General features: G+C 59.9%; 39 protein-coding genes. 27 read left to right on the top strand and 12 right to left on the bottom strand.

The genetic code is table 11. The features are described 5' to 3' along the window. The 8 genes from AC07OO_RS13220 to AC07OO_RS13185 all read left to right on the top strand — a co-directional run. The coding region (locus AC07OO_RS13220; protein ID WP_495082564.1) for a beta strand repeat-containing protein at window positions 1–2,893 on the top strand (2,893 nt) is incomplete at its 5' end. Between the two features lie 86 nt (window positions 2,894–2,979). Continuing rightward, window positions 2,980–4,815 (top strand): O-linked N-acetylglucosamine transferase, SPINDLY family protein, encoded by a 1,836-nt coding sequence (locus AC07OO_RS13215; protein ID WP_495082563.1) that lies wholly within the window; start codon window positions 2,980–2,982, stop codon window positions 4,813–4,815. Further along, on the top strand, window positions 4,812–6,704 hold the full coding sequence (locus tag AC07OO_RS13210; RefSeq protein WP_495082562.1) for an SEL1-like repeat protein: 1,893 nt from the start codon (window positions 4,812–4,814) through the stop codon (window positions 6,702–6,704). Before AC07OO_RS13215 ends, AC07OO_RS13210 begins: the two co-directional genes overlap by 4 nt. A gap of 100 nt (window positions 6,705–6,804) precedes the next feature. Continuing rightward, window positions 6,805–8,955, top strand: a complete 2,151-nt coding sequence (locus AC07OO_RS13205) for a peptidase domain-containing ABC transporter (RefSeq protein ID WP_495082561.1) — start codon at window positions 6,805–6,807, stop codon at window positions 8,953–8,955. Further along, window positions 8,928–10,292 (top strand): HlyD family type I secretion periplasmic adaptor subunit, encoded by a 1,365-nt coding sequence (locus tag AC07OO_RS13200; RefSeq protein WP_495082560.1) that lies wholly within the window; start codon window positions 8,928–8,930, stop codon window positions 10,290–10,292. The genes AC07OO_RS13205 and AC07OO_RS13200 overlap by 28 nt, the downstream gene beginning before the upstream one ends. 1 nt (window position 10,293) lies before the next feature. Next, window positions 10,294–12,165 (top strand): efflux transporter outer membrane subunit, encoded by a 1,872-nt coding sequence (locus tag AC07OO_RS13195; protein ID WP_495082559.1) that lies wholly within the window; start codon window positions 10,294–10,296, stop codon window positions 12,163–12,165. Between the two features lie 29 nt (window positions 12,166–12,194). Then, window positions 12,195–13,952 carry a glycosyltransferase gene (locus AC07OO_RS13190; protein ID WP_495082558.1) on the top strand — a complete coding sequence of 586 codons (1,758 nt, stop codon included), beginning with the start codon at window positions 12,195–12,197 and terminating at the stop codon, window positions 13,950–13,952. Window positions 13,953–13,962: 10 nt separating this feature from the next. Then, window positions 13,963–15,351 carry a methyltransferase domain-containing protein gene (locus tag AC07OO_RS13185; protein ID WP_495082557.1) on the top strand — a complete coding sequence of 463 codons (1,389 nt, stop codon included), beginning with the start codon at window positions 13,963–13,965 and terminating at the stop codon, window positions 15,349–15,351. A gap of 147 nt (window positions 15,352–15,498) precedes the next feature. Here AC07OO_RS13185 and AC07OO_RS13180 read toward each other — a convergent pair whose 3' ends face one another. From AC07OO_RS13180 to fliE, 10 genes are all read right to left on the bottom strand, one after another. After that, window positions 15,499–16,422 carry an NAD-dependent epimerase/dehydratase family protein gene (locus tag AC07OO_RS13180; protein ID WP_495082556.1) on the bottom strand — a complete coding sequence of 308 codons (924 nt, stop codon included), beginning with the start codon at window positions 16,420–16,422 and terminating at the stop codon, window positions 15,499–15,501. A gap of 10 nt (window positions 16,423–16,432) precedes the next feature. Continuing rightward, on the bottom strand, window positions 16,433–17,215 hold the full coding sequence (locus AC07OO_RS13175; RefSeq protein ID WP_495082555.1) for a glycosyltransferase family protein: 783 nt from the start codon (window positions 17,213–17,215) through the stop codon (window positions 16,433–16,435). After that, a complete protein-coding gene (locus AC07OO_RS13170; RefSeq protein ID WP_495082554.1) occupies window positions 17,212–18,000 on the bottom strand; it encodes an inositol monophosphatase family protein in 789 nt (262 codons plus the stop codon). The genes AC07OO_RS13175 and AC07OO_RS13170 overlap by 4 nt, the downstream gene beginning before the upstream one ends. Then, the gene (locus AC07OO_RS13165; protein WP_495082553.1) at window positions 17,997–19,112 is read right to left on the bottom strand and encodes a mannitol dehydrogenase family protein; all 1,116 of its coding nucleotides are present in this window, start codon (window positions 19,110–19,112) and stop codon (window positions 17,997–17,999) included. Before AC07OO_RS13165 ends, AC07OO_RS13170 begins: the two co-directional genes overlap by 4 nt. A gap of 8 nt (window positions 19,113–19,120) precedes the next feature. After that, window positions 19,121–20,962, bottom strand: a complete 1,842-nt coding sequence (locus AC07OO_RS13160; protein WP_495082552.1) for a thiamine pyrophosphate-binding protein — start codon at window positions 20,960–20,962, stop codon at window positions 19,121–19,123. Between the two features lie 68 nt (window positions 20,963–21,030). Next, window positions 21,031–22,545, bottom strand: coding sequence for a UxaA family hydrolase (locus AC07OO_RS13155; protein WP_495082551.1), 1,515 nt, complete (start codon window positions 22,543–22,545; stop codon window positions 21,031–21,033). Between the two features lie 30 nt (window positions 22,546–22,575). Continuing rightward, window positions 22,576–23,901 (bottom strand): lipopolysaccharide biosynthesis protein RfbH, encoded by a 1,326-nt coding sequence (gene rfbH, locus AC07OO_RS13150; RefSeq protein WP_495082550.1) that lies wholly within the window; start codon window positions 23,899–23,901, stop codon window positions 22,576–22,578. An 8-nt stretch (window positions 23,902–23,909) separates the two neighbouring features. Continuing rightward, on the bottom strand, window positions 23,910–25,016 hold the full coding sequence (rfbG, locus tag AC07OO_RS13145; protein WP_495082549.1) for a CDP-glucose 4,6-dehydratase: 1,107 nt from the start codon (window positions 25,014–25,016) through the stop codon (window positions 23,910–23,912). Continuing rightward, window positions 25,013–25,786, bottom strand: coding sequence for a glucose-1-phosphate cytidylyltransferase (rfbF, locus tag AC07OO_RS13140; RefSeq protein WP_495082548.1), 774 nt, complete (start codon window positions 25,784–25,786; stop codon window positions 25,013–25,015). Before rfbF ends, rfbG begins: the two co-directional genes overlap by 4 nt. A gap of 123 nt (window positions 25,787–25,909) precedes the next feature. Further along, on the bottom strand, window positions 25,910–26,227 hold the full coding sequence (gene fliE, locus AC07OO_RS13135; protein WP_495082547.1) for a flagellar hook-basal body complex protein FliE: 318 nt from the start codon (window positions 26,225–26,227) through the stop codon (window positions 25,910–25,912). A 173-nt stretch (window positions 26,228–26,400) separates the two neighbouring features. On the opposite strand from fliE, the gene fliF reads away from it, so the two are divergent. Genes fliF through fliR form a run of 13 tightly spaced genes read left to right on the top strand, consistent with a single transcriptional unit; the run spans window position 26,401 to window position 37,330 of the window. Beyond that, window positions 26,401–28,089: a flagellar basal-body MS-ring/collar protein FliF gene (gene fliF / locus AC07OO_RS13130; protein WP_495082546.1), complete on the top strand. Its 1,689-nt coding sequence runs from the start codon at window positions 26,401–26,403 to the stop codon at window positions 28,087–28,089. Between the two features lie 21 nt (window positions 28,090–28,110). Continuing rightward, window positions 28,111–29,115: a flagellar motor switch protein FliG gene (gene fliG / locus AC07OO_RS13125; protein ID WP_495082545.1), complete on the top strand. Its 1,005-nt coding sequence runs from the start codon at window positions 28,111–28,113 to the stop codon at window positions 29,113–29,115. Next, window positions 29,115–29,807 carry a FliH/SctL family protein gene (locus tag AC07OO_RS13120; RefSeq protein ID WP_495082544.1) on the top strand — a complete coding sequence of 231 codons (693 nt, stop codon included), beginning with the start codon at window positions 29,115–29,117 and terminating at the stop codon, window positions 29,805–29,807. Before fliG ends, AC07OO_RS13120 begins: the two co-directional genes overlap by 1 nt. Continuing rightward, complete coding sequence (gene fliI / locus AC07OO_RS13115) at window positions 29,794–31,212, top strand: flagellar protein export ATPase FliI (RefSeq protein ID WP_495082543.1); 1,419 nt, start codon at window positions 29,794–29,796, stop codon at window positions 31,210–31,212. Before AC07OO_RS13120 ends, fliI begins: the two co-directional genes overlap by 14 nt. Window positions 31,213–31,237: 25 nt before the next feature. Next, complete coding sequence (gene fliJ / locus AC07OO_RS13110; protein WP_495082542.1) at window positions 31,238–31,711, top strand: flagellar export protein FliJ; 474 nt, start codon at window positions 31,238–31,240, stop codon at window positions 31,709–31,711. Further along, entirely contained in the window at window positions 31,701–33,059 is a 1,359-nt protein-coding gene (locus AC07OO_RS13105) for a flagellar hook-length control protein FliK (RefSeq protein WP_495082541.1), read from the top strand. The genes fliJ and AC07OO_RS13105 overlap by 11 nt, the downstream gene beginning before the upstream one ends. A gap of 57 nt (window positions 33,060–33,116) precedes the next feature. Continuing rightward, a complete protein-coding gene (locus AC07OO_RS13100; RefSeq protein WP_495082540.1) occupies window positions 33,117–33,713 on the top strand; it encodes a flagellar basal body-associated FliL family protein in 597 nt (198 codons plus the stop codon). A gap of 21 nt (window positions 33,714–33,734) precedes the next feature. Beyond that, a complete protein-coding gene (gene fliM, locus AC07OO_RS13095) occupies window positions 33,735–34,739 on the top strand; it encodes a flagellar motor switch protein FliM (protein WP_495082539.1) in 1,005 nt (334 codons plus the stop codon). After that, window positions 34,729–35,172: a flagellar motor switch protein FliN gene (gene fliN, locus AC07OO_RS13090; RefSeq protein ID WP_495082538.1), complete on the top strand. Its 444-nt coding sequence runs from the start codon at window positions 34,729–34,731 to the stop codon at window positions 35,170–35,172. The genes fliM and fliN overlap by 11 nt, the downstream gene beginning before the upstream one ends. A gap of 9 nt (window positions 35,173–35,181) precedes the next feature. Continuing rightward, window positions 35,182–35,505 carry a FliO/MopB family protein gene (locus AC07OO_RS13085; protein ID WP_495082537.1) on the top strand — a complete coding sequence of 108 codons (324 nt, stop codon included), beginning with the start codon at window positions 35,182–35,184 and terminating at the stop codon, window positions 35,503–35,505. Between the two features lie 26 nt (window positions 35,506–35,531). After that, entirely contained in the window at window positions 35,532–36,257 is a 726-nt protein-coding gene (fliP, locus tag AC07OO_RS13080) for a flagellar type III secretion system pore protein FliP (protein ID WP_495083344.1), read from the top strand. Window positions 36,258–36,276: 19 nt separating this feature from the next. Further along, window positions 36,277–36,546 (top strand): flagellar biosynthesis protein FliQ, encoded by a 270-nt coding sequence (gene fliQ / locus AC07OO_RS13075; RefSeq protein ID WP_495082536.1) that lies wholly within the window; start codon window positions 36,277–36,279, stop codon window positions 36,544–36,546. A 13-nt stretch (window positions 36,547–36,559) separates the two neighbouring features. Continuing rightward, window positions 36,560–37,330, top strand: coding sequence for a flagellar biosynthetic protein FliR (gene fliR / locus AC07OO_RS13070; RefSeq protein WP_495082535.1), 771 nt, complete (start codon window positions 36,560–36,562; stop codon window positions 37,328–37,330). A 6-nt stretch (window positions 37,331–37,336) separates the two neighbouring features. On the opposite strand, the gene AC07OO_RS13065 is transcribed toward fliR, so the two are convergent. Further along, entirely contained in the window at window positions 37,337–37,966 is a 630-nt protein-coding gene (locus tag AC07OO_RS13065) for a response regulator (protein ID WP_495082534.1), read from the bottom strand. After that, window positions 37,963–39,075, bottom strand: a complete 1,113-nt coding sequence (locus AC07OO_RS13060; protein WP_495082533.1) for an ATP-binding response regulator — start codon at window positions 39,073–39,075, stop codon at window positions 37,963–37,965. Before AC07OO_RS13060 ends, AC07OO_RS13065 begins: the two co-directional genes overlap by 4 nt. 199 nt (window positions 39,076–39,274) lie before the next feature. Here AC07OO_RS13060 and AC07OO_RS13055 point away from each other — a divergent pair, with 199 nt between their 5' ends. The 6 genes from AC07OO_RS13055 (at window position 39,275) to cheD (ending at window position 44,515) form a co-directional block, all read left to right on the top strand. After that, window positions 39,275–39,718, top strand: coding sequence for a hypothetical protein (locus tag AC07OO_RS13055; protein ID WP_495082532.1), 444 nt, complete (start codon window positions 39,275–39,277; stop codon window positions 39,716–39,718). Window positions 39,719–39,763: 45 nt separating this feature from the next. Then, window positions 39,764–40,126: a response regulator gene (locus AC07OO_RS13050; protein WP_209397797.1), complete on the top strand. Its 363-nt coding sequence runs from the start codon at window positions 39,764–39,766 to the stop codon at window positions 40,124–40,126. A 55-nt stretch (window positions 40,127–40,181) separates the two neighbouring features. Beyond that, entirely contained in the window at window positions 40,182–42,302 is a 2,121-nt protein-coding gene (locus AC07OO_RS13045; protein WP_495082531.1) for a chemotaxis protein CheW, read from the top strand. Between the two features lie 25 nt (window positions 42,303–42,327). Beyond that, the gene (locus AC07OO_RS13040; RefSeq protein WP_495082530.1) at window positions 42,328–42,813 is read left to right on the top strand and encodes a chemotaxis protein CheW; all 486 of its coding nucleotides are present in this window, start codon (window positions 42,328–42,330) and stop codon (window positions 42,811–42,813) included. A gap of 92 nt (window positions 42,814–42,905) precedes the next feature. Continuing rightward, complete coding sequence (locus tag AC07OO_RS13035; protein WP_495082529.1) at window positions 42,906–43,736, top strand: CheR family methyltransferase; 831 nt, start codon at window positions 42,906–42,908, stop codon at window positions 43,734–43,736. 68 nt (window positions 43,737–43,804) lie between these two features. Then, window positions 43,805–44,515: a chemoreceptor glutamine deamidase CheD gene (cheD, locus tag AC07OO_RS13030; RefSeq protein WP_495082528.1), complete on the top strand. Its 711-nt coding sequence runs from the start codon at window positions 43,805–43,807 to the stop codon at window positions 44,513–44,515.

The following is a 44,515-nucleotide window of genomic DNA, read 5'->3' as shown; positions in this document are numbered from 1 at the left end:
AGACCAAGTCGCGGCCTTGAAGACCAACCAGGTTGCGGCCCTGAGCACCGATGGCATCGCTGCGATGGAAACCCGCGATGTGGCGGCCCTGACGACCGCTGGCGTAGGCGCCCTCTCCACCAACCAGATCAGCAAGGGCCTGACCACAGACCAGATCGCTGCACTGACCACAGGCCAGATGACAGCCATGACCACCGCTGGTGTGGCCTCGCTGACCACAGACCAAGTCGTGGCATTGCGCACCGACCAGGCTGCAGTCCTCAAGACCGACCAGATCGGAGCCCTGAGCACCGATGGCATCGCTGCGATGGAAACCCGCGACGTAGCGGCCCTGACGACTGCCGGTGTGGCAGCGCTCTCCACCAACCAGATCAGCAAGGGCCTGACCACAGACCAGGTCGTTGCTCTGCGCACCGACCAGGTTGCGGCGCTGAAGACCAACCAGGTCGCCTCGCTGACCACCGACCAAGTGGCCGCCATGGAAACCCGTGATGTGGCTGCACTGACCTCGGCCAGCATCGGCGCCCTGACCACTGACCAAGTCAGCAAGGGCCTGACCACCAGTCAGGTCGCTGCCATGACCACGGCCGGCGTCACCGCGCTGACCACATCTGGCATCGCTGCGCTGACAACCGACCAAGTCGTTGCACTGCGCACCGACCAAGTCGCGGCCTTGAAGACCAACCAGGTTGCGGCCCTGAGCACCGATGGCATCGCTGCGATGGAAACCCGCGATGTGGCGGCCTTTACGACGGCAGGCATTGCGGCGCTGACGACCAACCAGATCAGCAAAGGCTTCACAACCGACCAGGTGGCTGCACTGACGACCTCGCAAGTGGCGTCCATGACCACCGCTGGTGTGGCCTCGCTGACCACAGACCAAGTCGTGGCATTGCGCACCGATCAGGTCGCTGCTATGCGCACCGACCAATTGGCTGCGCTGACCACGGATGGCATTGCAGCGATGGAAACCCGTGATGTAGCGGCTCTGACCACCACTGGCGTGGGTGCCTTGAGCACCAACCAAGTTGGTAAGGGCCTGACCACAGACCAGATCGTCGCACTGCGCACGGACCAGGTTGCAGCGCTCAAGACACACCAAGTTGCAGCGCTGACCACAGACCAAGTGGCCGCCATGGAAACCCGTGACGTCGCTGCCCTGACTACGGCCGGCATAGCTGCCTTGACTACTGACCAAGTCAGCAAGGGCTTGACCACTTCGCAGATCGCTGCGATGACCACGGCTGGCGTGACCGCAATCACAACCAGCGGTGTTGCTGCGCTGACTACCGACCAGGTTGTTGCACTGCGCACCGACCAGGTCGTGGCTCTGAAGACACAGCAGATCGCGGCGCTGACCACTGATGGCATGGCGGCTATGGAGACTGCCGACTTGGCCGCCCTGACCACGACCAACATCGCTGCCTTGACCACCAATCAAGTCAGCAAGGGTCTGACTACTGACCAAGTTGTGGCCTTGCGTACCGACCAAGTCGCGGCGCTCAAGACAGCCCAAGTGGCTGCTCTGACGACGGACCAAGTGGCGGCCATTGAGACCCGCGACGTGGCAGCATTGACGACAGCCAGCGTAGCTGCATTGACAACAGATCAGGTTAGCAAGGGTCTGACAACGTCCCAGATTGCAGCGCTGACAACCTCCAGTGTTGCTGCCGTGACCACCGCTGGTATCAACTCGCTGACCACCGATCAAGTTGTGGCCTTGCGCACAGATCAGGTCGTGGCCCTGAGGACCAGCCAGGTTGCTGCACTCACCACCACCAATACGGCCGCGCTGGAAACACGTGATGTGGCGGTGTTGACGACCAACCAGATCCAACAGGGTCTCACCACGAACCAGATCGTGGCCCTGACCACCGACCAGATCGCAGCGCTGGGTACCAAGCAGGTCGAGTCCTTGTCTTCGCAACAGGTTGCGGCGCTGACGACGGACCAGACGCCCCATCTGCAACTGGGCACCCCGATCGTGCTGGACCTCAACGGCAACGGCATCAGCACCCAGAACATTTCCAACGGTGTGCAGTTCGACATCTTTGGTGTGGATCAGAAAGTCAACACCGGATGGGTCACCGGCGGCGACGGCTTGCTGGTCATGGATCGCAACCATGACGGCTCCATCAATGGCGGTACCGAACTGTTCGGAGAAGGAACCAACCTCGCCAATGGACAAAAGGCCAGCAACGGTTACCAGGCGCTTGCCGAAATGGATGCCAATGCAGACGGTACGCTGGATGCAAACGACGCCAACTTCAATGATCTGATGGTGTGGGTCGACGACGGGGACGGTGTCAGCCAAGGTTCCGAGTTGCACAGCCTGAGTTCGCTGGGCATCACCAGCCTGGATCTGAAGGCAGTGTCTTCCACGCAGACGGACAACGGCAATGTGCTGGGATTGGTGTCGGGTTACACGACGGCCGACGGCGCCAAGCACGACATGGCGGACGTGTGGTTCCAGACCAGCAGCACAACAGCGCCTGTTGCTCCGGCGGCGGCACAACCGCTCAGTCTGCAACTGCCTACCCCGGCGCTTGCGGCGGACAGCACCGCGTCGCCAGCGGCAAGCAGCGCACCAGCCGATGCGATGCGCTCACAGGTGGGCAGCATGGTGGATGCGATGGCAGCCTTTGGTGGTGGTTCAGGAGCCGGTGCGACAGCTGCGGCCGGCGATAGCCCGCAGTCCACACCCAAGGTTGCGATGCATGCGATTGCGGCCAGCTCGGGTGTCACAGGCATGGTTGATGCGATGAAGCAGTTCGATGCGAACGGTCAGCCTCTGCTGTCCGGTAGCACTGCTGCCCCAGGACAGGTTGCGACTAGCCTGAATACCAACATCCAACGCAAACCTGACACCGATATACTCGCCTCAAGCAAGTAAATGCATGGTCAACCCTAGTCCTCTCCGTCGCTGAGACGGGAGGCTGGGGTTGTGCGAGTTTTTGGTCGGTCAAGGAACGAAAACGGATGGAAATTGCTGAGAGCTATGGCGCAACCGTCATGCTTGCCTGGGAGGGCAAGCTAGCCTTCGTCGAGTTGATCGACTACACCTCCAGGCTCGAAGCCGCAGGGCTGTTGCCACTCTCGGCGTTGATGTATCAGACGTGGCTGAACCGCAACCCGTCGCCCTATGCCCATGCCGTGCACTTCAACCTGGGTGCGACGCTAAATAATCTGGGTGACACGGCTGGCGCAGAAGCCGCCTACCGCCGCGCCATTGCAATCTCCCCCACCTTTCCCCAGCCGCGCCTCAACCTGGGGCTGCTGTTGGAACGCAACAACCAAGTCGATGTAGCGCTGACCGAGTGGAAGTGGATCGTTGCCAATTGCCCGCGCGATGAGGTCAACCGGCCTATGGTGCAGTTGGCCATGAACCATATTGGCCGGGTTCTGGAAGCCAAAAAGCAGTTTCCCGAGGCGGAGGAGTACCTCACCCAGAGCCTGCTGCTGGACCCGGACCAATCCGATGTATTGCACCACTGGGTCTTCTTGCGGCAAAAGCAATGTGCGTGGCCGGTGTATGCCGAAGTGCCAGGTGTCAACATGGAGACCATGCGTGAAGCCACCTCTGCGCTGGCCATGCTCAGCGTATCGGATGATCCGCGTGACCAACTGCATGCAGCGGAGTTGTTTGTAGAAACCAAGCTGGCCAAGAATCTTCCGCAGTTGACGAACCAAACCCGTTATGGGCATTCCAAGCTGCGGATTGCCTATTGCTCTTCGGATTTTTGTCTGCACCCGGTGTCTTTGTTGACCGTCCAGCTCTTCGAACTGCACAACCGCGACGCGTTTGAGGTGTATGGTTTTTGCTGGAGCCCCGAAGATGGCTCTTCCACGCGGCAGCGCGTCAAAGCCGGGATGGACCACTTCTTCACGATCCACCAGCTCAGCGATGAAGCGGCTGCAAAGCTGATCCGGTCGCACGAAATCGACATCCTGGTGGACCTGCAAGGCCAAACCTCCGGCGCGCGGGCCAACATCCTGGGGTACCGGCCCGCACCCATCCAGATCACCTACCTGGGGCTGCCGGCAACTACCGGTTTGCCCAGCATCGACTATGTCATCGCGGACGAGTTCTTGATCCCCCGGTCCGAGGTGCAGTTCTACTCGGAGAAGCCCTTGTACATGCCTAGCGTGTACCAGGTCAGCGACCGTAAGCGCGTGTCGGGGCCGCGTCCCACGCGGGCCAGCTGCGGCTTGCCCGAACAGGGTTTTGTCTTTTGCTCTTTCAACAACAGCTACAAGTACACGCCGGAAGTTTTTGCGGTGTGGTTGTCATTGCTGGAGCAGGTGCCCGGCAGTGTGCTGTGGTTGTTGGCGGACAACCCCGCGGCCGAAAAGAACCTCCGCCAGGTCGCTCAGGCCACAGGCTGTGCGCCGGAGCGGCTGGTGTTTGCAACCCGGGTCTCGCCTGAGAACTACTTGGCGCGCTACCTGGTCGCCGATCTCTTTCTGGACACGTTCCCCTTCAACGCCGGGACGACTGCCAATGACTGCCTGTGGATGGGGTGCCCCCTGGTGACTTACACGGGGCGCTCTTTCGGCGCGCGCATGGCGGGGGCGCTGTTGACGGCGGCCGGACTGCCAGAGTTGATTACCTATAACCTGGCCGACTACGCGGCCCTGGCCCTGGCTTTAGCCCAAGATTCCGCACGCTGCGCATCGCTGCGCGAGCGGCTTGCCAAGGTCAGAGAAAGTGGTGCCTTGTTTGATACGCCGCAGTTTGTGCGGGATCTGGAAGTGCGTCTGCAAGCGTTGGTGGCCGAGTTGCCGCTCGCACAGCAGGTGGCTGTGGCCGCATGAGCGATAGCCCCTCATCCGCCGGCGACAAGCGCAACTTTGCACGGCGCCTCAAAGAGGCCCGCATCGGTGACCCGACCGCCCAATACGATGTGGCACTGATGTATGCCACCGGCGCCGGCGTGGGCCGAAACGTCTCCCAGGCTTTTGCATGGACCAAAGCTGCAGCTGAAAAAGGCCATATCGCAGCGCAATACTTGTTGGGCAGTGCCTATGCCGGCGGGCTGGGCACACCCAAGGACGATCAAAAGGCTTTGTTCTGGTTCAACAAATCGCACGAGCATGGCAATGAAAAGGCCTCGCTGCGCTTGGCCAAGGTGTTGGCGGTTGGCCAGCCCGCGTTGTCCTTCCAGTTTGCGATGGAGGCCGCCGAAAGAGGCTTGGCCGAAGCCCAACTGGCGGTAGCGGATAGCTACGCACAGGCCCAAGGTGTGGAAGAGGACCCGGGTCTCGCCCTGGCCTGGTACCGGCGTGCTGCCGAGCAGGGCTTGCCGTTGGCGCAGTTTGCGCTGGGCGAAGCCTATGTGCATGGCAGAGGTGTAGCGGTGGATATGGATTTGGCCAGTCTGTGGTATCGCGAGGCCGCTGCCCAGGGCCACCCCGGTGCCCGGCTTGCATTGAACCGTTTGGATGCTGAAGGATATGGGCGTACCCACCGCAGCGCCAAGGCGCGTCCCGCTGCCCGTGAACGCCGCAACGACGACAGCCGGTGGACCCGGTATGCCGCGCATGGCCGTGCCGATGATTTTTTCCACTTGGGCCAGATGTTCGAGCAGGGCGTTGGTGTCGAGAAGAGTGCCAAACAGGCCAGGGTTTGGTACAAAAAAGCGGCCGAACAAGGGCACGCCGGCGCGCAATACTTGCTGGCCAGCGGCTTTGAGGCCTCAGAGCGTGCTCAGGCCGCAAGCTGGTACCAGAAGGCCGCGGCCCAAGGGCATGCTGATGCGCAGCGCGCCTGGGCAGACCTGCAGGCACACGGTCTGGGTGTAGCCCAAGACAGCCTGGGGGCGCTGGCTTGGTATGCCAGGGCGGCGGAGCAAGACAACGCAGCGGCCTTGTATGCGATGGCCCAGATGGTGACGGACGATGCACAGGCACTGGCCTTTGCGGCCACGACTCGGGCCGCAGCCGGAGGGCAGGCCCAGGCCCAACGCGCCATGGGAGACCGCTATGCGCAGGGAGTCGGTGTAGCGCAAAACTGGTTCGAGGCTTGCCGTTGGTACCAGATGGCGGCCGAGCAGGACGACGCACTGGCGCAATGCGCGCTGGCTGTTTGTTACGCCGCGGGGCGGGGTGTCAAAAAAGACATCGCCCATGCCTTCGCCTGGTTTGAAAAGGCAGCCGCGCAGAATCTGCCCCAAGCCCAATGGAACCTGGGCGAGTTGTACGCATCCGGCTTGCCAGGCGTCGAGCCCGACCCCAAGAAGGCGACCAGCCTGTGCAAGCGGGCGGCCAACGCCGGCTTTGCTCCGGCCAGTGCCACCTTGGGTGCTTTGTTTGCACGTGCCAAGAAACACGACCGTGCCGTGCAGTGGTGGACCCTGGCGGCCGAGCAGGGCGATTTGGAGGCACTGTTCAACCTGGGCCAAGCCCACCGCCTGGGCCTGGGCGTTCCCAAAGACGAGGCCAAGGCTTTTACCCTGCTGCTGCAAGCGGCAGAGGGCGGGGTTGCGCCCGCCCAATCGCGCATAGGTCTGGCCTATGCAACTGGCGAGGGCGCTGCCTTGGACCCGATCGAGGCCTGCAAGTGGTTTGAGTTGGCCGCAGCGCGGGGTGACAAGGCCGCGGCAGCCAACCGCGAGCGAGCCCGCAAATCCCTGAGTCCAGCCCAACTGGTGGAGGCCGACCGCAGGGTCAAGGCCTGGATAGGCCTTCAGGAAAATAAGACCTGAAGCACGGCCTTTTTGCCGCTTTAGAACGGGGTGAACGTGGGACCATGGACGGGTCTCAACTGGATACCGTTGGCTCCGTTTCCCATGCCCCCTCTTTGCAATGGCTGAGCAAAAATCACATTCTGTTGTGCAGTGCCTCACTGCCATTGCGCAGCACCATGGTCTGCAGGTCAATCCTGAGCGCCTGATCGAAGAGCATGCGCTGCCGGATGAGGAGCCGCGTCCCGCCCTGGTCATACGCATGGCGGCAGGCATTGGGCTCAAAGGCAAACTGGCAAAACTCACCTGGAAGGGCCTGTTCGCGCAAGAGGGCGTGTTCCCCTTTATCGGGCTGCTGAAAGACGGCAAGGCCGTCATCATCGTCGGCGTGCGCGCCGGCGGCGGTGGTGCCGAGGGCGAGGTCGCGGTTCTGAATCCGCTGATCCCCAAGGCGGCCGTTCACTATTTGGACAAGGACGTTTTCACCGAAAACTGGAGCGGGCAGGTCATCCTGCTCAAGCACAGCCATGCGCTGACCGACCCCAAGCAGCCCTTCAGTTTTCGCTGGTTTGTGCCTGAAATCCTGAAGCAAAAGACTGCCTTCCGGGACATCGCCATTGCCGCGGTGGCGCTGAGTGTGCTGTCCATGGCCTCGCCAATATTTTTCCAGTTAGTCATCGACAAGGTCTTGGTGCACCAGAGTGTGTCCACGCTGTGGGTGCTGGCCGCGGGCATCCTTGTGGCCCTGGGCTTTGAGACGGTGTTCTCTTACGTGCGCCAGATACTCCTGCTGTCGGCCACCAACAAGATCGATATGCAGATCACGCGGCGGGCCTTTGGCCACTTGCTGTCTCTGCCCATTGACTACTTTGACAGCACATCAGCCGGGGTCGTGGCGCGGGTCATGCAGCAGTTGGAGAGCATCCGCGGCTTCTTGACGGGGCGGCTGTTCTTCACCTGCCTGGACACCTTGACGCTGTTGATCTACGTGCCCTTGCTGTTCTCCTATTCGGCCAAGCTGGGCTCCATCGTCATCGTGTTCGCCATGCTGATTGCCCTCATCATCGCGGTGCTGCTGCCTACCTACAGGCGTCAGCTCGACACATTGAATGCCGCCGAAGGTGCGCGCCAGGCCCTGCTGGTGGAGACCATTCACGGCATGCGTACCGTCAAGGGCCTGGCGATCGAGCCGGCCCAACGCCGCACCTGGGATCAGCTGTCGGCCCAAACCATCACCTCGCACTTCCGCGTGGCCAAGACCGCGATGACTGGCAACGCGATGACCGAGTTCCTGGGCAAGCTATTACCCATCGTGGTCATTGTTGTGGGCGCTCAGGGCGTGTTTGACCAGACCCTGACTGTCGGTGCGCTGATCGCGTTTCAAATGTTCTCCACCCGCGTCATGGGGCCGCTCACACAAATCGTGGGCCTCATCAACGACTACCAGCAGACGGCGGTGTCCGTGCGCATCTTGGGTGAGGTGATGAACCGGCCATCTGAAGGGCGGGGTGGTGCAGGTGGCCTGCGGCCCACGCTGACCGGTGAGATCAGCTTTGACGATGTGACCTTCCGCTACCCCGGCGCCAATGTGGCAGCCCTGGACAAGACGACTTTCACGATCAAGGCTGGCACTGTGGTGGGCATTGTGGGCAGGAGCGGCTCCGGCAAATCCACGCTGACCAAGATCATCCAGGGCATGTACCCGGTGGGCTCGGGCATTGTGCGCTTTGACGGGGTGGATGCGCGCGAGATTGAGCTGTCCCATCTGCGGCGCCAAGTCGGCATCGTGATGCAAGAGAACTTTTTGTTCCGCGGTTCAGTGCGGGACAACATATCCATTGCCAAGCCCAGTGCCTCGTTCGAAGAGATTGTTGCGGCGGCCCAGATGGCCGGTGCCGATGAGTTTGTGGAGCGCCTGCCCCAGGGCTACGACACCATTTTGGAAGAGAACGCGTCCAACCTCAGCGGAGGGCAGAAGCAGCGCTTGTCCATTGCGCGCTCGCTGCTGCTGAAACCCCGTGTGCTCATTTTGGATGAAGCCGCCAGCGCGCTGGACCCCGAGAGCGAGGCCATTTTCATCCGCAACCTGGGCAAGATGGCCGTGGGCCGCACTGTCATCATGATTTCGCACCGGCTGTCCACGCTGGTGAATGCCGACGCCATCCTCGTCATGCAGCAAGGCAAACTGGCCGATAGTGGCCGCCACGAAGAACTGCTGTCCAGCAGTCCCACCTACCAACAGCTATGGCATCAGCAAACCAGCCATCTGTAGCCGCGGAGTCCAAAGGCGCGTCCAGCAAGACGGCCATTGACTTCCTGCCCGACGCCGACGAGATCGAGCGGCGCCCATTGCCGCCCGTGGCGCGTATCACCGTGCATTTGTTGATCGCCGCGCTGGTGAGCTTCTTCTTGTGGGCTTGGCTGTCCGAAGTGGACATGATCGTCACGGCCAAAGGGCGCCTGGTCACACCACTGCCTAATATTGTGGTCCAGCCCTTGGAAACCTCCATCGTGCAGACCATCGAGGTGCGTGCCGGCCAGGTGGTGCGCAAGGGTGACAAGCTCGCTACCTTGGACCCTACGTTTGCACAGGCCGATAGCTCGCAACTCAAGAACAAGCTCGATAGCCTGAACACCCAGTGGGCCAGCCTGGATGCTGAACTGTCGGGTGAGCGCATGGAGCGTTTGGCGGCGGAGTCGCCCGACAGCAAGATCCAGTCCCGCCTGTCCAAGGAGCGCCAGTCCAGCTACCAATCGCAAGTGCGGCGGCAAAGCGAATCCATTGCCAAATTGCGCTCCTCGCTGGAGACGGCGCGGCGCGACGAGGAAGGCCAGCAAGCGCGGGTGAAAGGCCTGAAGGAACTGGAGGTCATGACCGATGACCTAGTCAGCAAAAAGCTGGCCGTCAAGAGCCGACTGCTGGAAGTGCGCGACCGCCTGCTGGAGGCCGAGCGTGGCACCGAGCTGGCGCGCAATCGCCAGATTGAGATCCGCAAGGAGCTGTCCGCACTGGAAGCGGAGAAGTCTGCCTACGAGACCGGTTGGCGGCAAAAGATGCTGGAAGAGATGCTGGCAGTCTCGCGTGAGCGCGACGCCGTCAGCGACCAATTGCAAAAATCCAATCTACGCCAGAGCCGCGTCATTTTGACCGCACCGGCCGATGCCGTGGTGCTGGAAGTGGCCAAGCTGTCGCCCGGCTCCATCGTCAAAGAGGCCGAGCCTTTCTTCACGCTGGTGCCGATTAGCGATGTGCTGGAGGCTGAGGTGCAGATCGACTCGCTGGACGTGGGCTACATCAAGCTGGGATCCAAAGCCAGTATCAAGATCGACGCTTTCCCTTTCCAGAAGCATGGGACGTTGGAAGGCTCTTTGCGCACTGTGAGCCAGGACGCATTTCGCCGCGAAGTGGCCAGTGGCGGCGGGCTGGACGCCTATTACGGCGCACGCATTGCGCTGCCGTCCACCAAGCTGGAAGAAATGCCACCCAATGCAGCCTTGTTGCCCGGCATGACGCTGAGCGCAGAAATCCTGGTCGGTAAGCGCTCGGTGTTGTCCTACTTGCTGTGGCCCTTGACCAAGGCTGCTAAAGAATCCTTGCGGGAGCCCTGACATGCAAACCCCGTCGACCCAAGCAAAGAACAGAGTGCTGGTGCCGGCGCGGACGCTGGTTGGCCTGGTTGTGGCATCGGCTTGGCTGTTGACGGCCTGTGAAAGCACCGGCCCCAAGGTCGATGCCAATACCTTCCCCCTGCCCAACAGCTACCGCAATGCTCCCACGATGGCCAATGCAGGTGCCACCACCGCCACGAGCAGTGTGCCCACGGAATGGTGGACGCAATATGGCAGCGAGGAACTGAACCGCCTGGTTGATCGGGCACTGGCCCATAACTCGGAACTGCGGGTCGCCACATTGCAGGTTGCCCAAGCCAAGATTCGTGCCGACCAGGCACGCGGCGGCCGTCTGCCCAGCCTGTCTGCACCGGTACGCGCCGTTGTACAGAGCCAGGGCACGACGACGGACTCCACGCAGAACTCGCAGGTGGCGCTGTCTGGTGCCTTCCGGGTCGACGTTTGGGGTGAGCAGCGTTCCTTGGTCGACTCCGCCGACATGCAAGTGGAGCGCGCCATACACGAGCGGGAGAACGTGCAGCGCACCACCATTGGCAACCTGGTGGCAACCTATATCGCCTACCTGTCTATCAGCGACAGCATCCTGATTGCACGCGAGAACGAGGCGGTGGCCACCGAGATACTGCGCAATGTGGAAAAACGCATGGCCCTGGGCGATGCCACTGCGGACGACCTGGAGCAGCAGCGGGCCATGGTCTTCAGCCAGCAGGCGGTGATACCCGGTCTGGAGAACCAGCAGGAAGATCTGCGCAGCACGATTTCCCGGCTGGTGGGGACCTTGCCCGGCCATCTGGTCTTGTCCGACAAAGGCCTGGATGCCTTGCAGTTGCCAAATGTCCGTACCGGTCTGCCATCCGCTTTGCTGCTGGATCGGCCCGACATTCGCATGATGGAAGCCCGCATGCGCGGAGCCAATGCCAATATCGAAGTGGCCCGTGCCCGTTTGCTGCCGGCCATTGACCTGACGTCGTCGGCAGGCTATACCGGGGCCAGCTTGGCCACCCTGTTTCAGCCACAGAACTTTTTAGTCAACACAGCCGCCGCCCTGGCGCTGTCTATCTTTGATGGTGGCGTCAAAAGGGGCGAGCAGGCGTTCGCCCAGTCCTACTACGAAGAGATGGTGGAGACCTATGGACGCACCGTGCAGCAGGCCGTGCGCGATGTGGAGAGCGCCCTGGCCAACCTGAAGGCGGCCAGTCGCCGCCTCGAAGCCCAGAAGGCCGTCACCCGGTCCGCGCTGAACCTGTTCAAGATCGGTAGTGACGCTTTTGCCGCCGGTGCCATCGACCAGACGGCGCTGCTGGAGAGCCGCAAGAACTACCAACGCAGCGCCGATGAGACCCAGCGCGCCAAGGCCGAACTGCTGCGCAGCTACGCCACACTGTCCTACGCCTTGGGCCTGGGCTCGGTCCTGGCCGAGGCGTCTGACCAGGGCGATCCTGCGGCCAAGCTGCAGGCCACCCTGAATGGCGATCTGCGCGTAGGCATGGCGGATGGCGGTGCCCCCAAGCTGATGGCGGACACATTGACACCGTCCAGCGCTATCGGCCAATGGGAAGTGGAGTTGCCCGGTGTCTTCCACCGCAGCAGCCTGTTGCCGCTATGGCGCGACCTGGAGACGCGGTATGCGGGAGGCTCTGTCAAGCCCTGGATCCGCGCCGCACACGTAGACCACGTCGAGGGGGGTGCACGGCAGGGTGAGGCCTGGTACCGGGTCTTTGTCACGGGTTTTCAGGAGCAAAAAGTCACCACCAGCTACTGCGATACTCTGCTGCAGGCGGGTCAGGGCTGTAAAGTAGTGGCGGACCCGCGTGGTGGACAAAAGAGCTCGTTCTTGGGAAGGTCGCAGTGATGGTGGTCAGCACACAGAAGAGACATTTGGTGGAATCGCCCGCAGCCGAGGTAGGCGCTGAGTCGGGCGGTACCGCCGCCGGCTACCCGGGCCATGGCCTGCCGCTGGTCAGCATTCTGATACCCACCCATAACCGGCCTGACTATGCCGAACTGGCCTTGCAGAGCGCGTTGGCGCAAACCTATCCCAACATCGAAATCATCGTCAACGACAACAGCGACGATCTGCTGACCGCCGAGCGCTTTGCGCCCTACCTGGAGCGCCACCCGCACATCCGCTACGAACGGGTGCCCGGTTGCAGCGCCACCGAGAATTTTGCATCTTGCTTCGCCCGATCCAAAGGGGAATACGTCAACTACCTGATGGACGACGATCTCTTCCACCCGGAGAAGATCCAGAAGATGATGTCCTTCATGCTGGCCAAGCCCAGCATCGGCTTGGTCACGTCGTTCCGGCAGTTGATCGACTCACAGGGCCGCGACATGGCACCCATTGCAGGGACCGAGCGTCTGTTCCAGATCGACACCCTGGTTGGCGGCCGTTCGCTGGGGAATATGATTTTGTCCAATGGTCAGAACATGGTGGGAGAGCCCACCACGGTGCTGTTCCGCAAGAGCGATGCCGGCAACCTGTTTGGCCAGTTTGGCGGCAAGCTGTACACCACCTTGTCGGATGTGGCTACCTGGCTGTCCATACTCTCGCACAAAGACTGCGTTTACCTGCCGGAGGCCCTGAGCTACTTCCGCATGCACGGGGGGCAGGACCAGCGCGGCAACAGCATCAAAATCAGGGCCAACATCGAATGGTTGGAACTGTTTTGCGATGCCCACCAACAGCAAAAGTTTTTGACCGACAAGACGACGGCCCACGAACTGCTCAGCTCCAAGCTGGTGACCTGCATGTGGTTCCTGCTGCCTTTGCGTGAAGAGGTCAAGGCGGGTGCTTACAGCGTGGAGCGCCTGCAGGCGGTGCTGCAACAAGCCTCGCGCATTCTGTTTGGCGAGGGGCGTAGGTCGACCGGTACCTTGGAGCGTACGGTCGCACAGGCAATGGTTCAACTAGGGGGCACGATGGAACAACCGGTGAATGGCAGCGTATTGATCGACTATTTCGAAAACCACGAGCACCGCATGATCCACAAGTGGATGCACTACTTCGAGATCTACGAGCGCCATTTCGCCCAGTTCCGCAACCTGCCGATCTCGCTGCTGGAGTTCGGCGTGCTGCACGGCGGCTCGTTGCAGATGTGGAAGCACTACTTCGGGCCGCAGGCCAAGATATATGGCGCCGACATCAATCCGCGCTGCGCCGAACTGGCCGAAGAGCAGATCACCATCCTGCTGGCCGACCAGGAAAGCCGCGAATCGCTGCAAAACATCTGCAAGACGCTGCCACCGTTTGACATCATCATCGACGACGGTGGTCATACCATGCTGCAGCAGACCACCACCTTTGAGGAAATGTGGGGCCAGCTCAAGATCGGTGGCGTCTACCTGATCGAAGACATGCTGACCAGCTACTGGCCGTCTTTCGGCGGCGGCTACAAGAACCCGGTCAATTTTGTGGAGTACACCAAGGGCCTGATTGACCAGTTGAACGCTTGGCATGCCGTGCCCAACAGCGGTCTGGCCGTCAATGAATTCACGCGCACCGCCTTCTCCATGCACTATTACGACAGCGTGCTGGTCATCGAGAAGCGCGCCATGCAGGCGCCCCAGGTGCGTATGAAGGGCAAGCCTTCGTTCCCGCTGGAAGCGGCCGAGCAGGCGGTGTACGACAAGGGCTGACGACCCGGTTATGCCCGTGGATATCCAGACCATCCCGCTGATTTCCGTCTCGTACAACTCGGCCGAGCTGGTGGACGAGTTGCTGCTGTCGTTTCGGCAGTTTTATGCCAACCCCATCACCATCATCGACGGCTCCAGCGCCGAGCATGCGCCCGCCATAGCGGCCGTGTGTGCCCGGTATGCGGATGTGAAGTTCATCCATTTCGACTACAACATCCACCACGGGCCCGGCATGGCCTGGGCGTTTCAGAACCTGGAGCTGCAAGGTCCGGTGCTGGTGCTGGATTCGGACATCATCGTGCTCAAGGCCGGCCTGCTGGAATCGCTGGCGGCGGCGCTCAAGCCTGGCATGTATGGCGTGGGTTACGTCAACCATGTCAACGAAGGCGGCTTTGATGTCACCTATACAGAAGGCGCGGTGCGCTACCTGCACCCGGCCTGCATGCTGTGCAATAGCGAGGTGCTGCGCCAGTGGCCCATGCCGACCAAGCACGGTGCGCCCAATATCGAACCCATGCTGGCCATCCACCGGGCCGGCCAACACGGGCTGATAGAGGGCATACCTTGGGTCAAGGATGACTTCACGACGGGCTTTGAACCCAAGCAGTTTTTGCGACACGATTGGCAAGGCACGGTCAAGCGCACCGGCGGCTACCACCTGGAAGAATGGCAAAGGAGCGTCATGGAAAAGCAGCTACAGCAACAACAAGCCACCGCCGCAACCGCGGCAGCGGCACCTGAAGAGCCCACCAATTACAACCGTGACCTGCTACCGCTGATACCGCCCAACGCCCGCGGCGTGGTCGAGGTGGGCTGCAACAACGGCGCACTGGCCCGTGCCTACAAAGCCATCAACCCCCATGGCAAGTACACCGGCATCGAGGTGGTCCCCGCCAATGCCGAAGGTGCGCGGCGCTATTGCGACGAAGTCCTGCTGCAGGACATTGAAAGCGTGGACGAATCCTTCTACGCCAAATATGCGGACTACAACGTCTGGATCTTTGGTGACGTGCTGGAGCATCTGCGCTACCCGTGGGAGGTGCTGGCCCGCATCCGCCGCTCCATGCCGGCCGACGGCTGCGTCATCGTCTGCCTGCCCAACGCCCAGCACTGGAGTGTGCAGGCCAAATTGGCCGTGGGAGATTTCCGTTACGACCCGTCTGGCGGCCTGATGGACCGTACCCATATGCGCTTCTTCACCCGCGCCACCATGCTGGAGATGTTTGCCGGTGCCGGCTTCAAGATCGAGCAGGGCTTCCCCCGCATCTTTGGCGAATTGAAGAACGAGCACATCCTGGCCGCCATTCGCTCCATGGCCATTGGCGTGGGCGCAGACCCCGAGCTGGCCGTGCAGGACAGCCTGCCCATGCAGTATGTGGTGAAGGCGGTGCCGGCGTAGGCGATGTTGTCGCTATCTATTTGATAGCCATAAGTTGAATACTGGCGAGGGCTAGAGGCCTCTTTTCCAAAAAGTACCTGAAAAATGACATCAATAAACCCATTTTGGGTATGAATTAGGGTTGTACGACTGGAGCGTACTGCGACCTTACTGCAGGGCCAGTAGCGCGTGTGTTTCTGCCAGCAGATTGTCTGCCGAGCTGAGCCGGGGCGCGTAGCCCAGTGTTTGCGCCCGACGCGAGACCGAGTAATAGTGCGGCTTCGCGCCCGTGCCATTGACAATGCCCGCATCGTCGACGGTGTACTGCAGCCCAAAGTGCTGCTCCATCAAGGTCAGCAGTTCCTGCTTGGTAATGGGCTGGCGTGAATAGCAGTCGACGGCCATGTTGCAGGGGGGGGCGGCCAGAATGCACTCCACCAACTGGTGAAAATCCTGCGGACCGATGTAGTCGCGCACCATGGGGGTTGGCGCGGTGCGCAGGGACTGCCCACTGTGCAAAGCTTTCACAGCGTCGGTGATGAGATAGCCGGCACCGATGTCCTGGTGGCGGCTGTAGTAATTGAAGACCCGGATGTCCACGATGTGCGCGTCCGCCAAGGCCCGGTGGCGGCACTCGGCGTAAAACTTCGCAATGCCATACCAATCTTGTGCGCCCAAGTGGTTGATGGGAAAGCTGGCCACCGTGCTGTCGTCTGCGGGCCGTTCAAATCGCGACCCGTAAGCCGCCCCGCTGCTGAGGAACAGATAGCGGCACTGCGGGTTGCAGCGCAGCGCAACGAGTGCAAGTTCGTCAAACCGTTGCGTGATGTCCAGTATGGACGCGCCAACGGCCACGGTTTTGCGCGGTGTGCCCACGCCCACAAAGTTGATGATGGCGTCGTAGGGGTGCTGGGGGTCAAAGTCTTCCAGCGATGCCGCGGTGCAGCGGGCCGTGCCCTGCAGGGATTGCGGCACCGCGATGGCCTGGGGTTGGCGGGCGAACAGCGCCAGCGTGTGGCCGCTGTCCGGCGCGAAGGACGCCACCAGATCCCGGGCGATCTGGCTCGTCGCACCCAGTATGGCTATTCGCATGCGCAGCGGCCTAGGCCCAGTCCTTGACGATGCGCTCTATGCACTCGAAGTCTCGCTCCGAGTCGCAGTTTTGCCACGCACCACTGTGCGCGAAGGCAGCCAGCTGGCCGGCTTGCGCCAGTTGTTCCAGGGGCTTGTTCTCCAAAGCATCCGCTTGTTCCAGCCCATAGGTGGGCTGCCAAATGGCCTGGGTGAATAGGTAGTAGCCGCCGTTGATGCTGGCGGCCTCAATGACAGGACGCGACGCAAACGCGCGCACCGCTGTCTCGCCGCTGCGGATGCCCAGCACCCGAAAGCGCACCGGAAACTTGGCCGACACCAGCGTGGCCACACGCTGCTCGCTGGCGTGGAAGGCCAGCTCGGCACCCAGGTCCACGTCGCTGACGGTGTCGGAGTAGGTCAGCGCAAAGCGGCTCGCGCCTTCCACCCAGGGTTTGCAGGCCAATAGCCGTTGGGCGGTATTGGCTTGGGCCCCGGTGGGGACCATGCGTATCTGGCAAGGCTGGTTGTTCACGGTCAGATCGAATACCTGCGGATCGCTGGCGCGGGCTTGCGCGCCCAGTGCCTGCAGGGCAGGCGCGAACGCGTCGCCCTGGATACCGGTTGCCAGGATGAAGCTGCGAGCGCCATAGCGGGCGTAGTGGCCAAGCACCCACCACAAAAGGGGCTTGCCCTTCAACTGCAGCAAGGCTTTGTTGCAGGGTGTGGGTGTCTCGGCGTGCAGCACCACGCTGCGCCCGCCGCACAGCAGGATGACGGGAACATCGGCGAAGCCGTGTGTGGGGGAGTTCATTGCGCGCCGCTCCAGAGTTGGTGGGAAGTTGCGAGTTGAATCAGGTGGTCCACGGCGTCCTGTGAGCCAACGCAATAGTCCAGTGTGGTGGCGTTGGCGCTGTGGCGCAGCGCAATGGCGCAGCCCGCGCCCCGCGCCACCGCCAGCGCGGCGGCCACGTCCCACACCTTGGCCCCAAAACCGTAAGCCAGCTGCAGGCGCCCGGAAGCTGCCCAGCAGATGTTCAGCGCCGCGCTGCCGGTGCGCAGGCAGCCCTGGGTGCTTTCGTTGACAGCCTGGAACAGTGCGTACTGCGCGGCGTTGCCCTTGGCGCCAAAGCTTGCAGCCGCCAGTGCATCCTTGCGATCCTTGTGCACATGGGTGAACGGGCGGCCGTTCAGCAGGGAGCGTTGGGGTGTCAGCGTGAAATAGAGTTCGTCCAGGGCCGGAGCGCAAACTGCCCCCAGCACGAACTGGCCGCGCTCCACCAGGCCCACGCACACGCCGTACTGCGGCAGGCCGTGGGCAAAGTTCACCGTTCCGTCAATGGGGTCCACGGCCCAGAACGTATCCGGTGTCGGCCGGTCCGCGTGAGCCTGTTCCTCGGACACCACGGCAATGCCCGTGGGCTGCAACTTTTGCTCCAGCAGGGCGCTGATATCCAGGTCGGCCTGGGTGACGATATCGCGCAGGTTGCCCTTGTGGTTGACCACGTTCAGCGCGCTGGCAGCTTCGGCCACCTTGGCGCCCGCCAGCACGGCGGCCACCGCTGTGCGGACCAGGGAGTTGTTGTCTAGTGTGCTCACTTCATCTCCTTGGCCAAGGCACGCAGTTCGGTGGTAATGCTGGCCATCTGGTCGCGCAACATCAGGTCCAGCGGTTCCCCATGGCGCAGGCCCAGCACATAGCGGTTGAAATCCGCGGTGTCCATGGATTCGCGCATGAGGCCGATATGGTGGTCCGGGTCGTGCACATCCTCAAACAGCAAGGCGCCCACGATGCCCTTGAGCAGGTTTTGCGGCAGCACGCCCAGGGTCAGGCACATCTGTGCGGCGCCAATCAGTCGGCCGTGCAGTTCCAGCTTGCGCAAGGGCTCGCGCGCAACCCGGGCTACCGGATCGAACAGCAATTCGCATCGGAACCGAGCCAGTTCCTTTTCTGCGTACCACTCCAGGAAGTCATGCGGAATGTCCCACTGCAGCTTGAGAGTCTGCAGCATCTCGGTCATGGCACCTTCCACGATTTGAGACGCCTTGGGATTGGCCATGGCCTCGTGCACGTAGGTGACACCCATCAATGCACCCAGGTAGGCGGTGATGCAGTGCGGCGTGTTGTGCAGGTAGAGCTTGGGCGTCCATTGCACGCGCAACAACTCCTCGCGCGACAACCAGTGCATGTCTCCGTGCAACCCATGAGCGCCTTGCTCCACGAACTGGACACCGTTTTCGGTGGTGATCGCCAGCGGGTCTTGCGCCAGCAGGTCGGCTGGCGCAGTGTTCGAGGTGATGACGTCCGGAACCGCAAAGTAGACCGCGTCGTGGCCTACCACGCGTTTGGCCACTGCCACGGTCTCGGGCTCGTTCTCGCACAGTATCAGCGGCATCGTGGACCCGACAAAAGCCTGCGCCGCTTTGCCGACATTGCGCGGGCCCACCGAGAAAAAGCACGCTACTGCGTCAGCATGGTCCTTCAGAATGAAGGTGTCCGGTGTATAGGCCGCCGCGACTTGCACGAAACGCGTCTCGTATTGGTCGCCGTTTACCCGGTGCGTCGTGTAGCCGCCATGGCTGTTCAGACGCTCCACAATCGCCGGATTGCTGTCGATGAAGATGAAGTCGTGGCGGGATGCGTCCAGTGTCCACGGCAGATAACCGCGGCCAATGGCTCCTGCACCCATCAAAAGGATTTTTGTTTTCATTGTTCGTCTCACTCCAGCGGTTGGGTGAACATGTTGGCACGGAATTCCGCACGATCGAGCAGCGGCAGCAGGTCTTCCAGTGGCTTGGATGCCATGGTGCCGTCCGCCTTGATATAGGAGCCCAGTTTGGGCATGAGGTGTTTGCCGGGGTCCACCATCACTTCGATGATTTCGGGCTCGGGGTTACCCAGCACGCCACGCAAGTTGTCCACCACGGCGTCGTTATTGGCTATTTGGCGGTAGGCAATGCCATAGGCCGTGGCGATGCGCGACAGGGCCGGCAGCGAAACGCCGCTGCTGGCCGTGGAGCCTACATACCGGTTCTGGAAATAGTTTTCCTGGGTCACGCGGATGGCGTGGTAGCCGTCGTTGTTGACGACGAAGACCTTGATGGGAAAGCGGTTGTGGGCAATGGTCTGCAGCTCCTGGATGTTGAGCTGGAAGCCACCATCACCCACGACGGTAATCGCCATCTTGCCGCCCTGGGCCACGCAAGCGCCGATGGAAGAGGGCACGCCAAACCCCATCGCAGCCATGCCCTTGGCGTGGAAGACGCGCTGCCCGGCCTTGGGCTTGAACGCCTGGCCCGAGACCGTAAAGGCCGTGCCCGAGGAACCCAGCGGAACCAGTGCATCGTCCGACAGCTCCGCACTCAGCGCTTCGAAGAAATAGTACGGGTCGACATAGGCTTGGCCCGTGACGTCGGCCAACTGTGGCGAGACCGGGTATTGGGCTTTCATGCGTACGCAGTAGTCTTGCCAGTCGGCTGGTGCCTGAACCGGCTGCGCAGCCGACGCCTGGGCGGCGGCGATGAGCGCGTCGATCAAGGCGGCGGCGTCGCAGTGCGAAAACCGGTCCACCTTGAGGAAGGGTTTGCGGGCCTCGTCTTCGTCCAGGTCGACCATGTCCAGGAAGGCCTCGCGGGCAAAGGATTCGACGTTGTAGCCCGTGTGCTGCACGCCCAGCCGTGCGCCGATCGTCAGCAGGTAGTCCGCGTTCTGGATCACGAAATTGGCATACCGCGGGCCGTAGGCATTGGCGCGGCCAAAGTAGCGGGGATGGGCCTCTGGCACGAGGTCAATGGCGTTCCACGTGGTCTGTACCGGCACTTTCAACAGGTCCAGCAGCGTGGCAACGCGTTCTCTGGCACCTGCCAGCCACACCCCGTGGCCCAGCACCAGCAGGGGGCGTTTCGCGGCGCGCAGCTTGCCCAGGATGGAGGCCACGAGTTCCGGCGACGGCCCAGGGTTGAGGTCGGCCAAGCCTTCGGCGGCTGGATCAAACCCCCGCAAGCTGTCGGGGTCTACGCTGGCCGCTTGCACGTCCAGCGGGATGTCCAGCCATACGGGGCCTGGGCGACCGGCGCGTGCCAGATAGCAGGCCTTTTCCAGTTCGTACCGAACGTCGGCGGCCTTTTGCACATAGTTGGTGTACTTGGTGCTGGGGCGCACCATGTCCACGATGTTGAATTCCTGGAAACCCCGTTGGCGCAGACCCTGCTGCCGTTGCGAGAACAGTGTGGACACCTGCCCGGAGATGAACAGCATGGGGACGCTGTCGGTGAACGCCGCCGCAACGGCAGTCACCGTGTTGGTGGCGCCGGGGCCGGAGGTTGCAAAACACACACCGGTGCTGTTGATGGTGCGGCCATAGGCGTAGGCCGCGATGGCCGCACCCTGCTCGTGGTGCATGGGGATGGTGGCGAGGGTACTGCGCCCGACGCTGTCGAGCAAATGCATCATGCCCCCGCCGGATAGCAGGAATACATGGCGCGAGCCCGTTAATTCAGGAATGCGGCTGCAGATGTAGTCTGAAACCTTGATGGTGGTCGAGGCGGGTTTGCTATCCATGCGAAGGGGTGCGGTGTGCTATTGGAAGATTCTGTCTATGCGCGGGTGTCGTGCAGGCGCCGAGGTCGTTACATCGTGGCTCCCAATTGCCATGGCACAAACTCGTTTTGGCCATAGCCGTGGATCTCGCTCTTGGTCTTTTGCCCGGACGCGGTTTCCAGGAAGCTGGCGAAGATGCGTGCGCCCATTTCTGCCACGGTACTGTCGCCGTCGATGATGCCGCCGCAATTGAGGTCTATGTCTTCCTGCTGGCGTTGCCACAGTGCCGTATTGGTGGATAGCTTCAGGGATGGTGCCGGTGCACAGCCGTAGGCGGAGCCGCGCCCTGTCGTGAAGCAGATCAGATTGGCGCCACCGGCGACTTGGCCTGTGGCACTGACCGGGTCGTAGCCTGGCGTGTCCATGAAGACCAATCCATGGGTCTTTACGGGTTGCGCATACTCCACGACGGCTTGCAAGTTGGTCGTGCCCCCTTTGGCGACCGCGCCCAGCGACTTTTCCAGTATGGTGGTCAGGCCGCCAACCTTATTGCCATGGGACGGGTTGTTGTCCATGGTTCCCTGTTGCGATGCGACATAGGCTTCCCACCATTGAATCCGCTTGAGCAATTGTTCACCAACTTCGGGCCGTGCGGCGCGCCGGGTCAGCAGATGTTCGGCGCCGTAGATTTCAGGGGTCTCGCTCAGGATGACGGTACCGCCATGGGCCACCAGCAGATCCGAGGCAAAACCCAGCGCTGGGTTGGCGCTGATACCAGAGTAGCCGTCGGATCCGCCGCATTGCAGCCCTACCGTCAAATGCTCCGCGCCGCAACGCACGCGGGTAACCGCATTGGCTTGAGGCAAGAAACTGCGCACGATATCTATGCCTTGCGCAACCGATTTGGCGGTGCCGCCGGTGTCCTGGATGTTGAAGGACTGGAACTGCGCCGAATGTGCCAAGCCACCGCTGGAGAGCAGGGCAGAAAGCTGGTTGGACTCGCAGCCCAATCCTATGATCAGCACCGCAGCAAAATTCGGGTGTACGCAATAGCCGTGCAGGGTGCGTTGCAAGATTTGCATGCCCAAGCCATCGCTGTCCATGGCGCAGCCGGTTCCATGGGTCAGGGCCACCACGCCATCTACCTGGGGGTAGTCGTGCAAGGGGCTGTCTGCTCGTGATAGCGCGAAATGGTCCGCAATGGCGCGTGCGACCGTCGCGGAGCAATTCACGCTGGACAGAATGCCGATGTAGTTGCGGGTGGCCACCGCGCCGTTTGCACGGCGTATGCCCATGAATTGCGCTTGGAGTGGCATGGAGGCAGGCTTGGCGTCGGCGCCAAACGCATAGTCGCGTTCAAAGTCACCCATGCCCAGGTTGTGGGTGTGCACATGCTCCCCCGCCGCAATGGCGCGGGTTGCGAAGCCGATGATCTGGTTGTAGCGGTGTACGGGTTCTCCCACGGCGCGGGCGCGCAACGCCACCTTATGCCCCGCAGGAATGATGCCTCGAACCGTCAGCCCCTCGACCTGAGCACCGCCTATGAGTTGCGTACGGCAGATCCCGACGTCGTCCGAAGGATGCAAAACAATCAGCTTGTTCACGGTTTGGCTCACAGTACAGCGCTCAGTGGCTTATTCAAACGCAACGCCCAAATAACTCTCGATCTTGCGTGCTGCAAACTCCAGCATCTCGGGTGTCAGCGAGGGTTGCACACCTATCCAGAAGGTGTTGTTCATGACATTGTCGGTGTTGGTCAGGTCACCGCTGACACGGTAGTTGGCGCCCACCATGTAGGGCTGGCGTGTCAGATTGCCGGCAAACAGTAGCCGAGTGCCCACCTTGTTTTGGTCCAGGTAGGTCAATAGATCAAGGCGCGAGACCGGGCAGTTGTCCTTCAGCGTGATCGGAAAGCCGAACCACGAAGGATCGGAGTGTTCGGTAGCCTGCGGCAGGTTGACGAATTCTTCGCAGTCTTTCAGCCGCTCCTTCAGGAATGCAAAGTTGGCCCGGCGCGCGCGGATGAAGGCCTCGGCCTTTTCCAGCTGTGCCAAGCCGCAAGCGGCCTGCATGTCGGTGATCTTGAGGTTGTAGCCCAGGTGGCTGTAGGTGTATTTGTGGTCGTAACCGTGCGGCAGGGTGCCCAATTGCCAGTCAAAACGCTTGCCGCAGGTGTTGTCCTTGCCGGGTGCACAATAGCAGTCGCGGCCCCAGTCGCGAAAGCTCTCGGCAATGCTTTTCAGCTCTTCATTGTTGGTGAACACCGCGCCGCCTTCGCCCATGGTGATGTGATGGGCCGGGTAGAAGCTCAGCGTGGCGATGTCGCCAAAGGTGCCAACCATCTGGCCGCGGTAGGTGCTGCCCAGCGCGTCGCAGCAGTCCTCGACCAGCCACAAGTTGTACTTCTTGCACAGCGCGGTGACCACGTCCAGATTGAATGGGTTGCCCAGCGAGTGGGCCAGCATGATGGCCTTGGTCTTGGGGCCAATGGCGGCTTCGATCTTGTCTGCGTCGATGTTGTGTGTCAGGCGGTCCACGTCCACAAAAACCGGCACCGCGCCAAACTGCAGGATGGGGTTAACGGTGGTCGGGAAACCGGCCGCCACGCCAATCACTTCATCACCCTTCTGGATGGCACGTGCCCCCAGTCGTGGCGAGGTCAGCGTGCTGAAGGCGACCAGATTGGCCGACGAACCGGAGTTGACGGTGATCAGGTACTTGACGCCAATGAAGGCCGCCAGTTTTTTCTCGAATTCGGTGTTGAAACGCCCGGTGGTCAGCCAGCCATCTAGCGAGGCCTCGACCATGTTCTTCAGTTCGGACGCATCGAGCAGCTTGCCGGATGGCGGCACGACAGTGGCCCCCGGTAGATACAGATCAGGGGCCAGCGCGATGCTTGCGTACTCTTCAACGAGCTTGGAAATCTGCTCTCGCAGGGCTTGGGTCTTGGCGTTTTGCATACAGGGAATTATTGCGCGGTCCAGGCCCCGGTGGGCGGGCTTGCCAAGGCCTGCGCTTGATAGGCGGCAATTTGTTGTTGGGTGATGCTGCGCATATCGGCCCCAGACTGGCGTGCCCGGGCCCAATCCACGATCAGGCCCAAGGCCTGGTCCAGGCGCAGGACGGGGTGCCAGTGCAGGCGATGGCCGGCTTTGGAAATATCAAGTTTCAGATAGGACGCTTCATGCGGGTGCTCCCCCGCATCGACTTGCCATGCCGCATCCTGCCCCCATCGTTGCGCGAGCTGGCGGACGATCCATTCGACCGGTCGCGCGTCGTCACTGTGCGGTCCAAAGTTCCAGCCTTCAGCAAAGCTTGGGCCGTCGGTGTAGAGGCGCTCGGCCAGGGTCAGGTAGCCGCGCAGCGGCTCCAGCACGTGTTGCCAGGGGCGGGTGGCGTGGGGGTTGCGGATGGGCACCTGCCGGCCGGCCTCAAAAGCCGCCAGGATGTCGGGGATCAGCCTATCCTTGGCCCAATCCCCGCCACCGATGACATTGCCGGCCCGCGCAGTGGCCAAGGCCACGCCGTGCTGTCCATGCTGGGCCGGATTGAAGAAGGACGAACGGTAGGCGGCGCTGACCAGTTCGGAGCAGCCCTTGCTATTGCTATAGGGGTCAAAGCCACCCATGGGTTCGTTTTCGCGATAGCCCCAGACCCACTCCTTGTTTTCGTAGCACTTGTCGGTGGTGACATTGACTACGGCCTTGACGCCCGGCGTTTGGCGCACAGCCTCCAACAGGTGTACGGTGCCCATGACGTTGGTGGCGTAGGTATCGACCGGTGTGTCGTAGGACAGTCGCACCAGGGATTGCGCCGCCATGTGGATGACGATTTCGGGCTGGGCGGCCTGCATGGCACGTATCAGTGCGGGCAAGTCACGCACATCGCCGTGCACCGATTGCATGTTCTGGCCGACCTGGGCCACATCAAACAGGCTAGGTTGTGTGGGCGCGGCCAGCGCAAAGCCGGTGACCTGGGCGCCCAGCTGCTGCAGCCACAGGGCCAGCCAACTGCCTTTGAACCCCGTATGGCCGGTCAGGAAAACGCGCTTTCCTGACCAGAAAGCAGGCTTCATTTCCAGACCTTCCACGGCGCTTTGCCGCTGGCCCACAGCTCCTCCAGCAAAATCTTGTCGCGCAAGGTGTCCATGGGCTGCCAGAACCCGGTGTGCTGGTAAGCCACCAATTGACCTTCACGGGCCAGGGTTTCCAGTGGTGCACGCTCCCAGATGGTTTCGTCACCTTCCAGGTATTGCAAGACGTCGGGTGAGAGCACAAAAAAACCGCCGTTGATCATGGCGCCGTCGCCCTGGGGTTTTTCCATGAATTGGCTGACTTTGTGGCCATTGAATTGCAAAGCGCCAAAGCGGCCTGGCGGCAGGGTCGCGGTTAAGGTCGCTTTTACGTTCTGCGCTTTGTGAAAGGCGATCAGTTCCGTGATATTCACATTGCTGACACCGTCGCCGTAGGTCAGGCAGAAGGCATCTTCGCCTTGGATGTGTTCGGCCACCCGCTTGAGGCGTCCGCCGGTCATCGTGCTCTCGCCGGTGTCCACCAGGGTCACACGCCAGGGTTCGGCGCTGCGCTGATGGACTTCCATGCTGTTTTTGCTCATATCGAACGTGACATCCGACATGTACAAAAAGTAGTTGGCGAAGTACTCCTTGATCTGGTAGCCCTTGTAGCCGCAGCAGATCACAAACTCATTGACCCCATGGGTCGAATAAATTTTCATGATGTGCCATAGGATGGGCTTACCACCGATTTCGACCATGGGCTTGGGTTTGGTGTCGGTTTCTTCGGAAATCCGGGTTCCAAAGCCCCCGGCAAAAATGACTGCCTTCATGGCGGATTTGCTTTCATGTCGTAGTGAATGCTATTGGATTGATAGCTTCTTGCGCATATTCTACGAGGGCTAGAGGCCTATTTGTCTAAAGTGGCTCGGCGCGGGAGGCTGCCGCGACAGGGATTAAACCTGCATATTCATGATGTCAGTGTAAGCCTGAACCATGCGGTTGCGAACATGCAGCGCAGCCTGGAACCCGATTTGCGCCTTCTGAATGGCGACCATGGTTTCTTCCAGGCTGACCTTGGGGTTTTCCATCTGCACTTCCTGCTGCAGGCGGGTGGCCTCGTTCTGCGCGGCGCTGACCGAGCCCAATGCGCCCTTCAAGGCTCCGGCAAAGCCGCCGCCCACCCCCTGGGTGCCTGCGGACGCGGCGGGGCGTGCGCCGGTGCTGGGGCGTACCGTCGTCGGCATGGTTACGGGGCTGAGCTTGAAATCCATGGTGGATCTCCGTGGTTGTTTTGGGGTGCCGCAATCCTATTCCCCGCCCCAGGGGGGCATTATTTTGAATTGGTGGGGAAAGCCGGTGCTTATTGCCCTAATGTTTTCGGAACCGGGTCGAATAATCAATCCCAGTCCTGCGACCAGCCTTGCCCCTTGCATCGGAAATCAAAATGTCTGTAGTTGCCACCGTTCCCGTCAACCCCACGCTGGCCCAGCGTTTGGCCGCGCTGGACCAAGGGCAGCGCCTGCGTCTGGCGCTTGGTATTGTGCTGTTTGTGACCATTGGCATTGTGGGCTTGGTCATGGGCCGCCAGGCGGAGTGGCGCGTCCTGTACTCCAATCTTTCCGACAAGGACGGCGGTGCCGTGATCGCCCAACTGAGCACGCTGAACGTGCCTTACAAGCATGGTGATGGCGGCGGCGCCATCCTGGTGCCTGCCGATCGGGTGCATGACACCCGCCTCAAGCTGGCATCGCTGGGTCTGCCCAAGGGTTCGGTCAATGGCTTCGAGATGATGGAGTCCAACCGCTTTGGCATGACGCAGTTTCAGGAGCGCCTGACCTTTCAGCGCGGTTTGGAGGGGGAGTTGACCCGGTCCATCCAGGCCTTGTCGTCCGTACAGAATGCCCGGGTGCACTTGGCGCTGCCCAATCAGAACGGTTTTTTCCGCGAGCAGCAAAAGCCATCGGCCTCTGTGCTGCTCAGCCTGCACCCAGGGCGCAACCTCGATCGCACCCAATTGGCCGGCATCATCCACCTGGTGGCTTCCAGCGTACCGGAGATGAGCCCTTCCGCCGTCAGCGTGCTGGATGACACAGGCAAATTGCTTTCCAGTGCATCCGACGGTTCTGCAGGCGCCCTGGGCGCGGACGCGGAGCAATTGCAGTATGTACGCCAGGTGGAGCAACAGTACAGTCAGCGGATTCTTGACATCCTGGAGCCCATCGTAGGCCGGAACAACGTCAAGGCGCAGGTGACGGCGGACCTGGATTTCTCGCAAACCGAGTCCACCACCGAGTCACACAAGCCCAATCAATCAGCCGACAGCAGCGCAATCCGCAGCCAGCAGGTCGTGGAAAGCACCAATGGCGCCAGCACCAGCCCGCCCTCAGGCGTGCCAGGCGCCACGACCAACCAGCCTCCGGGTGCTGCGTCCGCCCCTATCAATGGGGCCGCACAAAACCTGTCGGCCGGTGGCCAGTCAGCAGCCGGCGGTGGCGGCAAGCGCGAATCCATCACCAACTACGAAGTGGACAAGACCATCCGGGTGGTGAAAGGGGCGTCCGGCATTGTCAAGCGCATCAATGCCGCAGTCGTCGTCAACAACAGTACCGTAACCAACGACAAGGGCAAAGCCACCAGCACCCCGCTGACCGATGCCCAAATCGAGAAGATGACGGCCCTGGTGCGCGAAACTGTGGGTTTCAACAAGGACCGTGGCGACTCGGTGAACCTGGTGAACGCAGCCTTCGTTGCTGAAAAGATCGAAGTGCCGGACATTCCCATATGGCGCCAGCCTGAGGTGGTGGACCTGGCCCGCAGCTTCGCCTGGCCGCTGGGGACCCTATTGTTCGGCCTGTTGGTGTTGAGCGGTGTGATCCGTCCTGCCATCAAAGCCATGGGGACTGCGCCAGTGGCCGGTGCCACTGGCGGCACTATGGGTATGAACCAATTGGACGCTGTGGAATCAGATATGCCTGAGCGGCCGCAACTGAGTGGTCCCGGCTCTGCCAAGGAAGCGGAGCAGGTCACGGCCAGCGAAAAACAATTGGAGGATGCACGCCAGTTGACCCGCGACAACCCCGCGGCAGTGGCAAACATCATCAAAACGTGGATGAACGGCGAGGCACCGGCCTGACGGCCGAAGCACAATAACACCATGGCAACCACAGACGACGGTCTCCAAGATGCGGCAATTCTGATGATGTCTCTGGGCGAGGCAGAAGCATCGGAAGTGTTCAAGCACCTGTCTCCCAAAGAGGTGCAGAAGCTGGGCGAAGCGATTGCCAAGACCACGCAGATTACGCGCGAGCGGGTGGACGAGGTCGTCACCAAATTCACTGGTGTGGCTGCTTCGCAAAGCCTCTTGGTGTCCAATTCCGGCGACTACGTTCGCTCGGTGCTGAAGCTGGCGTTGGGCGACGACAAGGCAGCCCTGCTGATTGACCGTATCTTGCAGGGCGGCGACGTCTCGGGCATCGAGAGCCTGAAGTGGATGGATCCGCTGTCGGTAGCTGAATTGCTTCGCAACGAGCATCCGCAAATCGTGGCCGCCATCCTGGTGCACCTGGACTATGACCAGGCCGCCGACGTACTGAAAAACTTGACTGAGCGCCAACGCAACGAAGTCATGCTGCGCGTGGCCACCATGGAAGGCATCCAGCCCACGGCACTGAAAGACCTCAACGAAGTGCTGTTCAAGGTGTTGGCGGGCGGCGACAAGATCCGCAAGTCGTCTCTGGGCGGTATCAAGACAGCGGCGGAAATGATCAATCTGATGGGCACCGCCATCGAAGGCACCGTCATCGAGTCCATACGCAACCACGATGCCGACTTGGCCCAGAAGATCATGGACAAGATGTTCGTGTTCGACGATGTGCTCAAGCTGGACGACAAGGCCATCCAGATGGTGCTGAAGGAAGTGTCGTCCGATGTGCTGATCGTGGCCTTGAAGGGGGCTCAGCCGGAGTTGAAGGAAAAGATTCTGGCCAATATGTCGTCCCGCGCCGCCGCCACGCTGCGCGAGGACCTGGAATCCCGCGGGCCGATGCGCCTGTCCGAGGTGGAGGCGCAGCAGAAGGAAGTGCTCAAGATCGTGCGTCGCCTGGCCGACGAAGGCCAGATTGTCATTGGCGGTGGAGGTGGCGAAGACGCCATGATCTGATGACACGTAGCAACCAAAGCCGTTTTATTTCCAGCGCCGATATTGGGGCCGTCATCGGCTTTGACTTTGGTGCGGTGGACCAGGCATCGGTGGCTTTTGCGGCCAAGGTCAAAGCCCGCGAGGAGGCTGAGGAGCGCGTCCGCGACGATGCCGCCCGCCAGCTCGGCTTTGCCGACGGTTATGCACAGGGTCACGCCCAAGCCACGCTGGAAGGGCAGCGGCAGATCACCGAATACATTGAGATGCAAGGGCAGGATGCCGCCCGTCACTATTTGCAGTTGTTTGAATCCGCCAGCGCGCAGATCGCCGATTCGCAGCAAGTCATGGCCCAGGGGGTGCTGGAGCTGGCCTGTGAACTGGCGCGCCAGGTGCTGCGCCATGAATTGGCCAGCAACCCCAACGCCTTGCAGCCGGTGATCCGCGAAGCCCTGGGCATGCTGGCAGCCGACTCCAAGGCTGCTGTGGTGCGCTTGAATCCGCTGGATCTGGATGTGCTGGAAGACGTTTTGCGCCAAGAGTTTCCCAATCTTTCGTTGACGCTGTTGGCTGATTCCAGTATCACCCGCGGTGGCTGTCTGGTCGAGGCTGCCGGAACGGTGGTCGATGGGACGCTGGAAAAGCGCTGGAGCCGCACGGTCGCGAAGCTGGGCCTGGAATCGTCTTGGGAGGAGGCGCACCATGGAGACGACTGAAGCCAAGCTGGATTGGACGGAATACTTGCAGCGCGCACGCCACAGCGTAGAGCGTGACAGTGCTTTGGAGGTGCGGGGCACGCTGACCCGTTTGACGGGTCTGGTGCTGGAGGCCCGCGGCATACAGGTGCCAGTAGGCTCTCAGTGCGTGGTGTCCATGAAGGCACGCACGCCAGTTCTGGCGGAAGTGGTTGGATTTGCTGGTGACAGGGCTTTTCTGATGCCAGCCGGTGACGTGCACGGCCTGTCCAGTGGCGCTGGCGTGGCGCCCGCTGCCGCCTATATTCCTGTGCCGCGCTTGGGAGAAGCTTCAACCCCGGCATCGGTCTTTGACGCTGGCATGCTGCGGTTGCCCTTGGGCAATGGCTTGCTGGGCCGCGTCGTGGATGCGCAGGGCCAGCCCATGGATCGCCAAGGCCCGATCACCGAGGTGGTGTCCAAACCCCTGGACCGCAAACCCATCAATGCCATGGACCGTGCTCCGGTGCGCCAGCCACTGGATACCGGTGTGCGGGCGATCAATGCGCTGTTGACGGTGGGCCGCGGCCAGCGTATTGGGTTGTTTGCCGGCTCTGGCGTTGGCAAGAGTGTGTTGCTGGGCATGATGGCCCGCTACACGGAAGCCGATGTCATCGTAGTCGGACTGATTGGTGAACGGGGCCGCGAAGTCAAGGAATTCATTGAAGACATCCTGGGGGCCGAGGGACGCTCTCGTTCGGTCGTCGTGGCCGCCCCGGCCGATGCGCCACCGTTGCTGCGTCTGCAAGGGGCGTCCTACGCCACGGCCATTGCCGAAAGTTTCAGAGACCAAGGGCTGCACGTGCTGCTGTTGATGGATTCGCTGACCCGCTATGCCATGGCCCAGCGCGAAATCGCCTTGGCCATTGGCGAGCCGCCTGCCACCAAAGGCTATCCGCCGTCATGCTTTGCAAAGCTCCCCCAGTTGGTTGAGCGCAGTGGTAACGGGCTGCAGGGCGTTGGCTCCATCACCGCGTTCTATACGGTGTTGACCGAGGGCGACGACCAGCAGGACCCCATCGCCGACGCGGCGCGGGCCATTTTGGATGGTCACATCGTGTTGTCACGACCGTTGGCAGAATCTGGTCACTACCCTGCTATCGACGTGGAGCAGTCGGCCTCGCGCGTGATGCATAACGTCGTGTCGCGTGAGCACTTCGAGCTGGCGAGGCGTTTCCGGGCCATTTATGCGAAGTTTGAACGGGGTCGCGACCTTGTGCAGATCGGCGCTTATGCGCAGGGCTCCGATCCGGCCTTGGACGAGGCCATTGCGCTGCATGACGGCATGAGTCGGTTCCTACAGCAAGACATGTACGAGGCGGCGCCTGCGGAGCATGTGCTGGACGAATTATTTGCCGCTACGAACTCGGGCACGGTGGGTGCATGAAGCCGAACAAGCCAAAGAGACCACCATGTCCGCATTGAAAAGCGTTTTGCTGGCCATTGAGCATGCGACCCTGAATCGGGACGCCATGGCGAAGGCCGTCGCGCGGGTGGAGCGCGGTTTGGACTATGCCCGCTCACAAATGGCGCAGCTACAAGGCTATGCCGCAGACACTGACACCCGCTGGACCGGGACGGCCATGCGCGGTGTTTCTGCCGAACTGATGCGCCACCAATACCAGTTCATGGACCGCTTGCAGCAAGCGATCACCATGCAGACAGGCGTGCTGGCCCAATCCGAAGCGCAATTGGAGCAGGCCAAGGCCCAACTGCTGCAAGCCGAGTTTCGCTTGATGGGTTTGAAGCAGATTTTGGAAGCCCGCCAAGCCGAGTTGTCGCGAACCCAAAAAAGGCGTCAGCAGCGCCATACCGATGAATTTGCAGCCATGCAGCATGCCCGCAATCGGACACTGCCTATGAGTGGAGAAAAACATGAGCATTGAAACCAGTTCTACACAGAACACTTCTCGCCCTGCCGCGACCGAATCCAAGCACCCCAAAGGGGCTGCGGGCCATACCCATGGGCATGGGGTAGGGGGTGCGGGGGGCTTCATGGCGGTTTTGGCGTCACTGGACGCATCGGATCTGGCTGTTTCTGCAGCGGGCACTTTGGCCGATGCTGGCCAGCCCGGAGCCGGTTCGGCTGCCGCTACCCTGGCCGCCCTGGCACGGTCGACTGGCGCCGCGAAAGGCGCGCGTAAACCGGGTGCAGGGGAGTTGATGGATGTGGACAAGACCACTGACGCGGCGTCCGATGGCGACGCCAGCGCAGACGCCGCCCTTGGCAAACTCTTGCAGGCCGGCGCTGCCGATGTGACCGTTGCACTGGCATCGACTGTCGATGCCGCAATGCCCACTGACATGTCGCTGGATGCCTCCGCATTGTTGGCGCAGGCAGCCCAATGGTCCACCACGCCAACCCCAAACGCCGAGCAAACCGGTGCAGGTGCTATTGCCGGCGTTGCCAATGGTTCTGCGGGGCGGGGCAAACCCATGGACCTGCAGGCCAAGCCCGAAGCTGCAACACTGATGGCCTCGCTCGGCGACGCTGCCACGGAGTTGGCGGGCAAAGCCTCCAAAGCGCAAAAGGACGTGTTGGCACGGTTGGCATCGGCGCAAGCCGCACTCGCTGCACCCGCCGAGGCAACGACCCAAGCGGCAGACACTCGCCAGACGCAGCTTTTACAAAAGCTGACCACGGAGGCACCGCTGTCGCCGGTCGCTACCGCTTTGGCTGCGGTCAATACAGTGGTAACTGCGCGCCGTGAGGACGGTGCCCGGGAGCGTCCAACGCTGCGCACGCATGCAACGGAGAGCCCAGCGGTCGGCCAGTCTTACCTGCCGTCGGCCTCCAATGGTTTGTCACCCGGCGCGCCAGAGCCGGTGACCTCTACGGACACCTATGTGGCGGAGAAGGTCGCGTATTGGATTTCTAATGACGTCCAAAATGCGGAAATGAAGCTGGATGGCATTGGCGACAAGCCCGTGGAGGTCAGCATCCGTATGCAGGGAAACGAGGCCCATGTTGCTTTCCGTTCCGATGAGTTGCAGGCGCGGGCTGCTTTGGAAAACGCCAGTCTGCATTTAAAGGATATGTTGCAGCGCGAAGGCTTGGTGCTTTCGGGTGTGTCGGTGGGCACAGCAGGCACCGGTTCCCGTGACTCCGGAGACCCCGATCGGAAGTCGCGCCAAGGTGCGCGACAGTCCGGTGTGGCTTCGGTACAACCCGCGCGTCTGGAGCGCACGGGCGGTGGGCGCGTTGCGGGTGGGGCACTCGATCTCTTTGTGTAAGGATTGGGAATGTGTCACCATCAAGGCCAAAACCGGACGAACTAATAAGGAGCAAATGTGGCAGCCAAACCTGATGCGGACGACGGCGATGGCAAGGCGCCCGCCAAAAGCAAGAAACTGCTGATCATCATCGTTGCGGCGGCGCTGGTATTGGCGCTGGGGGGCGGGGGAGCGTTTTTCTATATCAGCAAGCAGCGCGCAGCTGCAGAAGAAGGGGAAGAGGCCAGTCCGGCCAAGTCGGCTGCCCACGCCGCCCCCAAAACCCCGCCTGCCTATTTGCCGTTGGAGAACATGGTGGTGAATTTGGCGGATCCGGGTGGCGAGCGGGTTGCGCAGGTCGGTGTTACCCTCGAAGTGACCGACGCCCATGCTGTAGACACTGTCAAACTATTTCTGCCCACTATACGCAGCGGCGTGCTGATGCTGATATCGCAAAGGACGGCCGAGCAACTGCTGTCCGCAGAAGGCAAGCAAAAGCTGGCCAAGGATATTTTGCGGGAAACCGCCAAACCCTTTGGGGGCGGTGATGACGATGACGATGAGCACGCTGAAGAGGCTCCCCCCAAGAAGAAGAAAAAGGCCACCGCGAAGAAGGCTGCACATGCGGAGTTCCCGGTTGTGGGCGTGTTGTTCTCCAGTTTTATTGTTCAATAGCGGTCTCACAGGTATCTATATATGAGTGAATCGTTTCTTTCGCAGGAAGAGGTAGATGCCCTTCTCGAAGGCGTCACTGGCGAAAGCCAGAAGACGGTCGAAGAGGCGGCTGAGCACGGAGAGGTCCGTACCTACAACATTTCCAGCCAGGAAAGAATTGTTCGTGGGCGCATGCCCACCATGGAAATCGTCAATGAGCGGTTCACCCGCAATCTGCGGGTTGGCTTGTTCAATTTCATACGCCGAAGCCCGGAAATTTCGGTCGGCCCGGTCACTGTGCAGCGCTATAGCGCTTTTTTGCGTGAATTGGCGGTGCCCACCAACTTCAATATTGTGGCCATCCGCCCCCTGCGCGGCAGTGGCTTGATCGTTTGCGAGCCGGCCCTGGTGTTTGGCGTGATCGACACCCTGTATGGCGGCATAGGTAAGTTTCAGACCCGCATTGAGGGGCGCGACTTTTCTGCGACCGAGCAGCGGGTTATCAACCGTTTGGTGGATGTGATCACGGCTGAGTACAAAAAGGCCTGGAAGGGCATATATCCCTTGGAGCTGGATTACCAGCGTTCCGAGATGCAGCCGCAGTTTGCGAACATTGCAACGCCCAGCGAAATCGTCATTTCGACGTCGTTCCAACTTGAAATTGGTGACATTACCGGCGCCATTCACTTCTGCTTCCCCTATTCCACACTGGAGCCTATCCGGGATGTGCTGTACTCATCGACTCAGGGCGACTCGATTGAGGTAGACCGGCGCTGGGTCAATCTGTTGACCCGGGAAATTCAGGCGGCGGAGATTACGCTGGTGGCGGAGTTGGCGCGTGCCGATGCGACGATTGAGCAATTGCTGGCTATGAAGAAGGGCGATTTCATCGAATTGGATAGGCAGCCCAAGATTCAGGCCTCTGTCGATGGCGTGCCCGTTTTTGAATGCCAGTACGGCACCCACAATTCCAAATACGCCATTCGCATCGACAAGGCCTTGCGGGGCAATGACCAAAACTGGTTAGGAGAAAGTAATGGCATCTGAAGACAAACCTGACGAAGCGGCTGCCGATGACGGCATGGCCGACTGGGCGGAAGCCCTGCTGGAGCAAAAGGCGACCGAGCCAAGCGCGAGTGAATCACAGGGCGGGGTATTGGCCGGAGAGGCCCCCAAGCCATTCTCGTCCATGACGGGCGGAGGCGACGCCCCGGTGCACGACATCAATATGGTGTTGGACATTCCGGTGCAACTGTCGGTGGAGTTGGGGCGGACCAAGGTGCCGATCAAACACATTCTGCAATTGGGTCAGGGGTCGGTCGTCGAGCTGGATGCTTTGGCTGGCGAACCCATGGATGTATTGGTGAATGGCTATCTGATTGCCCAGGGTGAGGTGGTCGTGGTCAACGACAAATTTGGTATCCGCTTGACGGACGTGGTTACGCCATCAGAGCGCCTGCGTCGGGTCAGTAAGAGTTGACGGGGCGCGATGACACAGTCTTGGCTATTGGTTGGTGCTTTCCTGGCGGTACTGGTGTGTCTGCCGTCAGCCTTGAAGTGGGTTAAACAGCGCTACCCTGGCCGCTATGCCGACGGGAATGGGCAGTTGCGTTTTATCTCTGCGCTGGCCGTAGGCCCGCAGCAACGCGTGGTCACAGTGGAGGTGGGGCCTGAGGGCAAGCGGGTATGGCTCACTTTGGGGATCACGGGACAAGCCATTTCTTGCCTCCACAGCATTGACGTTGAGGCTTCGGAGCGTCGCGACGCGGGGGCGGCGATGATCGTCCGCGCCGATTCAGGAGATAAGCTTTGAATCGCCACGCACACATCGGCAAGTCATTGTTGGGGCTGGCGCTGGTCACTCTGCACGGTACGGTTGCGGCACAGACATCGGGGCAACTGCCCCTGCTGGTGGGAACCGGTGGCTCCAATATGAGTTTTTCCGTGCCGATCCAGACGCTGCTGTTCTTCACGGCATTGTCTTTCCTGCCCGCGGTTCTACTGATGATGACCGGCTTCACCCGGATTGTCATTGTGCTATCGCTGTTGCGCCAAGCCTTAGGAACGCAGTCATCGCCTCCCAATCAAGTCATTGTGGGGCTTTCTTTGTTCTTGACTTTCTTTGTGATGGGGCCGACCCTGGACCGTGTGTACGCCGATGCTTATGTTCCTTTGACCAAGAATACGATTACCTTCGAGCAAGCCCTGGAAAGAGGAGAGGCTCCGATTCGCAGTTTCATGGTGAAACAGACACGGCAGTCGGATTTCGCTCTGTTCGCCAAATTGGCGAAATTGGCGCCGGGTGTCAAAGCCGATACGGCGCCCATGCGGGTTTTGGTACCTTCCTTCGTGATCAGCGAGCTGAAGTCAGCGTTTCAGATCGGCTTCATGATCTTTATTCCATTCCTGGTTATCGATATCGTGGTGGCGAGTGTGCTGATGTCCCTGGGCATGATGATGTTGTCGCCTGTATTGGTGGCGCTGCCCTTCAAATTGATGCTGTTTGTGTTGGCTGACGGTTGGAATCTATTGATTGGTTCGCTGGCGGCTAGCTTTGTGACCTGATGTTGACGAGGGCTCGGCTATGAACGCGCAAATGGTCTTGACGATGGGGCAAGATGCTTTACTGATGCTGCTGATGGTGTCTGCCCCCGTTTTGGGAACAGCCCTGGTGGTAGGGCTGTTGGTCAGTTTGTTCCAGGCGGTGACCCAGATCCACGAGGCGACCTTGGCCTTTGTGCCCAAGCTGATTGCCGTGATCGCAGTGTTTGCAATCGCCGGCCCCTGGATGCTGACCATGCTGGTTGAGTACATCCGGCGAACCATAGAGGCCATACCAGGGGCGGTGGCTTGATGGTCGGTAGCCCGTGATCTCTATTACAGAGGCGCAGCTTGCTGCCTGGGTGTCGCCCATTTTTTGGCCGTTTCTGCGTACCTTGGCGGTATTCACTGCCGCTCCGGTTTTCTCTTCGCGGGCGATTCCCCTGCGCGCCAAAGTTGCGCTGGCTTTTTTTGTTGCGCTGGCCGCCCAAGCCAGTCTGCCCAATTTGCCGCCCATAGGCTTCAACGACCCTATGGCGTTGGGCGTTGTGGTCCAGCAGGTCGGGGTGGGGCTGGCAATCGGCTTTGCTGTGCGAGTGGTCTTTGCCGCAGTGGAGCTGGCGGGGGAGGTGGTGGGGTTTCAGATGGGGCTCAATTTCGCGGCCTTCTTTGACCCGACGATTGGCGCGCAATCCAGTGCGGTAGCCCGTTTTTTTGGCCAAATGACGTCATTGCTTTTCCTTGCACTGAACGGGCATTTGATGGTCTTGTTTGCCATTACCCGAAGCTTCCAGTCATTTCCGGTAGACCAGAATTTCCTGGAAACGCTGTCCCATATGAAGCTGCAACGCCTGGGCACAGACCTCTTTGCCAGTGCGCTGTGGATTGCCCTGCCGATGGTGGGCTTGCTGATGTTCGCCAATCTTGCCTTGGGCATTGTGTCCAGGGTGGCCCCGCAGATGAACATCTTTGCCGTCGGCTTTCCGATTACTTTGGCAGTGGGCTTGATCGGCATTGCGCTGACTTTGCCTATGCTGGATCAGCCCTTCATGGTGCTGTTGGAGCGGTCCATAGACGTCTTTTCGGCCAGCAATTGACGAATATCAGACCAGCTCGTTGCGGATGGCGTACACCGCAAGCTCGGCATTGTTGGACAGTTTTAGCTTTTCCAGCAAGCGCGCGCGGTAGACGCTGACGGTTTTGGGGCTGAGCATCAATTCTTCGGCGATGTCAGAGAGCCTTTTGCCAGAGGCGATTTTTAGCAAAGTCTGCAACTCCCTCTCGGACAAAGTAGCATGCAAAGACACTGGGCTGGGCGAAGCCAGGTTGTCCACCAGCATTTCCGAAATCTCTGGTGTGACGTATTTGCGACCTTTGGCCAGAGCGCGCACTGCGGGAACCAATTGACCAGGATCTCCGGCCTTGTTCAGATAGCCATCTGCGCCAGCGCGTAAGCATCGGATGGCGTATTGGTCCTCGGCGAACATTGATACGATCAACACTTTGACAGGGGAACTCTCTTCACGCAGGCTGGCCAGCACGTCCAATCCCCCTCTGCCCGGCAAATTCAGATCCAGGATCAGGACATCGCACAGCGTTGCGCGCATCAAGGCTCTGACTTCTGAGTAGCTGCCAGCCTCGCCAACAACCTGTATATCCACCGCCTCCGCCAACGTGTCTCGGATGCCGCGGCGAACCATAGCGTGGTCATCGCAAAGAATCACCTTAATCATTTGAACTGCGCCTCTGGGGCAAGTTTTGCGGATGCCGTCAACGGTACTGACAGTATCACGGAAGTACCAGTCCCTTGCTTGGTGCTGATATCCAACCAACCACCTACGGTTTTTGCGCGTTCGTGAAGGCCGCGAATGCCAAACGCATTGGGTTTGAGCATCTCTGGCTCAGCAATCCCGATACCGTTGTCGCTGATTTCCATGGTCAGGAAGTCCTCCGCATCGGAAATCTCGATTTGAACCAGGCTGCAGCGGGCATACTTTGAAATATTGGTCAACGCTTCTTGCGCCGTGCGGTAGGCGGTAAGTTGAACCGGTTTTTCGGGGCATAGATTTTCGTTGTTGGCACGCAAAATGGTTTTAATACCGGTGCGGCGCTCGAAACCGGACGCCAGCCATTGCACAGCCGCGAATAATCCTTGGTCCAAAATGGAAGGCCTCAGACTCATCATGATGCGCTGGCTAGCTCCTAGTGCATGTTGGATCATGTCTGTGGCCGCTTGGACGTGAGCTTGCATGGCCGGTTCTGTTCCATGGCGGGCGATCCAGGCTAGATCGAGGTTGGCGGCTGCGAGTGAGCCCCCGATATCGTCATGGATTTCGCGGGAGATCGCCGCCCTCTCTCGCTCAATGGCTGTTTGGAGGTAGCCCGTCAATTCTGACAGGCGCTTTTCGGATAAGGCTAGCTCCTGGTCCGACTTCTCCTTTGCCTGATGGGTTCTATGTACCTCCATGGTGCGCAAAATCACGCGCTCTAGACGGCTCAGATCGTCTTTGTGCAAATAGTCGCTGATGCCCAGGTGGATAGCGGCTACCGCTGCAGCTTCGCCAATTGCACTGGACAGCAGTATGGCAGGAGGCCTGCCACTGCTTTGTGGAAGCGCCGTCCACGCGTCCACTGCAGTGAAGCCGGGCAAACGGTAGTCAGCAAGTATCAAGTCGTAGCTACCCGATGCAGCTAGTTCCGAGAACGCAAGTAACGTATCAACACGGGTGATGGCATAGGGGAGCGTTGCTGTATCAAGCGCCCGGCAGACCAGGCGATGGTCTTGTACCGAATCTTCCAAATGGAGAATACGCAACGGAGTAGCTGCAGGGCGAGTGTCCATTTTCTTGGGTGCGGTGGTGTTCGATTATGGGTCACGCGAGAGAGGCTGAGCAAGCCATTGCCGCGCGTATATTGTCGTACGAGATAGCAAAAGTTCCCCAACGCTACTGTTTCCTGCTAATCTAGTAGCATGTGACGTATCGGCTACAAAAAACGGAGTTGGGGCCGATGCGGAGTCTGGTTAATTAGGACATATGACAATGCAGCCATCATTGACAACGCCTACTGTCCCCGCTGTGCAGATGCCGGTCATGCTCGTCGCCGAAGTACAGGACTCTTTGCTGGTGGTGGTGCATGACCTGAGCAGACTCGACGGCCTACTTGCGCACACCATGGAAAACCTTATGGAGCGCTTCACCAGCGCAAGCGCGAACTTAGCCACCCCCGAATTGATGAACTCGAAGGAACTAGACGATGTGCGCAGTACGCTGCGCGCGGCGGTGACAGAGTTGCAGTTCCAGGATATGGCCTCGCAGTTGATCATCCATACCTCTAAGATTCTGCAAGGATGCGCCTACCGTTTGGCGTCAGAATCCATGGGCGTCGAAGATGGGGAGGCAGTGCCTTTTGTGGAGGAGGTGCCGGAGCGCCCCAACCCCGTGACACAAGACGAAATGGATGCGGGCTCTATTGAGCTTTTTTGAGTTTTTTATACCCATAACACCTCACTGAAACAGTCGGAGCTTCAAATGCCTTTAATTCTCGCCGTTGATGATTCACCCTCCATGCGCAAGATGGTGTCGTTTACTTTGACTGGTGCCGGGTACCAGGTGGTAGAGGCGGTCGACGGTCAGGATGCCTATGAAAAAGCGCAGTCCCAATCCTTTGACTTGGTGCTGACCGATCAGAACATGCCCCGTTTGGATGGATTGGGTCTGACTCGCAAGTTGCGGGATCATCCACAATTCAAGACCACTCCGATTTTGATGTTGACTACCGAGTCCAGCGACTTGATGAAGCAGGCTGGCCGGGCCGCGGGTGCAACGGGCTGGTTGGTCAAGCCGTTTGATCCGGCAAGGCTTTTGGACGTTATCAAAAAGGTCATCCGCTGATTCCGATCATCATTAGATGCGTGGCGTGATCCATAAAAAAGAATAGGAGATTGGCATGTCTGAAGCCCATCAAGACAGCGGCGGGAATGGTGATTTTGATCTAACGCAGTTCTACCAAATCTTCTTTGAAGAGGCCGGTGAGAACCTGGACCAAATGGAGCAGATGCTGCTCAATTTGAATCTGGAAACTGCTGACGATGAGGTGCTGAACGGAATTTTCCGTTGTGCGCACTCGGTCAAAGGGGGGGCGGCCACCTTCGGCTTTGCGGACGTTGCCGAACTAACCCATCAAATGGAGTCATTGTTAGACAAGCTGCGTCGGCACGAACTGCATCCCAACGCAACGATGGTGGATGTATTGCTGGAATCGGCAGATGCGTCCAGGAGCTTGCTGGCTCGGCACCAAGCAGGGGGCGAGGGGGAGGCGACGCCCACAGGTGATTTGGTTCGTCGCATCAGTGAGTTGGCCGCCGGAAAGACCATTGCGGTGTCGGCATCCACACCTCCGGCACCCCGAGTCGAGGCCGCCAAAGCGCCGACGGCGCCTGCAGCTAGCAAAACTAAGACAACCCGCTCGCTGGAAATACGCATAGGGCCATTGGAGCGCCCCGAGCAAGCCGACGCGGTGCAAGAGCTGTTTAGAGACATTCCTGGGTTGGGTGAAATCGCTTCGCTACCCTCTGACGCCAAAAACACGCGTTTTTTTGCGGTTGAGACTGCGTCCACGGACGACGACTTGCTGGACCTATTCGCGTTCCATGTTTCACGAGACTATATTCAGATTAAGGCGATAGAGGCTAGCGGTGCAAGCGCTGAGGAAGCGGCGGGTTCTGAAACCGCGGCAGTGAGCAGTGATGATCCGCCGCCGGGGGCTCCGTTGGCCGCCTTTCCTGGTTTTGGCTTTTTCGATGGTGCGCCTGGTGCGCCGCCTGCGGCAACTGCGGGTGATACCAAAGTGGCGTCTAAGGCACCAGTAGCGAAGTCAGCTGCCGCAAATGCCGCGGCTCAACCAGAGGCTGCAACAATCCGTGTTGCCATCAGCAAGGTAGATCAGTTGATCAACTTGGTCGGTGAATTGGTGATCACGCAGGCGATGCTGGCGCAAAATAGCCGCGCATTAGACCCTGCGGTATACCAGCAACTGCTATCGGGTTTGGCCGATTTGGACCGAAACACGCGTGACTTGCAAGAGTCCGTCATGTCGATTCGCATGATCCCCATGTCCATCGTGTTTAGCAGGTTCCCGCGGATGTTGCGTGATTTGGCGAGTAAGTTGGGCAAGAAGGTGGACTTTGTGACACAAGGGGAAGCCACGGAGTTGGACAAAGGCTTGGTCGAAAAAATCACAGATCCGTTGACCCATTTGGTCCGCAACAGCTGCGATCATGGCGTGGAGTCTCCAGCCGAACGGCTGGCAGCTGGTAAACCCGAGACCGGAACCATCACCTTGTCTGCGTCTCACCAAGGTGGCTCCATCGTTATTGAAGTGCGAGATGACGGGAAGGGGATGTCACGTCAACGGATACTGACAAAGGCCAGAGAGAGGGGCTTGGATGTTTCGGACCAAATGTCGGACCAAGAGGTTTGGCAGTTGATCTTCGCTCCCGGATTTTCAACGGCTGAGGTCGTGACCGATGTGTCGGGGCGCGGCGTTGGCATGGATGTTGTCAAGAAGAATATCGCAGCGCTCAATGGCACGGTGGAAATTGACTCCGCTGAAGGCTATGGGATGAAGGTCTCGGTTCGCTTGCCGCTGACGCTGGCCATTATGGATGGCATGTCCGTAGGGGTCGGCGGAGAGGTTTATATCCTCCCACTGTCTTCCGTTGTGGAATCCTTCCAGGTAAAGGCGGATGCGGTGAGTACGGTTGGACAAGGCTCTCAATTGGTTAAGGTGCGAGATGAATACATGCCCGTGATCGAGCTTGAGAAAATATTTCAGATCCCGCGGTTCGACTTCGAAAAAACTTGCGACATCATGGTCGTTGTTGAAGCGGATGGTAGTCGGGTGGCATTGCTGGTGGACGAACTGCTGGGGCAGCAGCAAGTGGTTGTTAAGAATCTGGAGTCCAACTACCGGAAGGTTCCCAACGTCTCTGGTGCAACCATCTTGGGTGACGGCAAGGTAGCGCTGATTTTGGATACAGGTGCCCTGGTGCGCCGTTCGCGGCATTGATGCCTAGGTCTAGAAGGAGGGCAATATGGGTGCAATGGAAAAAGTAGACGACCTAACATCTTCCGAAGCCAGGGAATATCTGACGTTTCGCCTGGATCAAGAAGAGTACGGGATCGACATTCTGAAGGTCCAGGAAATTCGTGGTTATGAACCACCGACACGGGTAGCAAACGCACCGAACTTCATCAAAGGCGTCGTGAATTTGCGCGGCACGATTGTGCCCATCGTCGACATGCGGTTGAAATTCAACTGCTCTAAGGCAGAGTACAACTCCTTCACAGTCGTCATTATTTTGAACCTGAGGCACCGTATCGTGGGGATCGTCGTTGATTCCGTAAGTGATGTCATGGAGTTGCCTCCAGAGAGTTTGAAGTCCGCGCCGGATATCGATAGCGTGATTGATAGTGCGGCGGTTCTGGGGCTGGGCTCCTTGGGTGACCGCATGCTGATTTTGCTAGATATCGAACGTCTTATGTCCGCGCCAGATATGGGGCTGGTGGGGGCTGAGTGACGGTCTTGTGTATTGTCGAGTTGCGCCAGATGGGGATACGGCAATAGTTTGGCGCGGCGTGTCGTTGGAAATTGTCTGAAACGGAAGTGAATGTGAGCTCGTCAGTCGGAGTGCAAGGTCGTGAATTCGCTTGGACGGATGCGGACTTTGATCGGGTTCAGGCGATGATTTACAAGCGGGCGGGCATTAGTTTGCATGACGGCAAGCACGCGATGGTGTACAGCCGTCTCTCGAGGCGACTCCGCGAAACCGGACACCAAAGCTTCCGAGATTACCTAGGGTGGTTGGAGTCTGCCGAGAGTCCGGAGTGGCAAGAGTTCATTAATGCGCTAACGACAAATTTGACGTCTTTTTTCCGTGAGCACCACCATTTTGAGATTTTTGCGGATCTTTTGAAATCAAAGCCAGTGGGGACTCCTTGGCGAGTTTGGTGCAGCGCCGCGTCGACCGGTGAGGAGCCGTATTCAATCGTCATGACTGCGCTGGAAGCTCTGGGGCAGAATCCGAAATTTTCTTTGCTCGCAAGTGATATCGACTCCAAAGTATTGGCGTCTGCTGCCCAGGGGGTGTACCGTTTGGATGGCATGAAGGGGATAGACCACAGTCGGATGCAACGCTTTTTCTTGAGAGGTAAGGGCGGAAACGACGGTATGGTGCGAGTCAAGCCGGAGTTGTCCCGGATGATTGAGTTCTTGATGGTAAACCTGATCAGGGACGATTGGCCGTTCAAGGAGCCGTTCGACGTTGTTTTTTGTCGGAATGTAATGATCTACTTTGATGCTGAAACCCAGCGCAGGGTGCTTGAGCGTATTTATAAGGTCATGAAGCCGGGAGCCTTGCTCTTTGTTGGACATGCTGAGAATTTCAGCGACTCCCGTGATTTGTTCGTGCTGAAGGGAAAGACGGTATACGAAAGACGCTAATGCGCCCTTGAATATGAATTGATTGAGGGAGCCTTGGCTGGTTTAGTTTCACTGATAACAAGGTTTACATGAATCTGCCCCAATACAGTGTTGAGTCGTCCGTGGGAAGAGCCTTGGGGGCAAATGCCGCTCCGGCCACCAAAATTCTTGCTAATGGGCGCGTGTCACGGGTTGATCAGCTCAAGGCCCAGTCGCGTAAGCCGGGGGAGGCATCCTTCTTCTATGCCGATCATCACTTCCAATACGATGCCGTGAAGGTATTGCCTGGTGAGTACTTCGTTTCTAACGAGGACCTGGTTGTGATGACAGTGTTGGGGTCTTGTATTGCAGCCTGCATCTGGGATGGCAAGGCGCGGACCGGAGGGATGAACCATTTCATGTTGCCCGATGGTGATGGTGGCGAGGGATCGGGGCGCTATGGCTCCTTTGCCATGGAGTTGTTAATTAATGAGATGTTCAAGCTTGGTGCCAGACGGGAAAGCATGCAGGCCAAGATATTCGGTGGGGCTCAGGTCATGGCAGGGTTCACGACCATGAATGTGGGTGAGCGCAATACCCAGTTCGTCCTCGACTATCTGTCCACAGAACGAATTCCTGTCGTATCGCAGGACGTATTGGACATTCATCCGCGTAAAGTGTGTTTTTTTCCGGTGACCGGCAAGGCCTTGGTTAAGAGATTAGCCCATTCGCATCCCGAGACGCTGGCGGTCGAAGAGCGCCGCGGCAATGCTGCCAGCGTGGCCAAGTCCAACGCAGGTGGATCTGTCGATCTGTTTTGA

Source organism: Rhodoferax sp. GW821-FHT07G04 (assembly GCF_059418585.1).
Note: the sequence above shows the minus strand (reverse complement) of the source record. Positions and strands in the feature narration are given on the sequence as shown.

Excerpts from the sequence above, each read along its gene's own strand:
- AC07OO_RS13045 (WP_495082531.1), top strand. The coding sequence starts at position 40,182 with ATGTCTGAAGCCCATCAAGACAGCGGCGGGAATGGTGATTTTGATCTA.
- fliJ (WP_495082542.1), top strand. The coding sequence starts at position 31,238 with ATGTCCGCATTGAAAAGCGTTTTGCTGGCCATTGAGCATGCGACCCTG.
- rfbH (WP_495082550.1), bottom strand. The coding sequence starts at position 23,901 with ATGCAAAACGCCAAGACCCAAGCCCTGCGAGAGCAGATTTCCAAGCTC.
- rfbG (WP_495082549.1), bottom strand. The coding sequence starts at position 25,016 with ATGAAGCCTGCTTTCTGGTCAGGAAAGCGCGTTTTCCTGACCGGCCAT.
- fliM (WP_495082539.1), top strand. The coding sequence starts at position 33,735 with ATGAGTGAATCGTTTCTTTCGCAGGAAGAGGTAGATGCCCTTCTCGAA.
- AC07OO_RS13175 (WP_495082555.1), bottom strand. The coding sequence starts at position 17,215 with ATGAACTCCCCCACACACGGCTTCGCCGATGTTCCCGTCATCCTGCTG.
- AC07OO_RS13105 (WP_495082541.1), top strand. The coding sequence starts at position 31,701 with ATGAGCATTGAAACCAGTTCTACACAGAACACTTCTCGCCCTGCCGCG.
- fliQ (WP_495082536.1), top strand. The coding sequence starts at position 36,277 with ATGAACGCGCAAATGGTCTTGACGATGGGGCAAGATGCTTTACTGATG.
- AC07OO_RS13165 (WP_495082553.1), bottom strand. The coding sequence starts at position 19,112 with ATGAAAACAAAAATCCTTTTGATGGGTGCAGGAGCCATTGGCCGCGGT.
- fliG (WP_495082545.1), top strand. The coding sequence starts at position 28,111 with ATGGCAACCACAGACGACGGTCTCCAAGATGCGGCAATTCTGATGATG.
- AC07OO_RS13055 (WP_495082532.1), top strand. The coding sequence starts at position 39,275 with ATGCAGCCATCATTGACAACGCCTACTGTCCCCGCTGTGCAGATGCCG.
- AC07OO_RS13060 (WP_495082533.1), bottom strand. The coding sequence starts at position 39,075 with ATGGACACTCGCCCTGCAGCTACTCCGTTGCGTATTCTCCATTTGGAA.
- AC07OO_RS13195 (WP_495082559.1), top strand. The coding sequence starts at position 10,294 with ATGCAAACCCCGTCGACCCAAGCAAAGAACAGAGTGCTGGTGCCGGCG.
- fliN (WP_495082538.1), top strand. The coding sequence starts at position 34,729 with ATGGCATCTGAAGACAAACCTGACGAAGCGGCTGCCGATGACGGCATG.
- AC07OO_RS13065 (WP_495082534.1), bottom strand. The coding sequence starts at position 37,966 with ATGATTAAGGTGATTCTTTGCGATGACCACGCTATGGTTCGCCGCGGC.
- AC07OO_RS13160 (WP_495082552.1), bottom strand. The coding sequence starts at position 20,962 with ATGGATAGCAAACCCGCCTCGACCACCATCAAGGTTTCAGACTACATC.
- AC07OO_RS13050 (WP_209397797.1), top strand. The coding sequence starts at position 39,764 with ATGCCTTTAATTCTCGCCGTTGATGATTCACCCTCCATGCGCAAGATG.
- cheD (WP_495082528.1), top strand. The coding sequence starts at position 43,805 with ATGAATCTGCCCCAATACAGTGTTGAGTCGTCCGTGGGAAGAGCCTTG.
- fliI (WP_495082543.1), top strand. The coding sequence starts at position 29,794 with ATGGAGACGACTGAAGCCAAGCTGGATTGGACGGAATACTTGCAGCGC.
- AC07OO_RS13120 (WP_495082544.1), top strand. The coding sequence starts at position 29,115 with ATGACACGTAGCAACCAAAGCCGTTTTATTTCCAGCGCCGATATTGGG.
- AC07OO_RS13040 (WP_495082530.1), top strand. The coding sequence starts at position 42,328 with ATGGGTGCAATGGAAAAAGTAGACGACCTAACATCTTCCGAAGCCAGG.
- AC07OO_RS13210 (WP_495082562.1), top strand. The coding sequence starts at position 4,812 with ATGAGCGATAGCCCCTCATCCGCCGGCGACAAGCGCAACTTTGCACGG.
- AC07OO_RS13180 (WP_495082556.1), bottom strand. The coding sequence starts at position 16,422 with ATGCGAATAGCCATACTGGGTGCGACGAGCCAGATCGCCCGGGATCTG.
- AC07OO_RS13200 (WP_495082560.1), top strand. The coding sequence starts at position 8,928 with ATGGCATCAGCAAACCAGCCATCTGTAGCCGCGGAGTCCAAAGGCGCG.
- rfbF (WP_495082548.1), bottom strand. The coding sequence starts at position 25,786 with ATGAAGGCAGTCATTTTTGCCGGGGGCTTTGGAACCCGGATTTCCGAA.
- AC07OO_RS13185 (WP_495082557.1), top strand. The coding sequence starts at position 13,963 with ATGCCCGTGGATATCCAGACCATCCCGCTGATTTCCGTCTCGTACAAC.
- fliE (WP_495082547.1), bottom strand. The coding sequence starts at position 26,227 with ATGGATTTCAAGCTCAGCCCCGTAACCATGCCGACGACGGTACGCCCC.
- AC07OO_RS13085 (WP_495082537.1), top strand. The coding sequence starts at position 35,182 with ATGACACAGTCTTGGCTATTGGTTGGTGCTTTCCTGGCGGTACTGGTG.
- fliF (WP_495082546.1), top strand. The coding sequence starts at position 26,401 with ATGTCTGTAGTTGCCACCGTTCCCGTCAACCCCACGCTGGCCCAGCGT.
- AC07OO_RS13205 (WP_495082561.1), top strand. The coding sequence starts at position 6,805 with ATGGCTGAGCAAAAATCACATTCTGTTGTGCAGTGCCTCACTGCCATT.
- AC07OO_RS13215 (WP_495082563.1), top strand. The coding sequence starts at position 2,980 with ATGGAAATTGCTGAGAGCTATGGCGCAACCGTCATGCTTGCCTGGGAG.